The sequence below is a fragment of the Colwellia sp. D2M02 genome (assembly GCF_018860755.1).
Taxonomy (GTDB): domain Bacteria; phylum Pseudomonadota; class Gammaproteobacteria; order Enterobacterales; family Alteromonadaceae; genus Colwellia; species Colwellia asteriadis.
Map to the genome: position 1 here is coordinate 77,120 of NZ_JAHKPW010000085.1, position 50,838 is coordinate 127,957.

Genomic DNA, 50,838 nt, shown 5'->3' on the forward strand with positions numbered 1-50,838 from the left:
GCGGCGGACAGTGTGTTGCCTAGTCATTCTAAGCAAATACTGTTCAACAAAAATCTGCAAAAACAATCTCGAAAGAGCAACAGCCCCTCGCGCCATAACACATGATGTAAGCTAATGCGCTTCCCCTAGTATGGCTTTTCATTTAACACAACGCGATATTACCGCTAAACCCCTCCACTTACAACTTGTATATACAAGTATTGCCTTTTCTTAGCATTTGTGCGATCTTATCAGCACGTTCACTTAATTTCAGATAAAAAATGGCAGATACCAGTACCACCAAAAAAGTAGTTAAGCCTGCTAAATATAGCGTGATAAAACAATATATTTGCGAAAATATTGAGTCAGGCGAATGGCCACAAAATGCCAAAGTGCCCTCTGAAAATGAATTAACACAACAGTTTGACGTTAGTAGAATGACCGCAAGGCGCGCGTTGCAAGAGTTAACTGAGCAAGGTATTTTAGTACGATCTCAAGGTGCAGGAACCTTTGTCGCAACATTTAAATCTCAGTCATCTCTTTTAGAAATACGTAATATTAGTGATGAAATTAGTGAGCGTGGTCACAGCCATCATGCTAAACAACTCTTACTGAAGTCGATTGCCGTCACTGAAGAACTCGCTATTTTACTCAACTTAAAAAATAATGAGCATGTCTATTATTCTGAAATTTTACATTGTGAAAATAAACACCCAATTCAGCTAGAGCAACGCTATGTTAATGCGAGTTTAGTACCTGAGTATTTATTACAAGACTTTACTGAAATCACCCCACATGAATACTTATCATCAGTAGCACCATTAACTGAAGCAACACATGAAATTGAAGCGGTTTTAGCAAGCAGTGTGGTATGCGAGCAATTAGAAATTGATAAACAGACCCCTTGTTTACAAGTAAAACGAAGAACTTGGTCAAAACAAGGTGTTGTCAGTGTTGCTATATTAACCGCTCCAGGTGACAAATACCGTTTAGGTAGCCATTTAAAGTTTTAAAGACAATCCGCTCTTACCTGCCAATATCGTTAACAGCACTTTCGTTGATAATGACACGCTTATTGAAAAATAAAGTAACGAAAAAGCGCTACGCCAAAGTGATTGACGTAGCGCTTTTTTAATTGTTTACAGCTTAATAATCAACCTGTTATTAGGTTAGTTAAAACGATAGCTGAGATAAAATATCGTCTTCAACTAAATTAGCTAATGTTACTTTCAGTTTAGGTGTGCGAGCCATTTCACGTTTAATCGCGAAATTAGCTTCTTCATTACGTGCCCAACTACGACGAGCAATACCATTGTTTACATCGAATAATAACATAGACTTTAATCGTCGCTCTGCAGCTTCGCTACCGTCAAGCAACATACCAAAGCCACCATTAACAACCTCACCCCAACCAACACCACCGCCATTATGAATTGAAACCCAAGTTGCACCACGGAAACTATCACCAATAACATTGTGAATAGCCATATCTGCGGTGAAACGACTACCATCATAAATGTTTGATGTTTCACGGAATGGCGAATCAGTACCAGAAACATCATGGTGATCACGACCTAAAACTACTGGGCCAATTTCGCCCGCTTCAATCGCATCATTAAACGCTTTAGCAATTTCCATACGACCTTGAGCATCGGCGTAAAGAATACGCGCTTGTGAGCCAACCACTAACTTATTTTGTTTAGCGTCTTCAATCCAAGTGATGTTGTCTTGCATTTGCTGTTGAATTTCTTCAGGAGAATCCGCCATAATTTTTTTCAATACTTGCGCGGCAATAGCATCAGTTTTGTCTAAGTCTTCAGACTTACCTGACGCACAAACCCAGCGAAATGGACCAAAACCATAGTCAAAACACATTGGGCCTAAAATATCTTGTACATATGACGGGTATTTAAAATCAATACCATTTTCTGCCATAACATCGCCGCCTGCACGTGATGCTTCAAGTAAGAAAGCATTACCGTAGTCAAAGAAATAAGTGCCACGCGCAGTATGCTTGTTTACAGCATCGGCATGACGCTTTAAAGTTGCCTGTACTTTCTCTTTAAACACTTCAGGCTCTTCACGAATTAAACGATTTGATTCTTCATAGCTAATATCTACAGGATAATAACCGCCTGACCAAGGGTTATGAAGTGAGGTTTGATCTGAGCCCAAATGCACATAAATTTCTTGTTCATAAAAACGTTCCCAAACATCAACGATATTACCAATATAAGCAATAGAAACGACTTCTGCATTCGCCTGTGCCGTTTTAACACGGCTAATAAGGGCATCCATATTATCAATTAATTCGTCGACCCAGCCTTGCTGATGACGCTTGGTTGCCGCATTAGCATTAACCTCGGCACAAACCGTTACACAATTAGCAATATTACCGGCTTTAGGTTGTGCACCACTCATACCGCCTAACCCCGCAGTCAGGAATATTTTGCCTTGTGGGCTTTCCCCTTTATTCAACACTTTACGAAATGCGTTCATTACCGTGATAGTGGTACCGTGTACAATGCCTTGTGGGCCTATGTACATAAATGAACCCGCGGTCATTTGACCGTATTGCGTAACACCTAAAGCATTAAATTTTTCCCAGTCATCTGGCTGAGAATAGTTAGGGATCATCATACCGTTAGTAACAACAACACGTGGCGCATCTTGTGATGATGGAAATAAGCCCATAGGGTGCCCTGAGTAAATATGTAAAGTTTGGTCACTTTCCATTTCACTTAAATACTTCATTGCTAATAAGTATTGCGCCCAGTTTTGGAACACCGCACCGTTACCACCATAGGTAATTAGCTCTTCAGGGTGCTGTGCTACAGCAGGGTCAAGGTTGTTATCTACCATTAACATAATGGCCGCAGCTTGTTGGCATTTGGCTGGATAGTCATGCACTGAACGCGCTTTTAAGTCATAACTTGGCTTAAAGCGGTACATATAAATACGGCCAAAATCTTTTAACTCTTGGGCAAATTCAGTTGCGAGCTCTTGGTGCCATTCTTTTGGGAAATAACGTAAAGCGTTTCTTACCGCTAACTGCTTTTCATCAACGCTAAGGATATCTTTACGTTTAGGGGCACGATTGGCATCGGCTGGGTATGGCTTTGCTTTTGGTAATACGCTAGGAATACCTTGCTGTATGCTCTCTTTTAAAAGCGCTTGTTCTTGAGAATTCATTGGTGTCTCCATGATAAAGGCAGCCTTAGTTAACTTTAAGTGCTTGTGATTTAACTAATGTAATCATCGCGTCAATGTCAGGTTTTAACAGTCTGTCTTCTTCGAGCTTCGCGACTTTTTCTCTAATTATTTTATGATTAAGTTCAATAATCTCTGAGCATTTATTTGGGCGTCTGAACTCTATGGCTTGTGCTGCATACATTAATTCAATCGCCAATATTTTTTCAATATTTCCTAAAATCTGGTTTAATTTTCGGCCAGAAATACTGCCCATAGAGACATGATCTTCTTGTCCCATAGATGTGGGTACACTGTCAGCTGAAGGCGGGAAACAAAGTGATTTATTTTCTGTTACTAATGCCGCGGTTGTGTACTGCGGGATCATCATCCCTGAGTTTAAACCACCAGAGCTAGTTAGTAGCCTTGGCAAGCCATGTAAGCCTTCAAGCAATAAATAACAACGGCGATCTGAAATATTACCTAATTCTGCTGCAGCAATAGAGGCGTAATCAAGTACCATCGCTAACGGTTGGCCATGAAAACTACCACCCGAAATAGCTTCTTCACTGCTGATAACAATAGGGTTATCGGTAACTGAGTTCATTTCTATTTCAGCAAGCTCTTCTAAATGGCGATAAGCATTTCGTGAGGCACCGTGAACTTGTGGGATACATCGTAGTGAATATGGATCTTGTACGCGATCACAATGAGTATGATCAGCCATATTTTCTGAGTCTTTAAAAAAACTTCTCATGCGCCCAGCAACCTCGAGGTTACCTGGGAATGGACGCGTTGCATGAAGCTCTGCTCTAAACGGAGACTCGCTGCCTTGCATGCCTTCAATACTCATTGCACCAGTAATATCAGCTAAATCCAATAAGTAACGCATTTTAGTTAATGCCGTAATAGCATGAGATAAAATAAACTGGGTACCGTTAATTAATGCTAAACCTTCTTTTGCATGTAATTCCATTGGCTCTAAACCATGCTCTTTAAGTAACTTAGCGGCTGGTACGGTTTTATCACCTTGCCCCTCTTCATTACTCCAAAATTCACCTTCACCTAATAATGGTAAGAACAAATGAGAAAGTGGCGCTAAATCACCCGACGCACCAACTGAGCCTTGTTCTGGCACCACGGGAATTAAATCAAGTTCAATAAACGCTAACATTCTTTCAACAGTTTCCAAGCGAATACCTGAAAAACCTTGGCTTAACGCATGAACTTTAGTGATTAACATTAACTTAGAGATAGCTTTAGCGATTGGCTCGCCAACACCTACCGCGTGAGTAATAAGTAAGTTTTTTTGTAATAAATTGGTTTCTTCTGGTGTGATTTGCGTATCACACAACGGACCAAAACCTGTGTTTATGCCATAAACGGCTTTATCGGAAGCTGCCATTTTGTCAACACGCTGACGGCTAGTATTAATTTTATCTAATGCTTCTTGGCAAAGCTTAGCCTGAATACTGCCGTTAGCAATACCATTTACAATATCAAGGTTTAAACGGTCAATACCATAGTTAAACGTCATTTTAAGGCTCCTAAAATTTATCTCTTGTTGCACGTAGTGCTATTTATAACAGCATTGTAACTTGCTCTAGATGTTTCATAAATGCATAATAATCGTTATTCATTCCGGATTTACCGAACTAAAATCAACTTAAAACGAGTTAACTATTATGCAAGTTCATGACGTAGATTTACGACTCCTTAGAATATTTGTCGCCATTGTTGAGTGTGGCGGTTTATCCGCAGCAGAGTCACGTTTAAATATAGGACGGTCTACCATAAGTGCGCACTTATCTGACTTAGAAGTTCGTTTAGGTATAAAGTTATGCAGTCGTGGGCGAAGTGGTTTCGAACTTACAGATATGGGCCGAGTCACTTATCAAGCATCGTTAGAGTTATTACAACAATGTGCTGCGTTTGCCAGTACTGTGGCGAGTTCAAAAAACGAGCTTTCAGGGCGTGTCACTATTGCAACTATTGATACGTTAATCAACGATCCCCGTTGTGGCGTGGCACGTGTTATTTCAGCATTGAAAACCAAAAGCGATAACATTCAGTTTGATATTAATGTATGTGAAGCACGAGAAGTAGAAACCTCGGTGATTAATGGTCGGTCATTAGTCGGTTTAGGCGTTAGTCGGCATCATTTACGCGGTTTAGATTATTACCCTTTACACAATGAAACTAACTACTTGTATTGCGGAAAAGGGCATCCATTATTCAACGGTAAACCTTCAGAAATAAAGTCGTTATTGCAAGAGGCAGAAGTGATCACCAGTCACTATATGCGTGATAAAGAAGCTAGAAACGACGGCTTAAATTATCAAAACAGCGCGACGGCTTATCATGAAGAAGGCATAGCGCACCTAATATTATCAGGTGAGTTTATTGGTTACTTACCTGAATACTATGCCAACAATTGGGTCGATAAGGGGTTATTTAAGCCTATTCTACCCGACAAATATTCTTATCAAATTCCAGTAATGTTAATTTCTTCTAAAAATAACAATACTTCACCGTTAGCAAAGGCACTGATAGAAGAAATTAAGCGCTGCCATGTCACTGTTTAAACCAGCACGTAAGCTTTATTTTTTATAGCAAACTACTCTGAAATTAGTGCGGTAGAGATATCAGCAGCTGTTTTTAGCGTTCTAATTTCACTAAACAAGTCATCTGCTTGTGAGTAATGATTTTTTAAGTATTTAAGCCATTGCTTAATGCGATTAGGGTAATATTTACTTTTATCACCATGGGTTTCAAACTCAGTATAAGCAAGCAAGAGTCTTTGTACCTCTAACCATGGCATTACCTCACTTTCTTGTTTGATTACTTTACCCAAGTTAGGGATAGTAAGTGCGCCGCGGCCGACCATAATATCTTTACAGCCTGAAACCTCTCGACACTTTTTAGCATCTTCCAAACTCCAAATATCGCCGTTGGCAATAACAGGAATCGAAATCTCATTTTTGATTTTAGCAATCCAGTGCCAATGTGCTGGTGGCTTATAACCTTCAAGTTTAGTACGTGCATGTACCGTAAGCTGATTGGCTCCTGCGGCTTCAACTGCTTGTGCATTTTCAATAGCGAGGCTTTTATCTTCATAACCTAAGCGAATTTTAGCACTAACAATAGTATCGGCAGGTACCGCTTCTTTAACCGCTTTCACTATTTGATAAAGGTTGTCAGGATCTTTGAGTAAAATAGCGCCACCACGACTTTTATTAACCGTTTTAGCTGGGCAGCCAAAGTTAATATCCACACCACTTGAACCTAGTTCAATCACTTTAGCGGCATTTTCAGCCATGTATTGAGGATATTGACCTAACAACTGCACCCGTACAGGTGTACCAGCAGGTGTGGTGCAGCCATATGCGTCGGCTTCTTTGAGTTCAGGACAGTACCGATAAAACGCTCGTTCAGAAATAACTTGATCAACAACACGAACAAACTCGGTAACACATAAGTCGTAATTGCCCACTCGTGTTAGTAAATCGCGCATCAAATGATCTAACACACCTTCCATTGGCGCTAATACTACGCGCATTATGGTGAACTACTTTTAGGCTGGCTTTTTAAGTTATCAGTACTTTTTTTTACGCAGAGTACAACAGTTATTTTTTTGATAATTAAATAAAATACCAAGGTAATACTCGCGACAATAAGGTTAATGAAAACCGTAAATAATTGACTATTTTCAGACCATAAAAAAATAGGTCCGTAACCTGAAACATTAATAGTATTTAATAAAGAAACATGCAGCCAAATAACAATAAACAGTAGTTTATTTTGATGACGCTCGATTAGTTGTTGGGATAATTCCTTCAAAAATTACTCTATAGCATGGCCTGATAAATTTCAGCGCTATTATAACCAAGAGAGCAAGTCAGGGTAAACAAATTGGTAAGATAATAAACGTTGTGCTTTATCACCATTAACAACACGGGTATCTGTTTTAGTTTCTTGCTTAGAGAATACTGGTTCAGGTAGTGAGAGAGCTTGTGCCGCTCGCTGATAATATTCTCGCTTATTCGCTTTAGTGTTACTAACGCCATTAAAAATACCACTCGCAGCATTTGTATTAAGTAACGCTAAAATAAGACCAACGGCATCTTGCTGATGGATTAAGTTAACCGCCGCATCGCCATCAGCTAATGTTTTGTTTTTTCCGACTAAAAACTTACCTGGATGACGACTATCTCCCACTAAGCCAGCTAATCTCAACACATAAGCACAGCGCTGCCCATCAGCTTGAGCAAAAGCTAATGCAGCTTGCTCAGCTTCATGCAGTAGTTGCACCTTATCGGCAGAAAGTATCAAAGGTACTTCCTCAGTTACATCTCCCGATAAGCCATTATAAATTGCGCTACTACTTAACAATATAATTTGTTTTACAGCGTTGCTTTGCTCTGCGGCTTGAATTAACTGCTTTATTTTTTCAGGGTAATCAATACGCCCTTGTCGTAACTGCGGAGTTATAGCAATAACAAGCTGCTGACAATCAAATATACGGTGCTTATTCAGCGCTTCTTGCTCAGTAGGTATGAATAACAAATGCGTGTTTATACCTTGAGCGCTTAGTTCATTCACACTTTCTTCTCGGCTACGTGTAGCACTGACCTGACAGCCTTGGTTAATTAATTCTTTCGCTAACGCGCTACCTAACCAACCACAACCAATAATGCCAACACATTTATCTTTACGTGTCGCCTTATCGCCATTAACTCTACTCATTTTCTTTACCTTTAAAGACTTTAATTTGCTCAATTAACTGCTTTGCAATTGGGTTAGGCAGTGGTACTGATAAACTATACTGAGCTATTTTCCAACCGTTTGATGTTTTCATTAATACACCACTACCGCGACACAAACCATAGCTATCATTAGTTAACAGCTCGTCAAAATAGGCAACATCTGCGTTAGCTAACAAAGTAATATTTCTTTCAACCGATTGATATAACCAACCATCCCCACGCGTAAAATGAGGTGTTACAAATTCACTGAATTGTGCTTTATTCCAACGTTCGCTTGCATCGGTCCCCAAAAAAACAGCGTTGGGTGTCAGTAAGGCTAAATAACGCGTAGCATCGGCTTGCCCAGCCGCTTGATGAAAGGAATCAAGTACTTCATTTATACGTTGCTGAGTGTTTTTTTCTGATGTGCTAGTTAAATTATGGTTCGCGGTAACATTAAAGCTCACCGCTATTAATAAAACACAAACTCGTATTATTTTATTGATCATCGCTGCATTGTTCTCACTTTAAGTTTTAGTGGTTGCGCTTCGGTCATGCTCACTTAAGCACCTTAGTCATAGCATAATGATTAATATCATCAAATAATTGATAAACAAATCCTTGCTGCTGATAGCCAAGCTTAGCGTAAAAGCTTACCGCTAACTCACGTGCATTTAGTTTAATATATTTAAGCCCTATCGCTTTGGCCTGTTGCTCTAAATGGGAGATAATTTCTTGACCCAGCCCTTGCCCTTGAGCTTGAGGAGCAACTGCCATATAGCGTATTTGACCGACTTCTTCGTTAATAGCTTCAAGGCGACCCACTGCTAAAACTTCACCATGATGATTAATAATCATTCGATGAAAACTGCGATCTTCTAACTCATCTTGCTCACTACCTAAGGGCTGATGCCACGGCTGCCGCAATACTTGGTAGCGTAATTGGTAATACTTCTTAAATTCGATGGCACTTTCAGGTGACCTGCACGCATTCATTAGCTACCCTTAACAATATTAATAAATTATTTTAAGACAGAGGTTTATGAAGTTAACCCGCCACTTATCTCAGGGAAGGTTAGTCTATTTAAGTCAAAACGATGATGCAATCTCTGTTTATGAAAATGCACATTATCGCTGGCTAAACTTTGGTGGAACTGTGCAAAGTATTATGCACAAACGTAAGCCTTGGTTACTGACATTGCCACACCAAATAGCCATTCTTTTACCATTATTGATATTTCGGCCAACTAATATCACTGAACTTGGCTTAGGCGGAGGTAATATTGCGCGTTTTATTACTCACCTTTCCACTGAGATTTCATTTCAAAGTATTGAAGAAAGCCAAGTCGTGATTGACAGCTTCCTACAATATTTCAATCCAGAGTCATGCCAAAATACTATTATTCACAGTGACGGCCTACAATGGCTCACACAGCACAACAATAATCATTGGATAATATCTGACATCTACCGCCAAGATGAGTTTAGCTTTACTGAAGTGATTAAACAGCTCGAGCAACTAGTCGAGCACTTACAAACAACAAGCTGCTTAACTATTAACCTGCCAGATATTAGCGATGATGAAATGAATTTGTTTTTAACCGTTTTGGGGCAACTACAAAGCAGTCATCAGATCATCTATTTCCATATTCCTAACTACCGCAATATTATTATCCACCTTTATCCTGAACACTGGCGTACAGAGCCGCTGTTAAAACGAAATAGCTATTTAAATAAAGTAACGTTTAATCGTTGGAAAGGTTTCTGGAAACATGGAAAAACCATTATCTCAAGTAGCTTATGACCCTATAGCGGACATAAAAAAAGACCTTAGCAAATAAATGCTAAGGTCTTTTGGTTAACTATATAAAGCTAATTTATAAAAATTAAGCTTTAGTGATTACGTCAACTAATTTCCAGTTTTTAGACTTAGAAATTGGTGCAACTTCACTAATAGTTACTAAGTCACCTTCATTACATACGTTAGTTTCATCATGCGCTTTCAACTTAGTTGAACGCGTCATAAATTTACCGTAGATTGGGTGCTTAACACGACGCTCAATCAAAACAACGATAGACTTATCCATTTTGTTACTGATAACAACGCCTTGTAGTGTGCGGATTTTGGCTTCGCTCATTACTTACCTGCCTTTTCAGTGATGATAGTCTTAACACGTGCGATATTGCGACGTACTGTTCTTAGCAAATGAGTTTGTGCTAATTGACCAGTGCTTGCTTGCATGCGGTAGTTAAACTGCTCGCGAAGAAGCTCTAGTAATTCTGCATTTAGCTCTTCAATGCTTTTTGCTTTAAGTTCACTAGCTTTCATTACATTGCCGTCCTAGTTACGAAGGTAGTTTTGAATGGAAGTTTAGCAGCAGCTAAAGCAAATGCTTCACGCGCTAACTCTTCAGAAACACCTTCCATTTCATAAAGAACACGACCTGGAAGAATTTGGCAAACCCAATATTCTACAGAACCCTTACCTTTACCCATACGAACCTCAAGAGGTTTTTTAGTAATTGGCTTATCAGGGAAAACGCGTATCCAGATTTTACCTTGACGTTTAACATGACGAGTCATGGCACGACGAGCGGCTTCAATTTGACGCGCAGTCATACGACCACGTTCTACAGATTTCAAACCGAAAGTACCGAAGCTAACTGAACTACCAACATGTGCAAGACCACGGTTGCGCAGTTTAAATTGCTTACGGAATTTAGTACGTTTTGGTTGTAACATTACTGATTCCTCTACTTAGGCTTGCGGTTAGTTTTTCTTTTTGGCTTAGCCGCTGGTTCTTCTGCCTTAAGAGGCATTTTACCAATTACTTCACCTTTGAAAATCCAAACTTTAACACCAATAACACCGTAAGTTGTGTCACCACGCGCAGTTGCGTAGTCAATATCAGCACGTAAAGTATGTAAAGGTACACGACCTTCACGATACCATTCAGCACGTGCGATATCAGCGCCGCCTAAACGACCACTAACTTGTACTTTGATGCCTTTAGCGCCAAGACGCATTGCGTTTTGTACTGCACGCTTCATAGCGCGACGGAACATAACACGACGTTCAAGTTGGCTAGCAATACTGTCAGCAACAAGCTGCGCATCCATTTCTGGCTTACGTACTTCAGCGATGTTGATTTGAGCAGGAACACCAGCAATTTTAGATACTGCTAAACGTAATTTCTCTACATCTTCGCCTTTCTTACCGATAACAACACCTGGACGAGCCGTGTGAATTGTTACGCGGATAGATTTAGCTGGACGTTCGATAACTACTTTTGATAGTGATGCACGCTTAAGCTTTTCTTTCAAGAATTCGCGAACCTTATGGTCGCCATCTAGGTTGTCAGCAAAATCTTTGCTGTTTGCAAACCAAGTAGACGCGAAAGGTTTCGTGATACCTAAGCGTATACCGGTAGGATGTACTTTTTGACCCATACTAATATACTCCTAAGAATCAGACACAATCACAGTGATGTGACTAGTGCGCTTAATGATACGATCGGCACGGCCTTTCGCACGTGGCATAATACGCTTCATTGTTGGACCATCGTCAATCATAATTGTTTTAACGAATAATTCATCAATGTCTGCACCATCGTTGTGCTCTGCGTTAGCGATAGCTGAGTTAAGTACTTTTTTAACTAAAACAGCAGCTGATTTGTTGCTGTAAGTTAAAATTTCAAGTGCTTTCTCAACATGTACGCCACGGATTTGATCCGCTACTAAACGCGCTTTTTGAGCAGAACCGCGGGCAAATTTATGTATAGCTTTAGCTTCCATTATAATCTCCCCTATCTCTTAGCTTTCTTATCAACGACATGGCCGCGATAAGTACGAGTTGGTGCAAATTCTCCTAATTTGTGACCGATCATTTCTTCGGTAACAAATACAGGAACGTGTTGACGGCCATTATGGACAGCGATGGTCAATCCGATCATAGTTGGAATGATCATTGAACGACGGGACCAAGTTTTAATTGGCTTTTTATTCCCGCTTTCCACCGCTTTCTCTACCTTCGTCAACAAGTGTAGGTCAATAAATGGACCTTTCTTGAGGGAACGTGGCATGGTGAATCCTTATATTATTCAATTCTTCATGCTGAACTTAGCTTTTAACATAAGTTAACTAAGCTCAAACAATCAGAATATTAATTTAATGCACTAATTACTTAGTACGACGACGTACGATAAATTTATCTGTACGTTTGTTCTTACGAGTCTTGTAACCCTTAGTTGGTACACCCCAAGGTGATACCGGGTGACGACCGCCAGATGTTTTACCTTCACCACCACCGTGTGGGTGATCAACAGGGTTCATGGCAACACCACGAACTGTTGGGCGAACACCGCGCCAGCGTGAAGCACCAGCTTTACCCAGAGAGCGAAGCATGTGTTCAGCGTTGCCGATTTCACCTAAAGTAGCACGACAATCTGCTTCGATTTTACGCATTTCGCCAGAGCGAAGACGTAAAGTAACGTAAGCACCATCTTTCGCAACTAATTGTGCGTAAGTACCAGCAGCACGAGCGATTTGAGCGCCCTTACCTGGTTTAAGTTCGATTGCGTGAATAACACTACCTAAAGGAGCATTACGTAACGGCATTGCGTTACCAGCTTTAATAGGAGCGTTAGGACCTGAGATGATTGTATCACCAGCAGTTAAGCCTTTAGGGGCTAAGATATAACGACGTTCACCATCTGCGTATAAAACTAACGCAATGTTAGCACTACGGTTAGGATCATATTCTAAACGCTCAACTTTAGCAGGAATGCCATCTTTAAGACGTTTAAAATCGACGATACGGTAATGTTGCTTATGACCACCACCAATGTGACGAACCGTAATGCGACCATTATTGTTACGACCACCTGACTTAGACTTAGTGTCTAATAATGGTGCGTAAGGCTTACCTGTATGAAGCTCTTTGTTTACCACTTTAACTAGGTGACGACGACCCGGAGAAGTAGGTTTACATTTTACTATAGCCATTTTTAGCTGCTCCTATGATTCCGCGCCAACGAAGTCGATGTCACTACCTTCTGCAAGAGTCACGTAGGCCTTTTTCCAGTCGTTACGACGACCAAAACGAGCACCAGTACGTTTTACTTTACCCTTAACATTAAGTGTGCGAACACCGTCAACAGAAACTTCAAAAAGTTTCTCAACTGCCGCTTTGATTTCAGCTTTAGTCGCATCTGTAGCTACTTTGAAAACAACAGTGTTGTTTGCTTCAGCGGCAGTAGTTGCTTTTTCAGAAATATTTGGTGCTAAAAGCACTTTTAACAAACGTTCTTCGTTTATCATGCTAAAATCCCCTCAATTTCTTTAACTGCATCAGCAGTGATTAAAACTTTCTCGAAACCTACTAAGCTTACAGGGTCGATTGCTGCAACGTCACGAACGTCAACTTTGTATAAGTTGCGAGCAGATAAGAATAAGTTCTCATCAACTTCTTTCGTTACGATTAACACGTCTTTAAGCTCTAAACCTTTCAACTTAGCAACTAAGTCTTTAGTTTTAGGAGTCTCTACCGAAAAATCGTTAACTACTACTAAACGTTCTTGACGAACTAATTCAGATAGGATGCTAGCAATAGCACCACGATACATTTTACGGTTAACTTTTAAGCTGTGATCCTGAGGTTTAGCAGCGAATGTTACGCCACCTGTACGCCAGATTGGACCACGAGTTGTACCAGCACGTGCACGGCCAGTACCTTTTTGACGCCATGGTTTTGCACCACCGCCGCTAACTTCTGAACGAGTTTTTTGAGCACGAGTACCTTGACGAGCGCCAGCTGCATAAGCAACTACTACTTGGTGTACTAAAGCTTCATTAAACTCACGTCCAAAAGTTGCTTCAGAAACTTCAAGAGCGCCTGATGCGTCTTTTAATGATAATTCCATCACAAATCTCCTGGACTAGGCTTTAACAGCTGGTTTGATGATTACGTTGCCATTGATAGCACCCGGAACTGCGCCTTTAACAAGCAGCAAGTTACGTTCAGCATCAACGCGAACCAATTCAAGGTTTTGTGTAGTAACGCGCACAGCACCCATGTGACCAGACATTTTTTTGCCTTTAAAAACGCGACCTGGTGTTTGACACTGACCTAACGAACCGTTTGAACGGTGAGAGATCGAGTTACCATGTGTTGCATCTTGCATGCTAAAGTTCCAGCGTTTAATACCGCCTTGGAAACCTTTACCTTTAGATGTACCAGTTACGTCTACTAATTTAGTGTCATTGAATACTTCAACAGTTAATTCACTGCCGGCTTCAATGTCGCTACCTTCATTTTCGTTTAAACGGAATTCCCACAAGCCACGGCCTGCTTCGATACCTGCTTTCGCGAAATGTCCAGCTGCTGGTTTGTTAACACGGTTTGCTTTACGCTTGCCCGTAGTAACTTGTAGCGCTGAATAACCATCGTTGTCTACAGTTTTAACCTGAGCAACACGGTTTGCTTCAACTTCAAGAACGGTTACTGGAGTAGAAACGCCATCTTCAGTGAAGATACGAGTCATGCCCACTTTACGTCCAACTAGACCTATAGTCATTGTTAAAACTCCTCTTAGCCCAAGCTGATTTGAACATCAACACCAGCTGCAAGATCTAAACGCATTAATGCGTCTACAGTCTTTTCAGTTGGCTCAACGATATCAATCATGCGTTTGTGAGTACGAATTTCGTACTGATCACGCGCATCTTTGTTAACGTGTGGAGAAGTCAAGATAGTGAAACGTTCTTTACGTGTAGGAAGTGGAATTGGACCACGAACCTGAGCACCAGTACGTTTTGCAGTATCAACGATTTCTGCTGTAGATTGATCAATCAAACGATGATCGAACGCTTTCAAACGAATGCGAATTCTTTGATTTGACATTAAGACAAATCCCCTTTTAAAAAGAACAAAAAAATACATCCCTCTACTTCCTGTAGTGTAGGAAGGGGGTGTATTACTAATAAACATTCAACTCAAGATTAGAGTTGCTGTAAAAATCATAAGAAATTACTTATGAATTTCTCTTGAAATGGATATTTTCCATATCAAGCCACACTCAATCTGGCTGAATGCGAGCGCGTATTATACAAGAGTACGTTATATGTGCAAGTTATTTATTCTTACTTTGGACATTTACTTTGTTGGAGTGGAAAAGTAAAGATAGGCTTAAGGAAATTCACTTAGGCCTATCTTTATTATTAATAACTTTAAGCTAGTTTAAGCTTGAACCGCTTTAGTACGTTTACTATTGAATACAACTAATAGTACAAATAAGCACACTGCCACGCCTATACCTATATGTTGGCTGTATTGTGCAGATAGGTTAAAACCAATAGCGTTGGTCATAATGTATGACACTGTTACACTTGTACCGATAATGGCAGGAATACTTACGATCCAGTGAAAAGTACCACGGTCAAATAAGTACTTAGTTGCTAACCAAAGTACGCTAGTTGAAAGTAGCATATTAGAGAAAGCAAAGTATCGCCAAATTAGTGAGAAGTCTATTTTAGTCATAAAGTAGGCGACTATTAAAATAGGAACCGCTAAAAAAACTCGGTTACGCATACTTTGCGGAATATTAAAAGCATCGACAATCGTTAAGCGTAGCGATCTAAAAGCAGTATCACCCGAAGTAATAGGGAATATAGCCACAGCAATAATCGCCATAATACCGCCTAATGCACCTAAATAACTCGTTGCTATATGATTAACCACTAAACCAGGTCCCCCTTGAGATAGCATAGCTTGCAGTTCGGGATAACCACCAGGAAACGCAGCAATACCCGCTAATGCCCACACACAGCCAACAATACCTTCAGACATCATTGCGCCGTAATATACAGGACGAACATATTTTTCGTTAGTTAAACAACGCGCCATAATAGGTGCTTGCGTTGAGTGGAAACCACTAATAGCGCCACAAGTTATCGTAATAAATAGCAATGGCCAAATAGGTGCGCCATCAGGGTTCGGCTCTAAAAAGTCATGGTTGAAATGGTCATGACTAAAGTAACCAAGAAAATCCCCCATTACGGGTAAATGAGGCGCATTAAATAATAATGAAATAGCAATAAGCGTGGTCATAACAATCATCAACAAGCCAAATAATGGGTAGAGCTTGGTAATAATTTTGTCTATTGGTAATAATGTCGCAAGAAAGTAGTAACCTAAAATAACGAAAACCCAAAAGGTATTACCTTCAAGGAAAGTACCATCAAAATAGCTTAAGCTCCCTAACAAGCCCGCAGGACTCATAATAAAAACAACACCAACAAAAAATAACAGCATTGCGGTAAAAATAAGCATTAGTCCTTTATAGACAACATTAAAATAATGTCCTGCTATTTCAGGGAGGCTTTTACCGTCTTCTTTTATACTCATGACACCTGAAAAGTAATCATGAACAGCGCCACCAAGAATATTACCTAGCACTATCCAAACCAGTGCAATAGGACCATATATTGCCCCTAAAATAGGCCCGAATATTGGGCCAACACCGGCAATATTTAAAAATTGAATTAAAAAGGCTTTAACAGGGTGTATTGCAACGTAGTCAACCCCCTCATCAAAACGCACTTGTGGAGTTTTTACGGATGGGTCGATACCCGCCTGCTTCTCAACAAAAGGACTGTAAAATTTATAACCTAATATCAATAATGTTATGCATATAAAAAAAATAATCATGGTAACTAACCGCCTCATTAACGTTATTATTCGCCTCCATTGGACGAATAACTTTTCTTATCACTATTATCAATTTATTAAGTACGAGTTACAACGTCAGCTTACAAGATAAATAAAGTAAAATTGTTAACGTATGACACTTGAATAACACATTAACCTAACCCACCAAAACTTAAGCTTTTAACAGTCATATACTCTGCTAGCCCATATTTAGAGCCTTCTCTACCATATCCAGATTCTTTTACCCCTCCAAAAGGTGCGGCTGCATTAGAAATAGCGCCTTCATTAATACCTACCATACCAAAGTGTAATTGCTCTGCAACACGCCAAATACGATTAATGTTTTGACTATAAAAGTAAGCAGCTAAACCATAAGGAGTGTCATTCGCCATCGCAATTACTTCAGTCTCATTGTTAAAGGTAATTAGCGAAGCGACTGGACCAAAAATTTCTTCTTGCGCTATATCCATGTGATTGTGAACATCACTTAAAATTAGCGGATTAAAAAAGCTCCCTCCTCCTGACTTTTCACTGCTTTGTTGGTAAACAATTTTTGCACCTAAAGTAATACTTTTATCGACTAACTCTTTTACCTTGATAACTGCTTTTTCGTTGATTAGTGGGCCAATGGCACTTTTTTCTTCAAGCCCATTACCTACTGCTAATGCGTTAACTGCTGTGGTAAATTTTTCAGTAAACTCATCAGCGATAGTTGCCTGTAAAAATATTCGATTCGCGCAAACACAGGTTTGCCCTGCGTTTCTAAATTTAGCGGCCATCGCTCCTTTCACTGCGGCATCAATATCTGCATCATCAAAAACAATAAAAGGCGCATTACCGCCTAGCTCGAGTGATACTTTTTTCACCGAACTAGCGCACTGCGCTGCCAGCAATTTACCGACACGCGTAGAGCCAGTGAAACTAAGTTTAGCAATATCTTTATGTTCAGATAATAATTCGCCCATTTGCTGAGCGCTAGTCCCCACAACAACATTAAAAACGCCAGCGGGGATACCTGCTCGCTGACTTAGTACAGCTAACGCAAGGGCAGACAATGGAGTCAACTCACTTGGGCGTCCTATAAAGGTACAACCTGCAGCAAGTGCGGCAGCCGCTTTGCGCGCCAGCATAGCATGAGGGAAATTCCACGGCGTTATAGCACTAACTACGCCAATGGGCTCTTTGATAACCGCAATACGCTTATCTGAACTTGAAGCAGGAATAATATCACCATATGCACGCTTACCTTCTTCTGCAAACCATTGAATATAAGAAGCACCGTAGGCAATTTCTCCTCTTGCCTCCGCTAAAGGCTTGCCCTGCTCAACCGTTAATATATAAGCAAGATCTTCTTGGTGTTGCTCAATTAAAGTAAACCATTGCTGTAATAACTGCGCTCTTTCATTAGCCGATTTTTTTGACCACGCTTTAAATGCATTTTTAGCCCCATCTATCGCCAATAAAACCGCTGCCACACTATCATCATTTACTTGTGCAATAACTGTATTGGTTGCTGGGTTCATTACCTGAAAAGAGTCATCATTTTTATGCCATTGGCCATTTATATAACTCTGCGTTTTCAGAAGGGCTTTGTCCTGTAATAAACTTAATAAATTGGTTGTCATTGTTTTGCTCTTATTGAGTGTCGGTATGTTAATAAATGAGGCCTTATTTGAAACCATGTCTTGTTAGCTACAACTAACAAACACCTCTTTATCAATACTTTTTGCCGTATGTTTATATATAGGCTTTACCCATATATAAGCAGAACTATAACTAGAGCACAATAATTGCCGATCGCTAATAATTTATTTAGCAATTTTCCATCGTTTTCTTTAGATCTGTTTAGAGTAATGGTATACTCGCGCGCAAATTTTCAACAATTCCACTTTTTTTAAGTAGAAATTAAATAGAGTAAAGTAATGGCAGATTTATCTAAATATAGAAATATTGGTATTTTCGCTCACGTTGATGCTGGTAAAACAACAACAACTGAACGTATCCTTAAATTAACCGGTAAGATCCATAAAACTGGTGAAGTACATGATGGTGAGTCAACAACTGACTTCATGGAACAAGAAGCTGAGCGCGGTATTACTATCCAGTCTGCTGCTGTAACTTGTGAATGGAAAAAGCACCGTTTTAACGTAATCGACACTCCTGGTCACGTTGATTTCACAGTAGAAGTTTACCGTTCACTTAAAGTTCTTGATGGTGGTATTGGTGTATTCTGTGGTTCTGGTGGTGTTGAGCCACAATCAGAAACTAACTGGCGTTATGCTAACGACTCTAAAGTAGCTCGTTTAATCTTCGTAAACAAGTTAGACCGTTTAGGTGCTAACTTCTACCGCGTAACTGACCAAGTTAAAAACGTATTAGGTGCTAACCCACTTATTATGACTTTACCAATTGGTGAAGAAGATGACTTCGTAGGTGTTGTTGATGTATTAAGTCAAAAAGCATACATCTGGGATGACACAGGTCTTCCAGAAAACTACGAAATCACAGATATCCCTGCTGACATGGCAGACGATGCAGCTATTTACCGTGAGCAACTAATCGAAACTGCTTTAGAAGCAGATGAAGATTTACTTATGGAATACTTAGAAGGTGAACTTACACCGACTGAAGAGCAAATTAAAGCGTGTATCCGTAAAGGTACTAACGAATTATTGTTCTTCCCTACATACTGTGGTTCTGCATTTAAAAACAAAGGTATGCAATTAGTACTAGATGCTGTTGTTGATTACTTACCTTGTCCTACTGACGTTAACCCTCAACCGTTAACTGATGAAGAAGGTGAACCAACAGGCAAATTCGCTATTGTTGATACTAAAGAAACATTCAAAGCGTTAGCATTCAAAATTATGGATGACCGTTTTGGTGCTCTTACCTTTATCCGTATTTACTCGGGTGTATTAAACAAAGGTGATACAGTTCTTAACTCTTTCACAGGTAAAACAGAGCGTATTGGCCGTATGGTTGAAATGCAAGCTGATGACCGTACTGAGCTTACTTCAGCACAAGCAGGTGACATTTTAGCTGTTGTTGGTATGAAGAACGTTCAAACAGGCCACACATTATGTGATCCTAAAGATGAATGTACACTTGAAGCGATGGTTTTCCCTGAACCAGTAATCTCAATTGCTGTTGCACCTAAAGATAAAGGTGGTTCTGAGAAAATGGGTATTGCTATCGGTAAAATGGTTGCAGAAGATCCAACATTCCAAGTTGAAACTGACGAAGATTCAGGTGAAACAATCCTTAAAGGTATGGGTGAATTACACTTAGATATCAAAGTAGATATCCTTAAGCGTACTTACGGTGTTGATTTAGTTGTTGGTAAACCACAAGTTGCTTACCGTGAAACGATTACTTCAGAAATTGAAGATTCTTACACGCATAAGAAACAATCTGGTGGTTCTGGTCAGTTTGGTAAAATCGACTACCGCATCCGTCCTGGTGAGCCAAACTCAGGCTTCACGTTCAAATCAACAGTTGTTGGTGGTAACGTTCCTAAGGAATTCTTCCCAGCTGTTGAGAAAGGTTTCAAATCTATGATGGATACTGGTGTTTTAGCTGGCTTCCCTGTATTAGACGTTGAAGTTGAATTATACGATGGTGGCTTCCATGCTGTCGATTCATCTGCTGTTGCTTTCGAAATCGCTGCTAAAGGCGCTTTCCGTCAGTCAATTCCAAAAGCTGGTGCTCAGTTAATTGAACCTATCATGAAGGTTGATGTTTTCACTCCTGAAGATCACGTTGGTGATGTTATTGGTGATTTAAACCGTCGTCGTGGTATGATCAAAGACCAAGAAGCTGGTTCTACTGGTGTTCGCATTAAAGCAGACGTACCTCTTTCAGAAATGTTCGGTTACATCGGATCATTACGTACAATGACATCAGGTCGTGGTCAATTCTCTATGGAATTCTCTCACTACATGCCTTGTCCAGCTAACGTAGCTGAAACAGTTATTGCTGAAGTTAAAGAGCGTAACGCTAAAAAATAATTAACCTAAAGTTAATTATTAATACAAAAAAGGATGCCTAGGCATCCTTTTTTATTAACTGAAGTTTACTATATGTAGTAACTACTAACAGTTACAGGTATAACGTTTTGATTAAAGCGTTCGCAAGGCTGAATTGCACGATAATCGTTAAGCTATAGCAAATAAGCTAAAACTGCTATCGCAAAATAGCTGCTAGAGAAACATTTGTTAAGCAGAGCTCAGGTTAACTAATCTTCTTTAAGGGGTAGTAAGGTTATCGAGCCATCAAGGTGAACATCGCGTTGTGGATAAGCAACAACAATATCATGTTGTTCAAATAACTCACTCAACCTAAAGCGTATTTTACTTCTGATCATTCTTAAGCCACCTTCAGCTTGAGAATTTATCCAAAAAACGCTTTCAAATATCAGTGCATTATCACCAAAGTCTTCAAAGCTCACAATAGGCTTATTCTCGGTTAACACTTCTTTTTGTTCCATCGTCGCTTGTAAGATTAACTCGGCAACCTTTTTAGGTGAGCTACCATAAGCCACACCAACGACAACTGAAGTGCGCACTACCCTATCCACTAAGGTCCAGTTCACTACGGTGTTTTCTAACAGTTTACTATTAGGAATAAGTAGATGAACGCCATCAACTCGTCTAATACGGGTAGAGCGAGTGTTTATTTCTTCAACCACGCCTTTAGCATTTTCAACTTCTAAAAAATCACCAATACGTATTGGTCTTTCCCACATTAATATCCAACCACTAATAAAGTTGTTAATAATATTTTGTGCGCCAAAACCAAAACCGATAGCAATAGCACCAGATAAAAAGGCAAAGGCAGCTAATGGTACATTAATTAAATCGAGCGTAGTAATAGCAATAATGGTAATTGCTATTACGTAAAGCACACGCTGTAATAAATGAATTATATTAGGGTCTGTTTTTTTATTAGTTAAGCGCTTAGTAATTAACCTAACAATAAGTTTGGTTAAAATAACACCAAAAAGTAAAAAGAGTGGAATAAGCAATAACTTTCCCAACGTTATTGCTTGATCTGATACTGTAAAAACAGTGTAAGCCAGAATCTCTTTTAGTTGTTCTATCGTCATAAAATACCTTTATCTACAATAATTATGACCCCATAAAAACTTTAGCAGGGTCAATGAGAAAGCGTTTTCCCATGCCTTCTCTACCTAGTAGCATAAGATAACTCATATCAGAGCGGTCTGTTAAGGTAATCTCTATCACCCATGACTCTTTACCAAGGGTAATTGTGGTTTCAATAACATAGCGTTGCTCTGCAGTACCATTAGATGACTTAACTTGTCTGATATCACTAATAGGCGCTTTACATTGAACTATTGTATCAACATTATGGACATCTGGGTGAATATCAAATTTAACGCAAGGCTTTCCCCCTGCCATGTACTTTTCAATATTATCAACATGTAATGATGATGTTTTAGCGCCAGTATCAACTCTTACTTGTAAATCATTAATAGCAAGGTCTGGTAATGACACCGACTCAAGTCGACCTATAATTATTTTTTCGTTTGTACTCATCATAGTAACTTCCGTTAAATATCGTTATTTTCAGGCAATAATAACTCTTGAACCGTTTCTATTTGCCCGGCAATTTCTTCATCGTCTTCGCTAAAGTAAGCAACATGAAACATTGCTTCACCCTCTTGCACTAGTGGTATATTCTGCTTACCAATTAATATGCCAGAGCGATTGGCTCGTACTACATCTAAAATATCACCGTAAGGGCTACCTATTTCAGCAAGAATTTGAGATTTGGTCACCTTATCTCCCAAGTTCGCTTTATTATGTACAATACCACTAGCATTAGCCCTGATCCATTGACTACCATTAGCAATGAACGGCTCTAGTTCTTTTTTCTTACTAGATGTTTTTCTCATCATTCCTAAGTGTTTTAAGACATTAAGAATACCTTTCATACCAGCACGAATCGAAAACTCGTCAAAACGTAATGCTTCGCCTGCCTCATAAAGTAAAACACGTGTATCAAGCTTAACCGCGGCTTCACGTAAAGAGCCATCAACTAAGTTTGAGTTCAATACTACTGGAACACCAAAAACCTCAGCTAACTTTTTAGTTTCCTCGTCCTGCATATTCGCTCTAATTTGCGGTAAGTTAGAGCGATGTATTGCTCCTGTATGTAGGTCAATACCGTAGTCACAATGTTTTACTATTTCATTCAAAAAAATATGCGCAACACGCCCTGCAAGTGAGCCTTTAGCCGAGCCAGGAAAGCAGCGATTCAAATCACGTCTGTCAGGCATATAACGACTTTGGTTAACCACACCATAAACATTAACCATAGGTACAGCGATAACCGTACCATGGGTTATTTTAAAGTTTTTTTGGCTGATTAAACGTCTAATGATTTCAATACCATTGAGTTCATCACCGTGTACTGCCGCGCTAATAAATATGGTTGGCCCTGGCTTTTTAGCTCTAATTATATGTACTGGTAAAGAAACATTAGCATCGGTATATAACTTAGCTACTGGCAGATCTACCTTTCTTTGTTCACCAGGTAATATTTCAAACTCGCCTATTTTTAAACTTTCCATAAATTATCCTTTATTATTATTTAGCAACTATCGCTTTAGCGGCTTTAGGCTTAGATTTTTTCTCAATAAAATCAAAAACCATACCGGCAATGTTTTTACCTGTGGCGTTTTCAATGCCCTCTAATCCTGGAGAAGAGTTAACTTCCATTACCATAGGACCATTTTGCGAACGAAGTAAGTCAACACCACAAAAGTTTAAGCCCATTATTTTAGCGGCATTAATAGCTGTTTCTCTTTCTTCTTTTGAAAGCTTAACGACTTCAGCTGAGCCACCGCGGTGTAAGTTAGATCTAAACTCACCTTCAGCACCTTGACGCTTCATCGCAGCGACCACTTTACCGCCAATAACTAAACAACGAATATCGGCCCCACCAGCTTCTTTAATAAACTCTTGTACTAATATGTTAGCCTTTAATCCCATAAACGCTTCAATTATCGCTTCAGCCGCTTTCGCCGTATCAGCAAGTACAACGCCAATGCCTTGTGTGCCTTCTAACAATTTAATAACCACAGGCGCGCCACCAACATTCTTAATTAAGTCTTTAATGTTGTCTGGTTTGCTAGCAAACCCTGTTCTAGGTAAGCCAATACCTTTACGTGATAATAATTGTAATGAACGCAACTTATCGCGAGAGCGGCTTATAGCAACTGAGTCGTTAATATTAAATGTACCCATCATTTCAAACTGTCTTGCTACCGCAGTACCATAAAACGTTACTGATGCACCAATACGTGGAATGATCGCGTCATATTTTGGTAACTCTTGGCCGTGATATCGTACCGTTGGTCTACTGCTGGTAATGTCCATATAGCAGTGTAAGGTATCAATAATATCAACCTCATGCCCTAACGCTTCGCCTGCCTCTTTTAATCGTCTAGTTGAGTAAAGCTTTGGGTTTCTTGATAAAATAGCAATTTTCATAATGTACGCCTTAAAGGATCACTTTGTGAATATAAACAGTGTAATAAAAGTGATGTAATGATTTGCGCGCAGTGTATAGCTACTATCTTAAACAATAAAATGTTATATTTTTATCAGTTTGATAAAAAAAATCGATTAACCTTAAGGATTATGTTGAGGTCATAATGAAAATAGAGCTATTAAAAACCTTTTTAGAAGTCAGCCGTACCTTGCACTTTAGAGTTGCTTCTGAAAACTTATTTATCACGCAATCAGCGGTAAGTGCTCGAATTAAGCTGCTTGAAGATGATTTAGGCGTACTGTTATTCGATAGAAAGCAAAAGCACTTGAAGCTTACCCCAGAAGGGCATCGCTTAATAAAACACGCCAACGAACTTATTTTTATGTGGCAAAAGACCAAACAAGATGTAGGTATAGCCAGTAATGAAGCACATCAGCTCGTTATTGGCTCTATGATGTCAATCTGGAATATTGCTTTACAAGACTGGTTACAAAAAATTCATCGTAATATGGATGATGTTTGCTTACTCACCAATACTCACTCACCTGTTGAATTAAGAAGGCGGGTACTAAGTCGCATTATTGATATTGCCTTTTTATTTGAGCCACCGTTTGTTGATGACCTTATTACCATTAAAGTAGCGACCGTACCGCTGCATTTAGTTACAACCTCACCAAGCGCAGTTTATGATCCTACGTTACTAGAAGACTTTATTATGGTTGATTATGGCGAGGCCGTGAATAGTGAGCACATGAGAGTATTTCAAGAAGCAAATCCTGCTAAACATTATATGAATCAACCCGATATTGCGATGGATTTTATCTTAGAAGCAGGTGGCTGTGCTTATCTGCCTAGACAAATGACACACCAGCATAGAGAGCGAAATAAACTGTTCTTAGTGGAAGATGCCCCAGTTTATTCACGTGATATTTTTGCGATTTATTTAGCAAAAAGCCAGAAGGCGCAAATAATAGAGCAATCTATAGAGTTATTCCCTTACGTAAAAATTTAAGTCGCAGTAAATGAACTAACCCTATGACTTAATTATTAAAAATAATAATAATTAAGTCATTAGACTATAAATAAAAAACTACTGTGCTCTATAGGGTTATTTAAATAACCCCACTGATACACAACAGCCTTATTTTATTCTACAACTTTAATAGGTAATTCAGGTGTAGGCATAGCATTTTTGTGTTTAAACCACAGCTTCATAAAGTCTGCCGTTAGCTTTTGCTCAATTTCTAAAGCTCTATCAGTCGGGCAAAATATTGTAAAAATAACCTGTGTATTACCAATATCTGAAGTCGCTATATTTATGTGTGGCTCAGGTCCCGCAATATTAATATCTAACCGATTTTCAATTAACTGGTTATAGCGCATAGCAACATCTCTAAAGTCATCACAATAAAAGTTAGCTTGGTTAGTTAACTCCTCAATGAATTCAAAAGGGTTAACGGTATCATCACGAACTATCGTAAAGTGGTGCATCGCATAACGCTTTAAAAAATTTAGGTTTTTAGTTACCGAGGTAATTAACTGGCTATTAGGAATATAAAGCGTTTTACCCGTATATTGATAATCATCAATATTTACTTCTAATAATGTTAATTTTGCCCAATCTGTTGAATGAACTTCACCATAGTAATCCTTTACTTGTACCCAATCACCAATACGAAATGGTCTGCTTGATAAAATATAAATAAAGCCGATAAAACATTGGATAAACTCTCGTGTTGCTAACACAATAGCAACAATAAAAGCGGCAATTGAAAAAGCAAACTTTTGAATTTCTTCCGACCAAATATTAAATACAAACACAATAATTAATAACGTTACAACGTTATTAACCATATTAATTTGCAGCCTTTTACCTTGCTTCGACTTACGCTTAATAAGTTTTACCGCAACAAGTTTGGCGATAAAAATAGTAACAATCACCACAAAAGTAATAAAAAACTTATGCGTTGCTAATATATTAATAAATTGAGTGAATTCTGGGGGCATATTGAGCCAATTTGACATAACGATGTATGTGCCTTTATTTTTAATGTATGAAGTGTATTTAAAAGCCTTGTCGCTGACTGATAAATTACGAGGCATAACACCTCAATAACTCGAAGGTAATTTTAAGGATTAACAAGAAATATACCAACATAAAATAGTTTTTAGTTTAATAAAATATTTTGATGGGGAAATGGTAACATTAAACATCATAGGAATGTGTAAGCTTTAGCATTACATCAATGCCTATAAACTTACTCAATAAAAAACCCAGCAACTAGCTGGGTTTTTTATTGAGTCATAGTGTTCAAGTCTTTAGTAAGGGCTAGAACGGGTATACATACCTAAAACAAAGAGAACCACAAAATATAAATAAAAATCAAATAGTTAAACCAAAAAAAGTTAAACTTGCAATGTTTTATGTAAAGAATTATACCATTTTCAATAAAAACATTACAAAACAATTTAAATGCCGCTTGTATTTAAACAACGACTAAATTATATCATATTAAAACGGAAAACATTCATTGAAATAAAACAAAATAATCATTCAAAATACATCACAACATAATACAACTTTGGCTAAGAGCTCATTTGTGATCAATATGGGTAAACAGCATTAATCCCTGAGCTCAATTTCCAAAACATCTTTTGCTATCACCAAATGAGATCGACAACCTGCATGATAATTAATGACCATAGATCAGTCCTATTTTTATATCAGATAAACATTAATTTACTTCCGCTATCTTCAGGTTAGCTAACTTTAGACTACTAATTCTATCTCGCTTCCGCCCCCAAAGTGAGATAGCCCTATACCACGCCACATTATGCAGCAATAAAACAATTGGCTAACAATTAACGAGAAAAAACTAACTGATTTTTGCAGTTAGCTCAAAATATACGAGTCAGTCACTATTATAAAAAAATAAACCCTACAATTAAAACATGGGGGGTTGTATAAGAAGAGTTTTCAAAACTCGCTGCTAATTATTTTTACCAACAAGTCGTGTTTTAGCATTTGCAGCCATATATGAAAATACCGCATAAGTTGCCACATTTTGTCGCAATTTTTTCGGATCAATTTTATCAAGCGTATCATCAGCGGTATGGTGAAGATTGAAATAATCAGTACCATCTTGAGCTAATTTAAAAACAGGGATTTTAAATGGGCGAAATGGAATTAAATCAGGTCCACCACCGGCCGAGTTACTGCCAATATGCTCTACATCTAAAGATTTCATCATCGTTGCAATATCTCGTACTACCGGTAAGACACTCGCATGAACATTTGACTCCATTCCCCAAATAACATCTGCACCAAAATCAGATTCTGCTGCCGCAACGATATTAGAAAGCTCTTTCTCATGTTTTTTCACATAGGCTTTTGCTCCCCATAATCCGAACTCTTCGGCAGCAAACAATACAACACGGATACTACGTTTAGGCTTAGTTTTCGCAGCCAATTTTGCCGCAGCCATAGTAATGGCAACACCCGCCCCATCATCTAATGCACCCGTCCCTAAATCCCATGAATCCAAATGTCCACCAATCAATACGTATTCTTCAGGGAACTCACTCCCTGTAAATTCGCCAATAACATTATACGATGTACCTTCACCCATGGATTTGGTCTGCACATTTACATTGATAGTAACTGGCTTTCCGAGTGCGATTAGACGATGAAGTTGATCGGCATCAGCATTTGAAATTGCTGACGAAACTATTTTAGTTACGCCTTCCTTATAATGACTGCCGCCTGTGTGAGCAAAACGATGGTGAGCCGTACTAACGGAGCGCATGACATAACCTACCGCACCTTTTTGCGCGGCAACCACAGCGCCACGATTACGAGCTTGTACCGCAGGGCCATAACCATTGCCATCACGATCTCGATTCATACGATAATTAATGAAAACAATCTTCCCCTTCACTGCTCTTTGAGAAGCGTTCTCTAACTCAGCTAAAGTTTCAAATTCTATAACTTGTGCTTGAACTCCATTTTTTGGTGTACTAATACTATTGCCCAATGCTGTAATGTGTAACTTTTGAGGTGAAGGGCTGATAATCGCTGCCGATTCAAAGTTACGTATCCACTTAGGAAAAGTGACAGGTTCAGTCCATACTTTATCAAAACCCAAAGCATTAAATTTTTTCACCGCCCATTCAACACCGGCTTTATCTCCAACTGTACCAGGCATTCTTGGACCAACTTCTGTCGTTAGCGACTCGACTAAATTCCACGCTAAATCACTTTTCAGCGCTTGTTGCTTTAACTGCTCAATTTGTTTGAGCTGCACTTGTGAGAAGTTATCAGACTTCGCTTCTGTTTGAGCGAAGCTCAAGCTAAGTGCCGCAAAAAGCAATACTGATATCATTTTATTTTTCATAAGGTGCCTTACTATGTAAATATGTTGGGGATGCTTACTATTATCATCCCCAATGACGGTAATAATTTTATTCTTTATTAATTAACGCCTTAGGCTTTTCCTTCCATTGAGGTAATTCTAACCTTTTATTCGGATGTTTTTTATTATATTGATCCACATAAACTGTATACTTATTCCATAGTTCATCAACATCTTCGTTAAGAATATCTTTAATTGCCGCTTTAAAGCTCCAAGGTTTAATCTTTAATGGTGACTGATTAAACTTGTAAGCAAATTCTGGATCATAATTATCAGTGATCCAGTTTAAGAAAAAACCCGTTGTGGTATAGCCAGAAAGATAACGATCATTGACTTGCGTTTTTCGGTTGATTCTTCCTGTGTCGGGTGAACGAGTCAGGTGATGTCTGCCTCTAATGCGCACCAAATCAGCAACACCTTCAAGAAACGCGTAATAATCATGACCTGGCGCGTATACATCTTTAACCGTTTCAGGTTGCGATTGATAACCATGGACTAGTTCATGCCAGAATACACCATAAATTTCATATTTCACCGCATCGTCTTGTTCGTTGGCTAAGGCATATTGCAAATATCGAGTACTAAAATAAAGCTGCATGTTTTTACCTGAGCCACCACGTGCTGCTAGCACGTCACTCCAATTATACTGAAAAGTCACGGTATCAAATTCAGGCACTTCAGTAATATTGCGATAAAGGTATTTACATACTTCCAGAGAAACCTCATTAATTGCTGCCGTTAAATCAGGTACAATTCGATTTACTCGCTTAAACCCTTCTGAGTCTGTATCTGTATGTGCCAGTATGACTTTTGGATAATGAAAACCTTGCCAAGGGTTGGCCGGGTCGTAAGAAACCACAAAACGTTTTTTTAACTTGGTGTGCGTACCAAATTTATTTTTTACCGTTAAGGTAACATCATGGCCGCCCGGCTTATTAAACACAACTTTAGGATTTCTTTCATTACTCGTGGCAGGCGTAGCATCTTCAAAAGTCCACAGCCATTCTGTTGGCGAATTAGGTGACTCATCCTTAAAAGAAACCTCTTGATCAAACTTAACTTTGGTTGCCGATGCAGAAAACTGTGCCACTGGCTCGTTAGTAATCCCCTGTAGTTCTAGCTCTGCAATTTGTAAATAAGTATCACCCCAAGTCGTCACTTTCGTCTGAGTAAAGTTATACCGATACTGAGAATACTTAACTGTGTTTCCTACAATCAGGTATTTGTTAGTGACACTTCGGCCACTAAAAGCTTGTTCGCTTCGAGTATCAATGGTTGTCCAATGGGTACCATCATTAGATGCTTCCAATGTCCATTCCTTAGGGTCCCGACCTGGTGCATCACCAGCAGAGGTGATTTGGTAACTAGTTAGAACTTTCGGCTTTTGGGTGTCAAAAACAACCCAAGCTGATTTATGTACAGATAGAAATTTAGAACCTTTGTCTCCATCGAATAGATTATTAATGCCTTCCGCCGCAGGTGAGTCGGCATGTTCCGTCGTCGCTAAAAAGTGCAAATCTACAAAATTTACCTCTGTGGCAGATATCGTTCCCTGTAGTACTTCTTCTTGCTTTGTTACTACGCACGCAGCTAGCCCTGTGGCCAAAACAGCCATGGTAAGCGTTTTCATTAACTTCATATTTTTTTCTCTTATCTATAGCTAATTAGTTTTATTTTTTCTTACTGATTGATAATATTTCATTAATTCTCGAGTTGAACTATCATAATTAGGATTAACGAATTTTTTCTGAAGTTCTTGCTCAATTGTATTGGCAAGCCCTTTGCCTAACTCCCCCCCCCATTGATCAAAAGAGAAAATCTGTAGAATAATCCCTTGAACAAATATTTTATGCTCATACAAAGCAATCAAACTGCCAATTGAACGAGGAGATATTGAATCAAGTAAGATGGTGTTTGTTGCTCTATTTCCGTTATGAACTTTATGCGGTGCAACACTATTTATATATGACCTTTTTCCTCCATATCATCTCGCACTTGTTGCTCGTTTACTCCCATCATTAATGCTCGTGTTTGTGCAAATAAATTCGCTAATAATATCTCGTGGTGTTTAGTCAGCGACGCCTCGTTATTGATAGAGCCAATAAAATCAGCCGGTACTATATTGTTACTTTGATGAAGATACTGATAAAAAGCATGCTGCCCGTTAATCCCTAATGTCCCCCAAATTGAAGGGACTGTGGGATAATAAATTTCATCACCGTGCCAACTCACTGACTTACCGTTGCTTTCCATTTCTGCTTGTTGCAAATAGGCACTCAACATATGAAGCGGTTGGTCATAAGGTAAAATAGCCTGTGACTGGGCTCCCAGAAATGTGCAATTCCAGACACTAATCAGCGCAAGAATAACTGGAGCATTATTCTCTAAAGGGGTATTGTAAAAATGCTGATCAAGCTCAAAAGCTCCTTCAAGTAATTCTTTAAAGTGATTAAAACCTAAGCTCAACGCTATAGGTAAACCGATAGCAGACCAAAGCGAAAATCGCCCGCCGACCCAGTCCCACATTTCAAATATATTTTTATTGTTAATGCCAAATTTCAGTGCATTTTCTTTGTTTGCCGTAACAGCAACAACCTGCTGTTCAATAATTTTTTGGTCAAATGTGTTATCTGTTAACCACTTAATTGCTGTTTCTGCATTAACAATAGTTTCTATTGTAGTAAAAGTTTTACTCGAAATAATAATCAAGACTGTATCTGGAGTTAATGACGCTAGAACATTGGAAATTTGAGTGCCGTCGACATTAGAAACATAATGAACACTAACACGGTCGTCACTGCAGTGCTTAAGGGCTTCGGTTACCATTTGAGGACCCAAGTTTGAGCCTCCAACACCGATATTAACAACGTCAGTAATGGCTTTTCCTGAATGTCCTTTCCATACACCACTTCTTACTTGTTCAGTAAACACTTCAATTTTTGCTAAACTTCCATGAATTTTTTCCGTTATATCTTCGCCGTTTACGTATGTAGATTCTTTCCCAAAATCCCGCAACGCTGTATGTAATACAGGTCGATTTTCGGTTTTATTTATAGCCGCACCAGCGAATAGCTTTTCTCGCCAATTCTCTATATCGCAATCCGTAGCTAACGCTATCAATTCATGAAGTATTTCTTTAGAGATTAAATTTTTTGAAAAATCAATCAGCATTGTCGGAAGCTGGATGGAAAAATCACTGAATCGATGTTCATTATCTGCAAATAGTGTTTTTATATGAGTGAGTTTGGCAACTTCAGCATGTTTAGTAAGCGCTTGCCAGCTTGATAATAAAGTTCTAGAGGTCATTAATTAATTCGTTAGTTTATAAGGTAGAGATAAAAGTCCCCTTCAATTTGAAGGGGACTTTTGCAAATGGATGAATACTATTCAGCGGTTAGCAGTGCAAGCTCTCCCAATTGAATTAGACGACCATCATCACCACCAATACCATCTCCTTCTCGAGTATTTTCCAAAGTGTACTTATAAAACTTGTAAGCAGTACTCGCATTATCAATATCGTAGTGAAAAGTAACTAAACGTCCAGGTGCTTCAGGGTATTGATCAACATCTAGTTCAACCCAGCTGGCTCCATCGATAGAACCTGATATAGTCCATCGAGTTGGATCTCGCTGTGTATTATCATTACCTGTCGTTAAACTATATTTATGTAGAACAATCGCTTCAGGTAATTCAAATGTTACTTCAACATTTTCAATATCATTGATTGGTGACAACTCAGGTGCATATTGCTCTAACCACCAAGTTTCTTCCAAGAAGGCATTAAATTTTTTCTCTACGTTATTGTCATTAATTTTATCGACCCCTTCTTCCGCACCGAACGCAGCAATAATAACGGTTGTTGCATTTGTTGTGACTACCACTCCTTCATCAATTGCAAAATTACGATAACCCGCGACAGGGGTTGGAAATGGTGGCTCAATATTTAAAGCATTATGGTATTCAGCCCACAGCACAGCAACGCCACGGTCATCACCAAAAACTGATTTAAATGCGGCGTCAAAGCTCCACTCTTCTAACTCGCCTGCAGCTTTATTAAATAAATAAATAAAATCAGTGTTTCTGTGGCTATTGGCTACCCACTCAAGGAAGAATGATGTTTGATTATAGGCATCAACATTCCAATCAGCAGCCCATTTGATACCACCGCGCTTATGTTCATTAAAGCCTGCCTTAATGCGCATGTAATCAGCTAACCCTTCTAAGTATGAGTGGTACTCATCACCAACAACATATTGACCAGAATTTGGCGAGTTGTTATAGCCATGCGTTAATTCGTGCCACAACATGCCTAGTACTTCATTGCGCAGAGACTCATCGCCCTCGGCAGCTTTATTAGCAAGATGACCAACATCCATTAACAAAATCATATCTTGGTCAGTGCCACTTTTAGCCGCAGGAAAATCATACTCTCCTGTTTCAAAGGTCACTGTTTTGAATAATGGCGCTTCTGTTACATCTTTATAAAGTACTTGTGCTACCGCTAACGAAATATCGTGGATAACTTGTTCAATGTCAGGCATTACTCGAGCAAATGCGAGTTGGCCTTCATGCTCTGGCGCATGGGCAACAAGTGAAACAGCTGGCTTTTCATAGCCTGCCCATGGGTTTTGTGGATCCCAAATATGAACGATTTGCTCTTGTACTAGCTCATTGGAGCCTTTGTCATTTGTCGCAACTAGTGTTACCGACTTAGCCCCAAGAGATGAAAAAGTCACCGACGGGTTTCTAGCCGTACTTGTCGCTGGTTCGCCATTTTCAAATGTCCATTGCCAAGCGGTTGGGTTAGCTAACGATCGATCCCAAAATTGCACATCTTCGCCCACTTCGGCACGCGCTTTGTTACTAGCAAAAGCGACTAAAGGTGCATCCGCCACAACAGTTAATTCAATTTCAGCTAATTGGAAAATGCCCGCAGCTGTTTCCGGTGCATTTGAAAAACTAAAGCGATAATGTTGGTACTCAATTTCATTTGTCAGTAACTCAAAAGTGCGCTTTTCACCGCGACTACCAAAACTTTGGCCCGAGCGACTATCAACCTCAACCCAGGTTGTAACATCTGTAGAGCCCTCAAGCATCCATGATGCTGGATCTCGCTCTGGCGCATCATTACCTGAAATTAAAGCATAACCTTTAAGGGCATATGGTTTTGCTGCAGAGAATTCAACTGTGACACTATTACTGAAGGACAAAAACTTAGAGCCGTCATTACCATCGATTAAATTTCCCACCCCTTCAGAACCTGGGGAGTCTACAGCATCTGGCGAAGTAATTGTGCTACCAGAATCTATCGCCATGTTCCGTAATGCAGAGTCAGCAACCTGGTTGTCTTGCGTTACTTTTGGTGTTATTTCTTGTGATTTATCCGAGCTATTACATGCGCCTAAGGTTGTCGATAATACAACCATAGCGATTATTGATAATTTATTATTTTTCATAATCTTTCTCATATATTCTAAAAAAATATCAAAGAATGCCTTATGGACACTTGCATAAGGCTTACATTAATTGTTTAAAATTTTATTTTTGTACCTAAATAAAGCATGCGACCAATTCGACTATATGAGCTCGCGGTAGCGGTCTGAGCCTGGCCATGCTTATAACCTTCCGGTAGAAATGGCGGATCTTGATCAAAAACATTATCAACACCAGCATAGACTTCTACCGGTGTCTCATCACCAAAGATATAGCGAACCTGTGCATTATGAATAACAACAGCATCTATATCGTTGTTAAAATAACTTGCATCTTTATCGTCATATATTGATCCCTGATAAACAGTAGTCCAGTTGACGGTCAGATCTTCATATCGATAAGTGGAACTAAAATTTCCTCGTTGTTCAAAATATGGAAGCTCATTTAAGTTATCTTCCCAAGGAGAATCTGGGAGTGCTTTTGTTTGGTGCTTGCTAACATAGTTATATAGAAGCTTAAAATTTACATCTCCATAATCACCAAGTGAATATTTATAACTTGCCTCTAAGTCCACACCTTCAACTTCACGACCTGCTAAGTTAAATACATAGTTATAAGTGGTTTGAATAACCCCTGTTGTACTATCCCTTTCTATAGCTCGACAAAATTCAGCTAGACCTTCCAAGCAACGTTCAGCTTTATAGTCATTACCTACACCCGTAATAATGTTATCAATAGCAATACTGTAGTAATCAAGTGAAATGGTTAGATCTTTGATATAAGAAGGCGAATAGATAAAACCTACTGTAGTAGTTTCTGCAGTTTCAACTTCTAAATCAGGCGATGGGCCAAAAAATGAATAACGTTGTATTTCATCATCTGGATTACCGTCAAATGTCCCTCCATCTTTTATCGCATTAGCAATACCAGGGATCGCTCGACAAGCGCTCGCATGCTCTGCACTTACGCCATCTGCGGCGCCTGTTAACGAAACACCGTCACAAGGGTCAATACCAGCAATACTTAAGCCTTGTCGTGTACCGCCGTTAAACATATCCGCAATTGTTGGTGCCCTAAATGCTTCAGAATATTGCGCACGAAATGTAATGTCATCACTTACTTCCCAACGAGAAGATACTTGCCAACTACTATTACGTCCTACATGGCTATAATCAGTTGTACGTCCAGCAACATTGACACCAAGTGACTTAGCAAACTCAAGATCAGCCAAGATCGGTATGTCAAATTCAACAAAGAACTCGTCGACATCATAAGAGCCTTCCAGGCTATCAATTTGCACGCCACCCGTTAGTCCTGATTTAGTAGCAGAGTCAGGATGTTCTTCTGCATATTCTTTCCGCTTCTCATAGCCTGCAGCAAAACCAACACTACCCGCTGGTAAACTAAACAAGTTGCTATTTGAAATAGAAGCCACTAAGGTTTCTTGTCTTAACGTACCGTCAAGTGTGGTTAAGTTGAACCAAAAGTTTTGCATTTCTTGCGTAAACGGTTCGAAAACATTGGTTGGTACACAACCGATAGCAGCATAAGCCTCATCACGACATACAGCATCACCAGTGTCTGGATCAGTCACAACATCTATTGCCTTTTTAAATGCAACTTCATTAACATCATGACCCGCTTGATCATTTGTCACGTGACCATAGTTATAACTTAATTCCCAGTCCCAATCTTCAGCAAACGTACCATCAAAACCTAAAACAACTCTTGTTACTACACGTTCAGCATCAAAACCACCTGGACCAAATTCATTCAATCGGCCACGATAATTAATAAACTGTGCATCATTCTCCGCTAAGGCTATTTTACGTATTTCATCAGGTACAAACGGATTGTCGACACTAATAGGCGCACCTCGAAATGCAGAGCCTATAGCATATAAATCAGAAGGATTTGATGTTTCTGTTTTTGCATAAGTGAACTCACCAAACACACGAACATCATCATTAAGGTAATAATTTGCTAGCGCATTTACAATCGTACGATCGATTGGAGTCGATATGGTGCGACTATCTGCATGCCGATAACCATCTTTATCTTGATCCCACTCACCTACAACACCGTTTTGCCATGAAATACTTTCATTACCAATATCGTAGCGCCAAGTTGGCGCATAAGTACTTAAGTCTGCAGGGTTTAAAACTTTTTCACCATCAACCGTTCTTAAACGGACACCAGTTACACCTCGATCTCGAGATGCTAAACCATCAGAGGTAGATCGTTCAAAGTTAACAACAACATTGCCCTTATCTTCAGCAAAATTACCACCGATTGTTGCACGTAACAGATCACTTTTATTGTCACCTTTACCTGACTGATTTTTACGAGCCTCAAATTCAAAGCCATCAAAATCTCTTTTCAAAATAAAGTTAACAACACCGGCAATTGCACCAGAACCATAGCTTGCAGAACCACCACCGGTAGTAATATCAATACGTTCAACTAATGATGTTGGAATAGAGTTCATGTCCGCAAGAATCTCGCCGACATCACTAGAGACATAGCGACGACCGTTAACAAGTACAAGAGTTCTCTCCTGACCAAGGTTGCGCAAATTAACAGTGTTCATACCTGTATTAGCGTAGTTAAATCCCGCAGATTCACTAGTTAATCCACCAGCTACACTTGGTAAATCTAAAAGTGCATCCATCACATTCACGTGACCAGTCAATGCTAAATCCTCACCACTTATTGACGTTATCTGACTAGGTGCTAATGCATTTACTGAGCGAATACGAGAGCCCGTAATAGCAATGCGCTCTATAGGCTCTGCACTTTCTTGTTCTTCTGCTTGCTCAGCAGCAAAAACTGGCACTGTAGCAACCGATAAAGTTGCTCCCACCAGCACTGCAAGCTTAGACAAAGAAAACGAATGTTTTCTGGTATTATTTTTGTCCATGTATATCCCCTAAGATATTTAGTTTGTTGTTATAGTAATTTTATTTTCAATCCAAAATGGAACGTTCCAAAAAAATTGGGAGATAAATTGCTCTCTCCCGTAATTAGGAAGCAATTCGTTATATAGAGAATTGACCCAAAATTAGAAACTATATTGGGCTTTTAAGTAATAATACCCACCGCTAAACCCCATAACAGCAGTCACGGGATACTCTGCTCCCAATATATCTGCATATGGATTTTTGTTCGGGTAATTATCAAAAATATTCTGCGCGCCAAGTGAAAATGTTAGCGCTTGCGTTGCGGCATAGCTTATTTCTGCGTCTACTGTGATTGCAGAGTCAATATCAATAGGCCAATCACCTACTTCTGCATGTGCTTCATAATGACCACCAAAATATACCATTCGAATAAAGCCATCGATATCGCCATTAGTATGCTGAACAGTTATTGTGCCTTTGTGATCAGGTAAGCCGTCTTCCATTTGTTTAACAACAGTTTCACTAACAAAGTCTTCATTCCAGTTATCAATACTAGTGTCTGTCCAGTTGTAAGCTAAACTGTAGCGAGTTTCACCGCCAAACATATCTGCGCGATAATTTGCAACGACATCAACCCCTTTTGTCGTTGTATCAAAATCATTGGTGAAGTATTTAACACTGTCAAAACTACTCGCATCTAGTACGCCAAGCGCTTCCAACGCAGTTACATCTTCTTCAGTTACTTTAAAATCTTTTGATAGCGTAATTCGGTCTTTTACTTTGACGTTAAAATAGTCAATAGTGAAAAATAGCTCATCAAACTGAAACACCGCCCCAAACGCATAGTTAGTTGAATCTTCAGGATCTAAACTTTTACCACCCTTGCGCACTGATATGAGATTAGTTGGAGATAATGTTGCCTGATCAACAAGTAATCCCGCCTGATTCAATGATGTGCTAACATTGCTTGCATTGCTTTGACCAACGGTTGGTGCTCTAAAACCTGTTCCTACCGAGCCACGTAACGCGATATTATCATTCGCTTGCCAATGCGCTGTAAGTTTTGCATTTGTTGTTGTGCCAAAGTCACTAAAATCTTCATACCGTGTCGCCGCACCAATACGTAAGTTGTCAGTTAAATAGGCTTCAATATCGATATACGCTGCAACATTCGAACGCTCAAATTCACCGGCATGCTCAGGTTTGAAACCAGGAAAACCATTCGAACCTACATTAAAACCTTGTTTATAAAGTGGCAATGATAATGTAGTGTCACCTAAAGAATAAGAAGCGACATCGCCCGCTTTAATCTCAAAAGATTCTTCACGGTACTCGAATCCACCAGCAACATTGATGTCATCCTCCAGCCAACCAACGGTTAATGGATAAGAAAGATCTAGTGTATAACTGGTGTCTATTTCAATGTATTCTCCTGGGCTGAAGTCTCGTGGTGAGTCAGGTCCCATTGCCGCATTTAAGGTATCAGTAATTGAAAACTTTGACGCATGTCGACCAACTGAGGCACTTAAGTCGTAAAGTAATCCACTTTCAAGTTCGCCTCTAGTACCGATGGCAATGGCGGTATCAACTACCTTACCGCCAAAGTGCGGAGTAAAACCGCCGGGGATATTCTCATAATGAGAAAAGCAATTTGGGTCGGCTTTAATTTGTGCTAGTGCTGTCGGATCCGGAGCATCGTTAATAATATTAACCACGGGACAAGCAATACCATCATCTGGTGTTAAATCGCCAACCAAGAGAGTATTGTCTGGTCCACCATAAACACCACCGCGATTATTAGGATTACGGAAATAAAAACCACCAACAACCTCTTTTTCAGCCCAGTTACCAAAAAGATAGAATTCTTTATCATTGCCTAAATCTAAACCAATATTACCGAATAATTTAAAGTTATTTTTTATTTCTGGATTCCCCCAAACTTGTGCAGGGTTTGCTACACTAGTGTTTCCGGCATCAATCAAAGCTTGCGCATCTTCGCGTTGTACAGAACGGCTAGTCGGCTTATTATCACTGACCTCAAAGCTAAAGTTGGCAAAGCCGTCTTCGGTTAGTGGCAAACCAAAATTACCGGCAAGAAGGTTACTTTCGCCATCTCCCTCGTAATATTGACCTGTTTGCAATTGAAAGGAACCACCTTCACTATCATCTTTCAATTGGAAGTTGATCACACCAGCGATAGCATCCGAGCCATATTGCGCTGCGGCTCCATCTCGTAAAACTTCAACTTGCTTTAATGCAATAGCAGGGATAACAGAAATATCCGGCCCATGTGCGCCATTATTTACACCGCCTGTAGTCCATGTAATGACTGATGCTCGATGACGACGTTTACCATTAACAAGTACTAAAGTATTGTCAGACGGCAAACCTCTCAAGTTTGCCGGTCTAACCATAGTTGCAGCATCATTTATTGACTGTGTGTTGACATTGTAGGAAGGAACAACATTGCTCAATACCGAACTAATATCACCAAGACCATTTCTCGCTAGCTCCTTAGATTCGATAATATCAATTGGTACAGACGAGTCCGCAACTGAACGAGGTGACGATCGAGTACCAATTACGACTATGGTTTCAGTTTCTTTTTCATTATTTTTCACAGCTGCAACGTCGTTTTCTGCCGCAAAACTATTATTGAAGCCTAAAGCAAGCGCAACGGCAATGGTAGTTTTAGCAATTTTCATATTATTCCCTACTACCCCCAACAAAACAAAAAAAACAGAACGTTCCACATAAAATAAATCTACAAAAATGCAAATAAACAAGACTTTGGGAGAGTTAAGCCACACAAAAAGCACCCTTTTAGTGGAACGTTCCAATTAATAACTTAACGATATTTATTTAATAGTCAAACACTATTTAGTATTTTTTTTCTACAGGTGGTGTCGAATTTTTATTTAATAGACAAAGGAAAGGAATAATAAAAAAATCAGTAAACTATAAAAACCATTGTTTTATATGAAAAAAATTTATAGTTTCACAAATGAATTTACACTCTAAAAAAAATGAAGAAATATAATGTAAAAATTAGTAACAAGATTGCAACCTTAAAAGCCACTTTGAAAGTTCGCTTAGTCAATAACTACACTTCGCTGTTCAATCGCTATTATTAGACCCTTGAATTTATTAACTTGAATACAATGGCGCTCTATCTCATTTTAATACTAATAAATATACTAGCCAGAATCGCGCTCTATAAGGTCAACACCAATAAGAATTTTATTTTTGGTGCCATCTTTAATATTTGCCAAAACCTGGCACACTGCAATAGCAATTTGATTCGCATCGACGTGAATTGTCGATAACGCAGGAGACATTAATCGAGAATCTTCCAGATCATCAAAACCAATCACTGCAATATCTTTTCCTGGCTGTTTACCCGATGCCCTTATATGCTCAATTGCGCCATAAGCGATAACATCACTAAAGCAAACAACGGCCTCAATATCGTTAGCAGTCGCTAATACCTCCTCCATAGCCCCACGACCACCATTACGGTTTGTGTTAGATTGTACACATAACTTTTTAGAAAATGGTATTTCTGCTAATGTCATCGCCTCAGTATAGCCAGATAAACGCTGATGATAATCTGATATGCTTTCATTGCCGCCAATAAAGGCAATTCTTTTATAGCCTTTAGCAAGCATGTGTTGCGTTGCCAGTTTTGTACCGGCAAAATTGTCTGGCAATACCGTCGCAACTTTAGCACCAGACACTTCACGCATAATGTGTACCACAGGGAAACCTTGTTCAACCAATGAATTTGTCCATTCAGGTGAAGTGCCCGGCGCAGGACAAATAATAAATGCAGCAACATTATACTCTTTTAGGTTTCGTACCAACGATGTTTGAGTTTCAACATTTTCATCACTATTAACTAGCATAGAAAACATCCCCATTTGGCGAATTTGCTTTTCAAGTCCTACCGCAAGTTGCGCTGAATATGGGTTTTTTAAATCATTAATAACAATAGCGACTAAATTGGATCTTCTACTTCTCAGTGATGCAGCATCTCTATTGTAAACATAACCAATGTCATCAATCGCTTTTTCTACTTTTTGTCGTGCTTTATCACTTACTTTATCGCTTCCAGTCAGTACCAAAGAAACTGTCGATTTCGATACACCGGCTTTTTTAGCCACGTCTATAACCGTCACACTTTTCGATTTTGTGCCACTCTTCATTACAGCTATTCCCTAGTAAATTAACTATTATCATATTAAAACTATTGAATTATAGCGAACCTAGCGTTATATTGACAATTAATTGGAACGTTCCAAACGTTTATTCTATAAATAAGGATCATACAAGTAATGAGTTATCCAACAATTAAAATGAGGACAGTAAGTAAACTGTTAAGTACTTGGACGGGAAATTTATTCGTGTTGGTCAGCCTAGTGCTAACTGCAACGGCTAGTGCAAATACCAACCTTAATACAAATGATGTTACCCAATGGGTTGATCCCTTTATAGGGACGGGTGGTGACGGCCACACATTTCCTGGCGCAGTCGTTCCCTTTGGCATGGTGCAGTTAAGTCCTGATACCGCAGCAGTTAACCGTGGGATTGACCCTCAATCAGAAATATATAAGCACAGTGCTGGCTATCACTATGACGATAAATCTATTATTGGTTTTTCTCATACCCATTTTAGCGGTACGGGTCATTCAGATTTAGGTGATTTGCTGATCATGCCGATGACCGGAGACGCACACACAGAACCAGGTAGCGAAACTAACCCTGATTCAGGTTACCGATCACGCTTTAGTCATGACAGTGAAATTGCATCACCTGGATATTATGCTGTTGAATTAAGCGACTACAACATAAAAGCAGAGCTAACCGCAACTGCTAGAACAGGTATGCATAGATATACCTTTAAAGAAAAAGATCAAGCTCATTTAATGCTAGATTTAACCGCTTCTATTTATAACTTTAAGAATAAAGTTATATGGAGTGACGTACGTGTTATCGATAATCAAACACTATTGGCCTATCGTTCAACCAATGGCTGGGCTAAACAAAGAGAAATGTATTTTGCCATTAAATTTTCTCAACCTTTCGATAGCATAGAGCTAATTAACCAAGACGATAGCCGCTATCGTTGTAATGGTTGCTTAACTAAAAAAGGCAATAAACCTTCTACAATAGTTAATTCTGCTATTCAATATACAGCCGGTAAAGCAGTTAAAGTATTGGCTCACTTTAATGAACCCAATACAAAACCTCTTATTGTAAAAGTAGGTTTATCAGCCGTTAGTCGCAAAAATGCATTGGAAAACTTAACCACTGAAAATCCTGATTGGAACTTTGATAATATTCATCAACAAGCTAAAAAACAGTGGCAACAGCAACTATCTGTGTTGCAAGCAAAAGGCAGTAAATCGCAAAAGCGCCAACTATTTACTGCGCTTTATCATGCCTTACAAGCCCCATCAATATATCAAGATGTAAATGGTCAATATCGTGGTGTTGATGGCGAAATTCATCAAGCTGAAAGTTTTGAAAATCATACATTATTCTCTTTGTGGGATACCTACCGCGCTTTACATCCACTATTGACCTATGTTGCGCCAGATAAAGTCCCTAATATGATTAAATCAATGTTAGCGCACTATAAAGAAAGCTACGACAATATGTTACCTATCTGGTCTTTCCATGCCCACGAAACTTGGACCATGATTGGATACCATGCGGTATCAGTAATCGCTGACGCCTACCTAAAAGGCATTCGTGATTTTGATAGCGAACTTGCATTAAAGGCTATGATCGATACAGCAAACAACCCTAAATATGACGCGATTCCTGAGTATATTAAACGTGGCTATGTTCCTATGGACAAACTTAGCGAATCAGTATCAATTACCTTGGAATATGCTTACAACGACTACGCAATTGCACGTATGGCCGAAGCTATGGGCAAAAAAGATATTGCTAAAACCTTTTATAAACGCGCGTCATCCTATAAAAACCTGTTCGACCCTAGTATAGGCTTTATGCGAGGAAAGAATAGTGAGGGCCTATGGAACCCTAACTTTGATGCCGAAGACGCTAAATTAATGGGGCCATTTACCGAAGGCAACAGTTTCCAATACACTTTTTACGTACCTCATGACGTAAGCGAACTAATTGATTTAATTGGTGGTGATAAAGCCTTTGAAGAGCGCTTAGACTTATTATTTAACAAAGAATTAAGTCATGAAAAAATTAAAGAGCATGAAGATATTGCTGGTTTAATTGGCCAATACGCGCATGGCAATGAGCCAAGTCATCATATTGCTTACTTATACAACTATGCAGGAAAGCCTTGGCGCACACAAGAACGTATTCGACAAATCATGGATACCTTATCTTCAGATAAGCCAGACGGTCTTGCCGGTAACGACGATGTTGGTCAAATGTCAGCATGGTACATATTCTCAGCTATGGGCTTCTACCCTGTTGCCCCTGGTGACTTAACATATGCCATCGGTGCCCCTCAGTTACCAGAAATTTCATTAAACCTAGCTAATGGTAAAAAGTTCACAGTAATAGCGAACAAGCTTTCTAAAGCCAATAAATATATTAAAAGTGCACGTTTAAACGGCAAGCCATTAAAGCGCAGTTTTATCACTCATGATGATATTAATAATGGTGGAACATTAGAGTTTATTATGTCGAATAAGCCAAACAAAACTTGGGCAAACAATACATCACAACGTCCGCCATCAATGAGCACTCACTAGCATAAAGAAATAATACCAGTGCAAGTAATTTAACATGTAACCCAGCGATTCGCTGGGTTAAGGAAAAAGTAATGTTTACTGTAAAATCTACGGTCACGTGTTTACTTACCGTTAGCCTAGCTATTTCAGGCTGTAGTGGCCAATCAAGTACCACTGATGTCACAAAGAAAACCACAAAGTTACAACCAGAATGGGTTAAGAACCCTGTTAACTATGTTAACCCTTTTATTGGCACGGAAGGCGTTTACAACCATCGTCAAGCTTCTAATGTTGTACCCGGGGCTGTATTGCCACATGGTATGTTTAATTTCGGCCCTGAGCATGCTTACACTGAAGACTTACTCAAAGAAAGTGAACTAATGAGTAAACGTGTACTTAAAGAAAAAGGACGAGTTCCCGTTGGCGCTGGTGGCTACAACTATGGTGCTAGCCGAATTAAAGGTTTCTCCTTCACCCGACTATCTGGCACCGGCTGTTTAGGCGCCTCTGGCGATATTCCTGTTTTACCTTTCACTTCCCCAATTACACATTCTCCAGATACGGATATGCTTGATGCTTATTACAGTGCTGGCTTTAGCCACCAAAACGAAACAGCCATTCCGGGTTATTATCAAGTAAAAATGGATAACGGGGTCAATGTAGAATTAAGTGCCACCACTCGAACCGGTATTGCTCGCTTTACCTTTGACTCTCCTGAACAAGCTAAACTACTGTTTAGAAGTTCATATTCACAATTGGGCAGCGGCGACGCCTATACGAAAATTGACCAAGAAAAAGGCGAGATCACAGGTTACGTTACCAGTGGCAATTTTTGTGGCTATTTGGGTGAATATAATCGTCGTGATTATTACACACTACATTTTGTCGCTAAACTAGATGTGCCAATTTCAGGCACAGGTAGCTGGCATGATGATAAAATAACAGCGCAAAGTACCAGCGCAAAAGGTGGTATGGGTTACGGTGAAAAAGGTATACCAAAATTAGGCACTGGCTCAGGCGCTTGGGTTGATTTAGACCTATCTCAGCAACAAACCGTGACCATGAGCGTCGGTATTTCGTATGTTAGTTTAGCGAATGCTCGTGAAAACTTGGCCAAGGAACAAGTCGCGACCTTAGTCAATGCATCACAAAGCAAAGAAGACAGCTTTAAACACATTCGTGAAGAAGCCAAACAAACCTGGAATAAAACCCTTGCTAAGGTCAAAGTTGTTTCAAACAATAAAGATAAACTGACCACCTTCTATACCGCGCTATTTCACTCACAATTTCATCCTAATATTTTTAGCGATATTAATGGCGAATATTTAGGATTTGACCAGCAAGTTCACCGTATTAACGACAAACAATCAGCACAATATGCCAATTTCTCGGGCTGGGACGTATATCGTTCACAGTTGCAACTTGTTACTTTACTTGACCCGAAGCGCGGCAGTGATATTGCCCAATCTTTATTTAACCAAGCTCAACAATTTAACGGGGTTTGGGACCGCTGGACTCATAACTCAGGCCCAACAGGTGTGATGAGTGGTGATCCTTCAACGATTGCTATTGCTAATTTCGTCGCTTTTGGCGCAACCGATTTTGATGTTCAAGGGGCATACCAATCTTTACTTAAAGCCGCTACACAACCAACAGCGTTAGATCTAAGCAATGAAGGTTGTCCGGTGTTTTGTCGAGGACAGCATCCGTCATTAGACCAATGGCAAACACTAAATTATATTTCCGACCAATCCAACAGTTGGGAAGGCGCTTCTGAAACACTTGAGCAAGCCTCTGCTGACTTTGCATTATCACAGCTAGCAAGCAATTTAGGTGATGACAAGTCAGCACAACTGATGTTAACGCGTTCAGGATACTGGAAAAACCTTTTTAATTCGCAGGCAACAGCCAAAGAAGGCTATATACAAGGTCGTAATAAAGACGGCAGTTGGAAAGCCGATTTTGATCCCAACAGCGGACACCTTTTTGTTGAAGGCAGCCCGGCGCAATACCTTTGGATGGTACCGTTTGATGGCGCCAGTTTAAACCAATTAGTTGGCGGCGATGAAGTGATGGCTAACCGTCTTGACAATCACTTTCATAAACCTGATGGCAGCTGGGTATTGTTTAGAGATAAGGCAAGCTATTCAGATGTTTCCAATCAACCTTCTATCGCGTCACCCTGGATGTATCTATTCACTGGTCAAGCATATAAAACTCAAGATACCGTGCGTGCCACTCTCGATTTATTGTGGAACAACACCACAAAAGGCATTCCAGGGCAAGATGATCTAGGCCAAATGTCATCATGGTATGTATTCTCTGCTTTAGGCCTTTACCCTTTACAGCCAGGTCGCGCTGACATGGTACTTTCGAGTCCAACGTTTGAAAAGGCTAACATCGGTAAGCTAACAATTAATGCTCCATTCGCTTCAAGTGAGAATCGTTACATTAGAAGTCTAAAAGTGAACAATATTAACAGCACCAAAAGCTGGATTAATAATCGCTATATTTCAGAACCGGTTGAGTTAAATTTCAAGCTATCCTCAATACCAAATAAACAATGGGGAAAAAAACTATCTGATCGTCCGCTATCTTTTTCATCGGGTAAGGCTGAACAGCACATTAATTCATCACATAACACGGAAGTTGGAGACAAGTAATGGCAGGAAATATCCCAGATTCAACTGCAAGCTATCAGGTAAATGATGGTGAAAACTATCATTTTGCCTTCGCTGCAATGACAACACTTTTTTTTATTTGGGGCTTTATTACCGCCTTAAATGATATTTTAATACCGCACCTCAAAGCTGCTTTTGATCTTAATTACGTGCAAGCAATGCTAGTGCAGTTTTGTTTTTTTGGTGCCTATTTTATTATGTCACCTCTAGCAGGAAAACTGATCAGCAAAATTGGCTACTTAAAAGGTATTATCACTGGCTTGCTAACAATCGCTGCTGGGTGTTGCTTATTTTACCCCGCCGCTGAAGTTGGTGTTTATTGGGTATTCTTAGCAGGCTTATTCGTACTGGCCTCTGGAATTACCATTTTACAAGTATCAGCCAACCCATATGTTGCTTCACTTGGCGCTGAAACAACCTCAGCGAGTCGTTTAAATTTGGCGCAAGCGATAAACTCTTTAGGCCACACACTCGGGCCGATTTTTGGTACAGCATTAATATTTGGTGCCGTTGCTCATACCGAAGTTATTGACGCAAAAAGTGTGCAACTACCATATTTATTGCTAGCCGGAGCAACGATACTTATTGCTGTTGGTTTTAAATTCTTGCATTTACCCGCCATAGAGTCGATTGCCGAAGCACCTAAAAGTGATACCGCGGTTACCGGTTCTATCTGGCAACAGAAACCGTTACTATTAGGCGCGCTTGGTATTTTTCTATACGTTGGTGCTGAAGTGTCAATTGGTAGCTTTTTAGTCAACTACTTTACCCAAGATGACATCGCCGGATTAACAGAAATGAAAGCTGGTGAAATGGTGTCTTATTACTGGGGCGCTGCGATGATTGGTAGATTTGTAGGCGCTTACCTCACTCGCATTATTAAACCTAGCTACGTATTAGCCGCGAATGCAATCTTCGCGATGATCTTACTCATACTTACCATGTCAAGCAGTGGCCACTTTGCTATGTGGGCTGTAATCTCGGTTGGTTTTTTCAATTCAATCATGTTTCCAACTATTTTTGCTCTAGCGATTCGAGGCTTAGGGCCACTTACTTCGAAAGGATCAGGTTTATTGTGCCAGGCAATAGTTGGTGGCGCTATTTTACCACTTATTCAAGGATATGTTGCCGACATCAGTTCAGTACAAGCGAGCTTTATCGTACCAGCTTGCGCGTATGTTTATATTTGTGGCTATGGCTTATACAGTGCAAAAGCAATGTTAACAGATACGAATCAAAGCGATAGTACGGTTAAGGATAACTCATGAAATCAGTAATTTGTTTTGGCGAAGCTCTAATTGATTTTCTCAACACCGGCAAGCAGGAAGACGGTTGTTTAATGCTAAATAACTATCGACAATACCCAGGTGGTGCACCTGCTAATGCCGCTGTAGCTATAGCAAAACTTGGTGGTAATGCCATATTTGCAGGCCAAGTCGGCAATGATATTTTTGGTGACTTTCTAAACGCATCAATGCAGGCTTACCATGTAGACACCAAGTTTTTAAGTCGTCATTCAAGTGCGCCAACGGCATTAGCCTTTGTCACCCTAGATCAATATGGCGAAAGGTCATTTTCCTTTTATCGTCAAAATAGTGCCGACGTGTTATTCAAGCAAGAACAGGTAAAAGATGAATGGTTTACACAAGATACAACATTTCATTTTTGCAGCAACACTCTTACCGAACCCGACATTGCACACTGTACCGAATATGCTGTAAATAAGGCGCTGGATGCCGACGCTATTGTCAGCTTCGATGTCAACCTTCGCCATAATTTATGGCCTAGCGAACAAGCAGATATTGATACTGTCAATAACCTTGTTCAGCATGCGCATATTATTAAGTTTTCACTCGAAGAATTTAATTATCTTGCCAATGACAATCCAGATGACTACTTAAAATTCTGTTTGAATTCGAATTGTCAGCTTTTGATCATTACTGATGGGGCAAACCCTATTGTTTATCATACGCCAAACTTTTCTCGTAGCGTTCAACCGCCGGCAATAACTGCAATTGATACAACAGCAGGGGGCGATGGCTTTATCGGAGGTATTTTATTTGCTCTATCACAGTTTGACCATTTAAGTGATGTTATTAATAACGACAGTGTACTCAAAAAAGTTATTGAATTTTCGGCACAATGCGGCGCAATCGCCGTCAGTAAATCAGGAGCATTTCCTGCTTTAGCAACATTAGACGAAGTTTTGCCAAGATTAACGGCGCAACAAGATTCCCCGTCTATCAATCAAGTACCTTCTCTTGATGCATTCCTTTGGAGTTAAACTATGAACTTTTACGATACCAATTTCCTCAAAACACACAGCCAAGAAATTTTAGCATTTTATGATGATCGTGTTATTGACTCTAATGGTGGCTATTTTCAAAATTTTTATGATGATGGCACAACCTTTAATAACGGCTTTAAGCAATTAGTCAGCAGTACGCGTATCATCGTAAATTATGCAATGGCTGCTAGTGTGCTCGATAAACCTGATTACCTAAAAACAGCACAACATGGCTTAGACTATTTAGAGCAAGTACATTGGCAAGAAGAAAGCCAGGGCTATGCGTGGACTTTACAAGACAATCATCCTTTAGATATGACACAACAAGCCTATGGCTATGCCTTTGTGTTATTAGCCTATGCGGCAGCACGCAAAGCAGGAATTATCAGCTCTAATGATAAGCTAAATGAAACTTATCAGTTACTTGAAGAACGTTTTTGGCAAGCCGATTATGGTTTGTACGCTGATACCTTAAGCGCTGACGGTATTTTATCTAAGTATCGTGGACAAAATGCGAACATGCATATTTGTGAAGCGATGATTTCAGCCTATGAAGCAACTAACAACCCCCTATTTTTGGAACGTGCCAATTCTATAGCCGACAATATCTGCAACAAACAAGCTTCGCTCACAAATGGACTTGTTTGGGAGCATTATACCGCGAGTTTTCAACCTGATTGGGAATATAACAAAACTGATCCCAAAAACCTTTATCGCCCTTGGGGTTTTCAGCCAGGACATCAAACAGAATGGACAAAGTTACTACTACAATTAAACAGACATGCGCCACAAGTATGGTTTGTTGAAAAAGCTCAGCAGCTATTTGATGATAGTTTTGACCGATCTTGGGATGAGAATCATGGCGGATTAATTTATGGTTTTGATCCACAAGGTAACTGGTGTGACGACGATAAATATTTTTGGGTGCAAGCAGAAAGCTTTGCCGCGGCAGCACTGTTATATCAAGTAACTGATGACCAAAGCTATTTAGATAATTATCAAAAGCTTTGGCAATATAGTTGGCAACACTTTGTAGACCATAAGTACGGAGCTTGGTTTAGAGTATTACGAAGAGATAATTCAAAATACTCTAATGAAAAAAGCTTAGCCGGTGCAAAATGTGACTATCATAGTTTAGGCGCTTGTTTAGAAGCAATTAGAGTATTAAAAATGAAATCCTCCACCTAATATTACTAATTATGAACTGATTTCTGGGGTTATATTAAGACAGCAATAACTTTTATCTATTGCAAACTCTGACATAACCCTCTTCAAGCTAGATAAGACTTTCAACCTAAGCTTTTAATTTTTAGTAACTCATTTCATGTTTACGAGTGAGATGTTTCATTAGCTATATTACTTATTAGTAAAATAGCTCAATATAATTACTAGTGCCAGTGTACCACCTCACGCCTTGCGTGATAAATAGCCTTCTGAAGCAACATAACTAATTATCTTCAAAATTTAAATACTCAATAAAAGAATAGCCTAACTTACTTATTATAAAGATATTAAGTTATTGAGAATCGCAGGTGTTTTTAACTTTCCTGACCAATAGAGCTTAATTACCCTAGAAACAAAACTACTCTAAGCTCAACTAAGTCTATTAATTATAATGTCTCTACACATTGAACACTTGTTTTTATTTGAAAATCATCAAAAACAAAACATGTGATTTTTATTCCTATATTGATAAATACACAGCAAAAATCATCTCACTTTGTGCCCCTTTCCGGATATAACTTAGGATCATTTTTACCACAAACCAGGCCATTTTATGAATAAAAAAGACATCAGAATGGTCTGCTTAGATACGAAAGCGGAAATAAGATTTGGCTTATCTAATGAAAAAAAATCCGACATAGTTGTCATAAATGAAACCTTAAAGTTGTTCTAATATTCATATAAAGGCTGAATATTCAAAACTCAATTTTTACTGAAAGCTGACATTAGAGTAATACCTATTTTGTGTCTTCTCGTGCATTAAAGGTAAGCTTTAATGATTCTAAATAATACTGGAGCCCCCACAAATAAAACTATTAATTAAACTGTTCTTTTGTCATCTTGCCAATAACAACAGGTTTGTAATCAACAATTTCAAATTCACGTATCATAGACATGTCCTTCCACATAAGATCGTATCCTTTGGTTCTCTTAAATTGAAGTGGTCAAGTAAAATTGGCCACAGTTTTAGAGTTTAACCAGTATCTTCTCTCTGACTCATTTGGACTTAACCCAGCGTTATACCGGTGTGGTCTAG

At 39.3% G+C, this 50,838-nt stretch carries 41 protein-coding genes and 1 pseudogene; 10 read left to right on the forward strand and 32 right to left on the reverse strand.

What is annotated here, in order from left to right:
- The first annotated feature begins 260 nt into the window (after positions 1-260).
- The gene (gene hutC, locus KO495_RS16325; RefSeq protein ID WP_215981468.1) at positions 261-992 is read left to right on the forward strand and encodes a histidine utilization repressor; all 732 of its coding nucleotides are present in this window, start codon (positions 261-263) and stop codon (positions 990-992) included.
- Positions 993-1,152: 160 nt separating this feature from the next.
- On the opposite strand, the gene KO495_RS16330 is transcribed toward hutC, so the two are convergent.
- Both KO495_RS16330 and hutH read right to left on the reverse strand, forming a co-directional pair.
- On the reverse strand, positions 1,153-3,171 hold the full coding sequence (locus tag KO495_RS16330) for a urocanate hydratase (RefSeq protein WP_252739025.1): 2,019 nt from the start codon (positions 3,169-3,171) through the stop codon (positions 1,153-1,155).
- A 25-nt stretch (positions 3,172-3,196) separates the two neighbouring features.
- Positions 3,197-4,705 carry a histidine ammonia-lyase gene (hutH, locus tag KO495_RS16335; RefSeq protein WP_215981470.1) on the reverse strand — a complete coding sequence of 503 codons (1,509 nt, stop codon included), beginning with the start codon at positions 4,703-4,705 and terminating at the stop codon, positions 3,197-3,199.
- 148 nt (positions 4,706-4,853) lie between these two features.
- Here hutH and KO495_RS16340 point away from each other — a divergent pair, with 148 nt between their 5' ends.
- Positions 4,854-5,753, forward strand: coding sequence for a LysR family transcriptional regulator (locus KO495_RS16340; RefSeq protein ID WP_215981471.1), 900 nt, complete (start codon positions 4,854-4,856; stop codon positions 5,751-5,753).
- 32 nt (positions 5,754-5,785) lie between these two features.
- Here the strand turns inward: KO495_RS16340 and dusC are convergent, their stop codons facing one another.
- The 5 genes from dusC to KO495_RS16365 are packed head-to-tail and all read right to left on the reverse strand — an operon-like array spanning position 5,786 to position 8,909.
- Positions 5,786-6,727, reverse strand: a complete 942-nt coding sequence (gene dusC, locus KO495_RS16345) for a tRNA dihydrouridine(16) synthase DusC (protein WP_215981472.1) — start codon at positions 6,725-6,727, stop codon at positions 5,786-5,788.
- Positions 6,727-7,008, reverse strand: a complete 282-nt coding sequence (locus tag KO495_RS16350; RefSeq protein WP_215981473.1) for a hypothetical protein — start codon at positions 7,006-7,008, stop codon at positions 6,727-6,729. Before KO495_RS16350 ends, dusC begins: the two co-directional genes overlap by 1 nt.
- 39 nt (positions 7,009-7,047) lie before the next feature.
- Entirely contained in the window at positions 7,048-7,914 is an 867-nt protein-coding gene (locus KO495_RS16355) for an NAD-binding protein (RefSeq protein ID WP_215981474.1), read from the reverse strand.
- On the reverse strand, positions 7,907-8,422 hold the full coding sequence (locus KO495_RS16360; protein ID WP_252739026.1) for a nuclear transport factor 2 family protein: 516 nt from the start codon (positions 8,420-8,422) through the stop codon (positions 7,907-7,909). Before KO495_RS16360 ends, KO495_RS16355 begins: the two co-directional genes overlap by 8 nt.
- A gap of 49 nt (positions 8,423-8,471) precedes the next feature.
- Complete coding sequence (locus KO495_RS16365) at positions 8,472-8,909, reverse strand: GNAT family N-acetyltransferase (protein ID WP_215981475.1); 438 nt, start codon at positions 8,907-8,909, stop codon at positions 8,472-8,474.
- Between the two features lie 46 nt (positions 8,910-8,955).
- Between KO495_RS16365 and KO495_RS16370 the strand changes: the two genes are divergently transcribed.
- On the forward strand, positions 8,956-9,717 hold the full coding sequence (locus tag KO495_RS16370; protein WP_215981476.1) for a hypothetical protein: 762 nt from the start codon (positions 8,956-8,958) through the stop codon (positions 9,715-9,717).
- A gap of 82 nt (positions 9,718-9,799) precedes the next feature.
- Here the strand turns inward: KO495_RS16370 and rpsQ are convergent, their stop codons facing one another.
- The 13 genes from rpsQ to KO495_RS16435 form a co-directional block, all read right to left on the reverse strand.
- Entirely contained in the window at positions 9,800-10,051 is a 252-nt protein-coding gene (gene rpsQ / locus KO495_RS16375) for a 30S ribosomal protein S17 (RefSeq protein WP_215981477.1), read from the reverse strand.
- The gene (rpmC, locus tag KO495_RS16380; protein WP_159821672.1) at positions 10,051-10,242 is read right to left on the reverse strand and encodes a 50S ribosomal protein L29; all 192 of its coding nucleotides are present in this window, start codon (positions 10,240-10,242) and stop codon (positions 10,051-10,053) included. The genes rpsQ and rpmC overlap by 1 nt, the downstream gene beginning before the upstream one ends.
- Positions 10,242-10,655: a 50S ribosomal protein L16 gene (gene rplP / locus KO495_RS16385; protein WP_215981478.1), complete on the reverse strand. Its 414-nt coding sequence runs from the start codon at positions 10,653-10,655 to the stop codon at positions 10,242-10,244. The genes rpmC and rplP overlap by 1 nt, the downstream gene beginning before the upstream one ends.
- Before the next feature lie 11 nt (positions 10,656-10,666).
- Positions 10,667-11,362: a 30S ribosomal protein S3 gene (gene rpsC, locus KO495_RS16390; protein WP_215981479.1), complete on the reverse strand. Its 696-nt coding sequence runs from the start codon at positions 11,360-11,362 to the stop codon at positions 10,667-10,669.
- Between the two features lie 12 nt (positions 11,363-11,374).
- On the reverse strand, positions 11,375-11,707 hold the full coding sequence (rplV, locus tag KO495_RS16395) for a 50S ribosomal protein L22 (RefSeq protein WP_215981480.1): 333 nt from the start codon (positions 11,705-11,707) through the stop codon (positions 11,375-11,377).
- An 11-nt stretch (positions 11,708-11,718) separates the two neighbouring features.
- Entirely contained in the window at positions 11,719-11,994 is a 276-nt protein-coding gene (gene rpsS, locus KO495_RS16400) for a 30S ribosomal protein S19 (protein WP_215981481.1), read from the reverse strand.
- A gap of 97 nt (positions 11,995-12,091) precedes the next feature.
- Positions 12,092-12,916 (reverse strand): 50S ribosomal protein L2, encoded by an 825-nt coding sequence (gene rplB, locus KO495_RS16405; RefSeq protein WP_215981482.1) that lies wholly within the window; start codon positions 12,914-12,916, stop codon positions 12,092-12,094.
- 12 nt (positions 12,917-12,928) lie between these two features.
- A complete protein-coding gene (gene rplW, locus KO495_RS16410) occupies positions 12,929-13,231 on the reverse strand; it encodes a 50S ribosomal protein L23 (protein ID WP_215981483.1) in 303 nt (100 codons plus the stop codon).
- Entirely contained in the window at positions 13,228-13,833 is a 606-nt protein-coding gene (gene rplD / locus KO495_RS16415; protein WP_215981484.1) for a 50S ribosomal protein L4, read from the reverse strand. The genes rplW and rplD overlap by 4 nt, the downstream gene beginning before the upstream one ends.
- A gap of 15 nt (positions 13,834-13,848) precedes the next feature.
- Entirely contained in the window at positions 13,849-14,487 is a 639-nt protein-coding gene (gene rplC, locus KO495_RS16420; protein WP_215981485.1) for a 50S ribosomal protein L3, read from the reverse strand.
- A gap of 14 nt (positions 14,488-14,501) precedes the next feature.
- Positions 14,502-14,813: a 30S ribosomal protein S10 gene (gene rpsJ / locus KO495_RS16425; RefSeq protein WP_070375080.1), complete on the reverse strand. Its 312-nt coding sequence runs from the start codon at positions 14,811-14,813 to the stop codon at positions 14,502-14,504.
- A gap of 336 nt (positions 14,814-15,149) precedes the next feature.
- Positions 15,150-16,619 (reverse strand): carbon starvation CstA family protein, encoded by a 1,470-nt coding sequence (locus tag KO495_RS16430; protein ID WP_215981486.1) that lies wholly within the window; start codon positions 16,617-16,619, stop codon positions 15,150-15,152.
- A 152-nt stretch (positions 16,620-16,771) separates the two neighbouring features.
- Positions 16,772-18,244, reverse strand: a complete 1,473-nt coding sequence (locus tag KO495_RS16435; protein ID WP_215981487.1) for an NAD-dependent succinate-semialdehyde dehydrogenase — start codon at positions 18,242-18,244, stop codon at positions 16,772-16,774.
- Positions 18,245-18,541: 297 nt separating this feature from the next.
- Between KO495_RS16435 and fusA the strand changes: the two genes are divergently transcribed.
- Positions 18,542-20,629, forward strand: coding sequence for an elongation factor G (fusA, locus tag KO495_RS16440; protein WP_215981488.1), 2,088 nt, complete (start codon positions 18,542-18,544; stop codon positions 20,627-20,629).
- Between the two features lie 227 nt (positions 20,630-20,856).
- Here the strand turns inward: fusA and KO495_RS16445 are convergent, their stop codons facing one another.
- From KO495_RS16445 to rimK, 4 genes are read right to left on the reverse strand one after another with little or no spacing between them, the layout of a single operon-like run.
- The gene (locus tag KO495_RS16445; RefSeq protein ID WP_215981489.1) at positions 20,857-21,726 is read right to left on the reverse strand and encodes a mechanosensitive ion channel domain-containing protein; all 870 of its coding nucleotides are present in this window, start codon (positions 21,724-21,726) and stop codon (positions 20,857-20,859) included.
- A 22-nt stretch (positions 21,727-21,748) separates the two neighbouring features.
- Positions 21,749-22,180, reverse strand: a complete 432-nt coding sequence (locus KO495_RS16450; RefSeq protein WP_215981513.1) for an ATP-dependent zinc protease — start codon at positions 22,178-22,180, stop codon at positions 21,749-21,751.
- Between the two features lie 14 nt (positions 22,181-22,194).
- Positions 22,195-23,217, reverse strand: coding sequence for a succinylglutamate desuccinylase/aspartoacylase family protein (locus KO495_RS16455; RefSeq protein WP_215981490.1), 1,023 nt, complete (start codon positions 23,215-23,217; stop codon positions 22,195-22,197).
- 16 nt (positions 23,218-23,233) lie between these two features.
- The gene (gene rimK / locus KO495_RS16460) at positions 23,234-24,139 is read right to left on the reverse strand and encodes a 30S ribosomal protein S6--L-glutamate ligase (RefSeq protein ID WP_215981491.1); all 906 of its coding nucleotides are present in this window, start codon (positions 24,137-24,139) and stop codon (positions 23,234-23,236) included.
- A 164-nt stretch (positions 24,140-24,303) separates the two neighbouring features.
- On the opposite strand from rimK, the gene KO495_RS16465 reads away from it, so the two are divergent.
- Positions 24,304-25,152, forward strand: a complete 849-nt coding sequence (locus KO495_RS16465) for a LysR family transcriptional regulator (RefSeq protein WP_215981492.1) — start codon at positions 24,304-24,306, stop codon at positions 25,150-25,152.
- 134 nt (positions 25,153-25,286) lie between these two features.
- Here the strand turns inward: KO495_RS16465 and KO495_RS16470 are convergent, their stop codons facing one another.
- From KO495_RS16470 to KO495_RS16505, 8 genes and pseudogenes are all read right to left on the reverse strand, one after another.
- Positions 25,287-26,165 (reverse strand): mechanosensitive ion channel family protein, encoded by an 879-nt coding sequence (locus tag KO495_RS16470; RefSeq protein WP_252739027.1) that lies wholly within the window; start codon positions 26,163-26,165, stop codon positions 25,287-25,289.
- A gap of 965 nt (positions 26,166-27,130) precedes the next feature.
- A complete protein-coding gene (locus KO495_RS16475; RefSeq protein ID WP_215981493.1) occupies positions 27,131-28,534 on the reverse strand; it encodes a M20/M25/M40 family metallo-hydrolase in 1,404 nt (467 codons plus the stop codon).
- A gap of 67 nt (positions 28,535-28,601) precedes the next feature.
- Positions 28,602-30,191, reverse strand: coding sequence for a basic secretory protein-like protein (locus KO495_RS16480; RefSeq protein ID WP_215981494.1), 1,590 nt, complete (start codon positions 30,189-30,191; stop codon positions 28,602-28,604).
- A gap of 21 nt (positions 30,192-30,212) precedes the next feature.
- A pseudogene (pgi, locus tag KO495_RS16485) lies at positions 30,213-31,858 on the reverse strand (glucose-6-phosphate isomerase).
- Between the two features lie 77 nt (positions 31,859-31,935).
- Entirely contained in the window at positions 31,936-34,008 is a 2,073-nt protein-coding gene (locus KO495_RS16490; protein WP_215981495.1) for a basic secretory protein-like protein, read from the reverse strand.
- A gap of 74 nt (positions 34,009-34,082) precedes the next feature.
- Positions 34,083-36,905 carry a TonB-dependent receptor gene (locus KO495_RS16495; protein ID WP_215981496.1) on the reverse strand — a complete coding sequence of 941 codons (2,823 nt, stop codon included), beginning with the start codon at positions 36,903-36,905 and terminating at the stop codon, positions 34,083-34,085.
- Positions 36,906-37,046: 141 nt separating this feature from the next.
- Positions 37,047-39,590: a TonB-dependent receptor gene (locus KO495_RS16500; protein ID WP_215981497.1), complete on the reverse strand. Its 2,544-nt coding sequence runs from the start codon at positions 39,588-39,590 to the stop codon at positions 37,047-37,049.
- A gap of 492 nt (positions 39,591-40,082) precedes the next feature.
- Positions 40,083-41,090, reverse strand: coding sequence for a LacI family DNA-binding transcriptional regulator (locus tag KO495_RS16505; protein ID WP_215981498.1), 1,008 nt, complete (start codon positions 41,088-41,090; stop codon positions 40,083-40,085).
- Between the two features lie 129 nt (positions 41,091-41,219).
- Here KO495_RS16505 and KO495_RS16510 point away from each other — a divergent pair, with 129 nt between their 5' ends.
- The 5 genes from KO495_RS16510 (at position 41,220) to KO495_RS16530 (ending at position 49,766) form a co-directional block, all read left to right on the forward strand.
- On the forward strand, positions 41,220-43,631 hold the full coding sequence (locus KO495_RS16510) for a GH92 family glycosyl hydrolase (RefSeq protein WP_252739028.1): 2,412 nt from the start codon (positions 41,220-41,222) through the stop codon (positions 43,629-43,631).
- 71 nt (positions 43,632-43,702) lie between these two features.
- Positions 43,703-46,273, forward strand: a complete 2,571-nt coding sequence (locus KO495_RS16515; protein WP_215981499.1) for a GH92 family glycosyl hydrolase — start codon at positions 43,703-43,705, stop codon at positions 46,271-46,273.
- A complete protein-coding gene (locus KO495_RS16520) occupies positions 46,273-47,559 on the forward strand; it encodes a sugar MFS transporter (RefSeq protein ID WP_215981500.1) in 1,287 nt (428 codons plus the stop codon). The genes KO495_RS16515 and KO495_RS16520 overlap by 1 nt, the downstream gene beginning before the upstream one ends.
- Positions 47,556-48,575, forward strand: a complete 1,020-nt coding sequence (locus KO495_RS16525; protein ID WP_215981501.1) for a carbohydrate kinase — start codon at positions 47,556-47,558, stop codon at positions 48,573-48,575. Before KO495_RS16520 ends, KO495_RS16525 begins: the two co-directional genes overlap by 4 nt.
- A gap of 3 nt (positions 48,576-48,578) precedes the next feature.
- Positions 48,579-49,766: an AGE family epimerase/isomerase gene (locus KO495_RS16530; RefSeq protein ID WP_215981502.1), complete on the forward strand. Its 1,188-nt coding sequence runs from the start codon at positions 48,579-48,581 to the stop codon at positions 49,764-49,766.
- The last annotated feature ends 1,072 nt before the right edge of the window (positions 49,767-50,838 follow it).

Excerpts from the sequence above, each read along its gene's own strand:
- hutH (WP_215981470.1), bottom strand. The coding sequence starts at position 4,705 with ATGACGTTTAACTATGGTATTGACCGTTTAAACCTTGATATTGTAAAT.
- rpsS (WP_215981481.1), bottom strand. The coding sequence starts at position 11,994 with ATGCCACGTTCCCTCAAGAAAGGTCCATTTATTGACCTACACTTGTTG.
- KO495_RS16455 (WP_215981490.1), bottom strand. The coding sequence starts at position 23,217 with ATGGAAAGTTTAAAAATAGGCGAGTTTGAAATATTACCTGGTGAACAA.
- rplB (WP_215981482.1), bottom strand. The coding sequence starts at position 12,916 with ATGGCTATAGTAAAATGTAAACCTACTTCTCCGGGTCGTCGTCACCTA.
- KO495_RS16360 (WP_252739026.1), bottom strand. The coding sequence starts at position 8,422 with ATGATCAATAAAATAATACGAGTTTGTGTTTTATTAATAGCGGTGAGC.
- KO495_RS16525 (WP_215981501.1), top strand. The coding sequence starts at position 47,556 with ATGAAATCAGTAATTTGTTTTGGCGAAGCTCTAATTGATTTTCTCAAC.
- rpmC (WP_159821672.1), bottom strand. The coding sequence starts at position 10,242 with ATGAAAGCTAGTGAACTTAAAGCAAAAAGCATTGAAGAGCTAAATGCA.
- rplC (WP_215981485.1), bottom strand. The coding sequence starts at position 14,487 with ATGACTATAGGTCTAGTTGGACGTAAAGTGGGCATGACTCGTATCTTC.
- rplD (WP_215981484.1), bottom strand. The coding sequence starts at position 13,833 with ATGGAATTATCATTAAAAGACGCATCAGGCGCTCTTGAAGTTTCTGAA.
- fusA (WP_215981488.1), top strand. The coding sequence starts at position 18,542 with ATGGCAGATTTATCTAAATATAGAAATATTGGTATTTTCGCTCACGTT.
- KO495_RS16430 (WP_215981486.1), bottom strand. The coding sequence starts at position 16,619 with ATGATTATTTTTTTTATATGCATAACATTATTGATATTAGGTTATAAA.
- rpsC (WP_215981479.1), bottom strand. The coding sequence starts at position 11,362 with ATGGGTCAAAAAGTACATCCTACCGGTATACGCTTAGGTATCACGAAA.
- KO495_RS16470 (WP_252739027.1), bottom strand. The coding sequence starts at position 26,165 with ATGTCAAATTGGCTCAATATGCCCCCAGAATTCACTCAATTTATTAAT.
- KO495_RS16355 (WP_215981474.1), bottom strand. The coding sequence starts at position 7,914 with ATGAGTAGAGTTAATGGCGATAAGGCGACACGTAAAGATAAATGTGTT.
- KO495_RS16495 (WP_215981496.1), bottom strand. The coding sequence starts at position 36,905 with ATGGACAAAAATAATACCAGAAAACATTCGTTTTCTTTGTCTAAGCTT.
- KO495_RS16530 (WP_215981502.1), top strand. The coding sequence starts at position 48,579 with ATGAACTTTTACGATACCAATTTCCTCAAAACACACAGCCAAGAAATT.
- dusC (WP_215981472.1), bottom strand. The coding sequence starts at position 6,727 with ATGCGCGTAGTATTAGCGCCAATGGAAGGTGTGTTAGATCATTTGATG.
- KO495_RS16330 (WP_252739025.1), bottom strand. The coding sequence starts at position 3,171 with ATGAATTCTCAAGAACAAGCGCTTTTAAAAGAGAGCATACAGCAAGGT.
- KO495_RS16475 (WP_215981493.1), bottom strand. The coding sequence starts at position 28,534 with ATGAAAAATAAAATGATATCAGTATTGCTTTTTGCGGCACTTAGCTTG.
- rplP (WP_215981478.1), bottom strand. The coding sequence starts at position 10,655 with ATGTTACAACCAAAACGTACTAAATTCCGTAAGCAATTTAAACTGCGC.
- KO495_RS16520 (WP_215981500.1), top strand. The coding sequence starts at position 46,273 with ATGGCAGGAAATATCCCAGATTCAACTGCAAGCTATCAGGTAAATGAT.
- KO495_RS16340 (WP_215981471.1), top strand. The coding sequence starts at position 4,854 with ATGCAAGTTCATGACGTAGATTTACGACTCCTTAGAATATTTGTCGCC.
- hutC (WP_215981468.1), top strand. The coding sequence starts at position 261 with ATGGCAGATACCAGTACCACCAAAAAAGTAGTTAAGCCTGCTAAATAT.
- KO495_RS16435 (WP_215981487.1), bottom strand. The coding sequence starts at position 18,244 with ATGACAACCAATTTATTAAGTTTATTACAGGACAAAGCCCTTCTGAAA.
- KO495_RS16450 (WP_215981513.1), bottom strand. The coding sequence starts at position 22,180 with ATGAGTACAAACGAAAAAATAATTATAGGTCGACTTGAGTCGGTGTCA.
- KO495_RS16515 (WP_215981499.1), top strand. The coding sequence starts at position 43,703 with ATGTTTACTGTAAAATCTACGGTCACGTGTTTACTTACCGTTAGCCTA.
- KO495_RS16505 (WP_215981498.1), bottom strand. The coding sequence starts at position 41,090 with ATGAAGAGTGGCACAAAATCGAAAAGTGTGACGGTTATAGACGTGGCT.
- KO495_RS16465 (WP_215981492.1), top strand. The coding sequence starts at position 24,304 with ATGAAAATAGAGCTATTAAAAACCTTTTTAGAAGTCAGCCGTACCTTG.
- KO495_RS16510 (WP_252739028.1), top strand. The coding sequence starts at position 41,220 with ATGAGTTATCCAACAATTAAAATGAGGACAGTAAGTAAACTGTTAAGT.
- rpsJ (WP_070375080.1), bottom strand. The coding sequence starts at position 14,813 with ATGTCAAATCAAAGAATTCGCATTCGTTTGAAAGCGTTCGATCATCGT.
- KO495_RS16500 (WP_215981497.1), bottom strand. The coding sequence starts at position 39,590 with ATGAAAATTGCTAAAACTACCATTGCCGTTGCGCTTGCTTTAGGCTTC.
- rimK (WP_215981491.1), bottom strand. The coding sequence starts at position 24,139 with ATGAAAATTGCTATTTTATCAAGAAACCCAAAGCTTTACTCAACTAGA.
- rplW (WP_215981483.1), bottom strand. The coding sequence starts at position 13,231 with ATGATAAACGAAGAACGTTTGTTAAAAGTGCTTTTAGCACCAAATATT.
- KO495_RS16445 (WP_215981489.1), bottom strand. The coding sequence starts at position 21,726 with ATGACGATAGAACAACTAAAAGAGATTCTGGCTTACACTGTTTTTACA.
- rplV (WP_215981480.1), bottom strand. The coding sequence starts at position 11,707 with ATGGAAGCTAAAGCTATACATAAATTTGCCCGCGGTTCTGCTCAAAAA.
- rpsQ (WP_215981477.1), bottom strand. The coding sequence starts at position 10,051 with ATGAGCGAAGCCAAAATCCGCACACTACAAGGCGTTGTTATCAGTAAC.
- KO495_RS16370 (WP_215981476.1), top strand. The coding sequence starts at position 8,956 with ATGAAGTTAACCCGCCACTTATCTCAGGGAAGGTTAGTCTATTTAAGT.
- KO495_RS16365 (WP_215981475.1), bottom strand. The coding sequence starts at position 8,909 with ATGAATGCGTGCAGGTCACCTGAAAGTGCCATCGAATTTAAGAAGTAT.
- KO495_RS16480 (WP_215981494.1), bottom strand. The coding sequence starts at position 30,191 with ATGAAGTTAATGAAAACGCTTACCATGGCTGTTTTGGCCACAGGGCTA.
- KO495_RS16490 (WP_215981495.1), bottom strand. The coding sequence starts at position 34,008 with ATGAAAAATAATAAATTATCAATAATCGCTATGGTTGTATTATCGACA.